This window comes from Haloarcula sp. CBA1122, from assembly GCF_009741785.1.
Classification (GTDB): Archaea; Halobacteriota; Halobacteria; order Halobacteriales; family Haloarculaceae; genus Haloarcula; species Haloarcula hispanica.
In genome coordinates this window covers 54135-108396 of sequence record NZ_WPCB01000005.1, presented here as the reverse complement: position 1 = coordinate 108396, position 54262 = coordinate 54135, and the positions used below count along the sequence as shown (strand labels likewise).

The 54262-nt window shown below is 63.9% G+C and carries 55 protein-coding genes, 1 tRNA gene and 2 pseudogenes (1 of these 58 running past the window's edge); 27 read left to right on the top strand and 31 right to left on the bottom strand.

The annotated features are described in order from the left end of the window. Positions 1–210 precede the first annotated feature (210 nt). The gene (locus GJ630_RS03505; RefSeq protein ID WP_191449392.1) at positions 211–2328 is read right to left on the bottom strand and encodes a CDC48 family AAA ATPase; all 2118 of its coding nucleotides are present in this window, start codon (positions 2326–2328) and stop codon (positions 211–213) included. A gap of 85 nt (positions 2329–2413) precedes the next feature. On the opposite strand from GJ630_RS03505, the gene GJ630_RS20275 reads away from it, so the two are divergent. After that, positions 2414–2548 (top strand): hypothetical protein, encoded by a 135-nt coding sequence (locus GJ630_RS20275; RefSeq protein WP_004517924.1) that lies wholly within the window; start codon positions 2414–2416, stop codon positions 2546–2548. Between the two features lie 41 nt (positions 2549–2589). Here the strand turns inward: GJ630_RS20275 and GJ630_RS03500 are convergent, their stop codons facing one another. Next, a complete protein-coding gene (locus tag GJ630_RS03500) occupies positions 2590–3015 on the bottom strand; it encodes a DUF5796 family protein (RefSeq protein ID WP_050038025.1) in 426 nt (141 codons plus the stop codon). Between the two features lie 121 nt (positions 3016–3136). On the opposite strand from GJ630_RS03500, the gene GJ630_RS03495 reads away from it, so the two are divergent. Together GJ630_RS03495 and GJ630_RS03490 are read left to right on the top strand one after the other, a co-directional pair. Then, a complete protein-coding gene (locus tag GJ630_RS03495; protein WP_050038024.1) occupies positions 3137–4681 on the top strand; it encodes an alkaline phosphatase family protein in 1545 nt (514 codons plus the stop codon). Positions 4682–4757: 76 nt separating this feature from the next. Then, positions 4758–5288, top strand: coding sequence for an Rrf2 family transcriptional regulator (locus tag GJ630_RS03490; RefSeq protein ID WP_023843253.1), 531 nt, complete (start codon positions 4758–4760; stop codon positions 5286–5288). A 36-nt stretch (positions 5289–5324) separates the two neighbouring features. Here GJ630_RS03490 and GJ630_RS03485 read toward each other — a convergent pair whose 3' ends face one another. Both GJ630_RS03485 and GJ630_RS03480 read right to left on the bottom strand, forming a co-directional pair. Next, positions 5325–6275 (bottom strand): zinc-dependent metalloprotease, encoded by a 951-nt coding sequence (locus GJ630_RS03485; protein ID WP_014040293.1) that lies wholly within the window; start codon positions 6273–6275, stop codon positions 5325–5327. A gap of 97 nt (positions 6276–6372) precedes the next feature. Next, on the bottom strand, positions 6373–6654 hold the full coding sequence (locus GJ630_RS03480; RefSeq protein ID WP_050007106.1) for a hypothetical protein: 282 nt from the start codon (positions 6652–6654) through the stop codon (positions 6373–6375). 114 nt (positions 6655–6768) lie between these two features. Between GJ630_RS03480 and GJ630_RS03475 the strand changes: the two genes are divergently transcribed. The 5 genes from GJ630_RS03475 (at position 6769) to GJ630_RS03455 (ending at position 10332) form a co-directional block, all read left to right on the top strand. Next, positions 6769–7827, top strand: a complete 1059-nt coding sequence (locus GJ630_RS03475) for a M20/M25/M40 family metallo-hydrolase (protein WP_191449391.1) — start codon at positions 6769–6771, stop codon at positions 7825–7827. Positions 7828–7900: 73 nt separating this feature from the next. Continuing rightward, complete coding sequence (locus GJ630_RS03470) at positions 7901–8083, top strand: LSM domain-containing protein (protein ID WP_004517917.1); 183 nt, start codon at positions 7901–7903, stop codon at positions 8081–8083. Next, positions 8080–8253 (top strand): 50S ribosomal protein L37e, encoded by a 174-nt coding sequence (locus GJ630_RS03465; protein ID WP_004517916.1) that lies wholly within the window; start codon positions 8080–8082, stop codon positions 8251–8253. Before GJ630_RS03470 ends, GJ630_RS03465 begins: the two co-directional genes overlap by 4 nt. Positions 8254–8267: 14 nt before the next feature. Then, positions 8268–9710, top strand: coding sequence for an amidophosphoribosyltransferase (gene purF / locus GJ630_RS03460; protein ID WP_191449390.1), 1443 nt, complete (start codon positions 8268–8270; stop codon positions 9708–9710). Between the two features lie 61 nt (positions 9711–9771). Beyond that, on the top strand, positions 9772–10332 hold the full coding sequence (locus GJ630_RS03455) for a GNAT family N-acetyltransferase (RefSeq protein WP_044951824.1): 561 nt from the start codon (positions 9772–9774) through the stop codon (positions 10330–10332). Positions 10333–10417: 85 nt separating this feature from the next. Here the strand turns inward: GJ630_RS03455 and GJ630_RS03450 are convergent, their stop codons facing one another. Further along, the gene (locus GJ630_RS03450) at positions 10418–10978 is read right to left on the bottom strand and encodes a DUF420 domain-containing protein (RefSeq protein WP_191449389.1); all 561 of its coding nucleotides are present in this window, start codon (positions 10976–10978) and stop codon (positions 10418–10420) included. A gap of 61 nt (positions 10979–11039) precedes the next feature. Then, entirely contained in the window at positions 11040–12575 is a 1536-nt protein-coding gene (locus tag GJ630_RS03445) for a hybrid sensor histidine kinase/response regulator (protein WP_191449388.1), read from the bottom strand. 131 nt (positions 12576–12706) lie between these two features. On the opposite strand from GJ630_RS03445, the gene GJ630_RS03440 reads away from it, so the two are divergent. Beyond that, positions 12707–13459 carry a TrmB family transcriptional regulator sugar-binding domain-containing protein gene (locus tag GJ630_RS03440; RefSeq protein ID WP_050038019.1) on the top strand — a complete coding sequence of 251 codons (753 nt, stop codon included), beginning with the start codon at positions 12707–12709 and terminating at the stop codon, positions 13457–13459. 77 nt (positions 13460–13536) lie between these two features. Here GJ630_RS03440 and GJ630_RS03435 read toward each other — a convergent pair whose 3' ends face one another. Both GJ630_RS03435 and GJ630_RS03430 read right to left on the bottom strand, forming a co-directional pair. Continuing rightward, the gene (locus GJ630_RS03435; RefSeq protein ID WP_014040285.1) at positions 13537–15810 is read right to left on the bottom strand and encodes a CDC48 family AAA ATPase; all 2274 of its coding nucleotides are present in this window, start codon (positions 15808–15810) and stop codon (positions 13537–13539) included. Next, positions 15810–16055: a hypothetical protein gene (locus GJ630_RS03430; RefSeq protein ID WP_014040284.1), complete on the bottom strand. Its 246-nt coding sequence runs from the start codon at positions 16053–16055 to the stop codon at positions 15810–15812. Before GJ630_RS03430 ends, GJ630_RS03435 begins: the two co-directional genes overlap by 1 nt. Positions 16056–16202: 147 nt before the next feature. Here GJ630_RS03430 and GJ630_RS03425 point away from each other — a divergent pair, with 147 nt between their 5' ends. Continuing rightward, positions 16203–16979 (top strand): alpha/beta fold hydrolase, encoded by a 777-nt coding sequence (locus GJ630_RS03425; protein WP_191449387.1) that lies wholly within the window; start codon positions 16203–16205, stop codon positions 16977–16979. 25 nt (positions 16980–17004) lie between these two features. Here the strand turns inward: GJ630_RS03425 and GJ630_RS03420 are convergent, their stop codons facing one another. The 4 genes from GJ630_RS03420 to GJ630_RS03405 all read right to left on the bottom strand — a co-directional run bounded on the left by GJ630_RS03420 (position 17005) and on the right by GJ630_RS03405 (position 19481). After that, the gene (locus tag GJ630_RS03420) at positions 17005–17691 is read right to left on the bottom strand and encodes a protein sorting system archaetidylserine synthase (RefSeq protein ID WP_191449386.1); all 687 of its coding nucleotides are present in this window, start codon (positions 17689–17691) and stop codon (positions 17005–17007) included. Between the two features lie 70 nt (positions 17692–17761). Then, entirely contained in the window at positions 17762–18454 is a 693-nt protein-coding gene (locus GJ630_RS03415; protein WP_023843252.1) for a metal-dependent hydrolase, read from the bottom strand. 191 nt (positions 18455–18645) lie between these two features. Then, positions 18646–18942 (bottom strand): hypothetical protein, encoded by a 297-nt coding sequence (locus GJ630_RS03410; RefSeq protein ID WP_014040280.1) that lies wholly within the window; start codon positions 18940–18942, stop codon positions 18646–18648. 14 nt (positions 18943–18956) lie between these two features. Then, positions 18957–19481 (bottom strand): DoxX family membrane protein, encoded by a 525-nt coding sequence (locus GJ630_RS03405; protein ID WP_044951822.1) that lies wholly within the window; start codon positions 19479–19481, stop codon positions 18957–18959. A gap of 215 nt (positions 19482–19696) precedes the next feature. On the opposite strand from GJ630_RS03405, the gene GJ630_RS03400 reads away from it, so the two are divergent. Both GJ630_RS03400 and GJ630_RS03395 read left to right on the top strand, forming a co-directional pair. Beyond that, a complete protein-coding gene (locus GJ630_RS03400) occupies positions 19697–21160 on the top strand; it encodes an RtcB family protein (RefSeq protein ID WP_191449385.1) in 1464 nt (487 codons plus the stop codon). A 55-nt stretch (positions 21161–21215) separates the two neighbouring features. Continuing rightward, positions 21216–21632 (top strand): universal stress protein, encoded by a 417-nt coding sequence (locus GJ630_RS03395; protein ID WP_191449384.1) that lies wholly within the window; start codon positions 21216–21218, stop codon positions 21630–21632. A 15-nt stretch (positions 21633–21647) separates the two neighbouring features. On the opposite strand, the gene GJ630_RS03390 is transcribed toward GJ630_RS03395, so the two are convergent. Continuing rightward, a complete protein-coding gene (locus tag GJ630_RS03390; protein ID WP_191449383.1) occupies positions 21648–22787 on the bottom strand; it encodes an acyl-CoA dehydrogenase family protein in 1140 nt (379 codons plus the stop codon). 83 nt (positions 22788–22870) lie between these two features. Between GJ630_RS03390 and GJ630_RS03385 the strand changes: the two genes are divergently transcribed. Continuing rightward, positions 22871–23665: an RIO1 family regulatory kinase/ATPase gene (locus GJ630_RS03385; protein WP_014040275.1), complete on the top strand. Its 795-nt coding sequence runs from the start codon at positions 22871–22873 to the stop codon at positions 23663–23665. Between the two features lie 17 nt (positions 23666–23682). On the opposite strand, the gene GJ630_RS03380 is transcribed toward GJ630_RS03385, so the two are convergent. The 5 genes from GJ630_RS03380 to GJ630_RS03360 form a co-directional block, all read right to left on the bottom strand. Further along, positions 23683–24585, bottom strand: a complete 903-nt coding sequence (locus GJ630_RS03380; RefSeq protein WP_371726885.1) for a DMT family transporter — start codon at positions 24583–24585, stop codon at positions 23683–23685. Between the two features lie 151 nt (positions 24586–24736). Further along, positions 24737–25222: an SRPBCC family protein gene (locus GJ630_RS03375; protein WP_014040273.1), complete on the bottom strand. Its 486-nt coding sequence runs from the start codon at positions 25220–25222 to the stop codon at positions 24737–24739. Between the two features lie 63 nt (positions 25223–25285). Next, positions 25286–26542, bottom strand: a complete 1257-nt coding sequence (locus GJ630_RS03370) for a Glu/Leu/Phe/Val dehydrogenase (protein WP_014040272.1) — start codon at positions 26540–26542, stop codon at positions 25286–25288. A 308-nt stretch (positions 26543–26850) separates the two neighbouring features. Next, the gene (locus GJ630_RS03365) at positions 26851–27234 is read right to left on the bottom strand and encodes a DUF5658 family protein (RefSeq protein ID WP_050007112.1); all 384 of its coding nucleotides are present in this window, start codon (positions 27232–27234) and stop codon (positions 26851–26853) included. Between the two features lie 128 nt (positions 27235–27362). Then, positions 27363–29126 carry an acyl-CoA carboxylase subunit beta gene (locus tag GJ630_RS03360; RefSeq protein WP_064288012.1) on the bottom strand — a complete coding sequence of 588 codons (1764 nt, stop codon included), beginning with the start codon at positions 29124–29126 and terminating at the stop codon, positions 27363–27365. A 107-nt stretch (positions 29127–29233) separates the two neighbouring features. Between GJ630_RS03360 and GJ630_RS03355 the strand changes: the two genes are divergently transcribed. Beyond that, positions 29234–31243, top strand: coding sequence for a PKD domain-containing protein (locus tag GJ630_RS03355; protein ID WP_191449382.1), 2010 nt, complete (start codon positions 29234–29236; stop codon positions 31241–31243). 16 nt (positions 31244–31259) lie between these two features. Here GJ630_RS03355 and GJ630_RS03350 read toward each other — a convergent pair whose 3' ends face one another. Beyond that, complete coding sequence (locus GJ630_RS03350) at positions 31260–32135, bottom strand: class 1 fructose-bisphosphatase (RefSeq protein ID WP_151103345.1); 876 nt, start codon at positions 32133–32135, stop codon at positions 31260–31262. A 269-nt stretch (positions 32136–32404) separates the two neighbouring features. Between GJ630_RS03350 and GJ630_RS03345 the strand changes: the two genes are divergently transcribed. Further along, positions 32405–33262, top strand: a complete 858-nt coding sequence (locus GJ630_RS03345) for a 3-hydroxyacyl-CoA dehydrogenase family protein (RefSeq protein ID WP_014040268.1) — start codon at positions 32405–32407, stop codon at positions 33260–33262. Between the two features lie 105 nt (positions 33263–33367). Beyond that, positions 33368–34516: an acyl-CoA dehydrogenase gene (locus GJ630_RS03340; protein WP_050038008.1), complete on the top strand. Its 1149-nt coding sequence runs from the start codon at positions 33368–33370 to the stop codon at positions 34514–34516. Here the strand turns inward: GJ630_RS03340 and GJ630_RS03335 are convergent. Continuing rightward, positions 34513–34767, bottom strand: a complete 255-nt coding sequence (locus GJ630_RS03335) for a hypothetical protein (RefSeq protein WP_064288008.1) — start codon at positions 34765–34767, stop codon at positions 34513–34515. The two genes, GJ630_RS03340 and GJ630_RS03335, sit on opposite strands and share 4 nt — an antisense overlap. Positions 34768–34854: 87 nt before the next feature. Beyond that, positions 34855–35145, bottom strand: coding sequence for a PadR family transcriptional regulator (locus GJ630_RS03330; RefSeq protein ID WP_023843250.1), 291 nt, complete (start codon positions 35143–35145; stop codon positions 34855–34857). Between the two features lie 87 nt (positions 35146–35232). Between GJ630_RS03330 and GJ630_RS03325 the strand changes: the two genes are divergently transcribed. From GJ630_RS03325 to GJ630_RS03310, 4 genes are all read left to right on the top strand, one after another. Continuing rightward, the gene (locus GJ630_RS03325) at positions 35233–35520 is read left to right on the top strand and encodes a hypothetical protein (protein WP_014040264.1); all 288 of its coding nucleotides are present in this window, start codon (positions 35233–35235) and stop codon (positions 35518–35520) included. 289 nt (positions 35521–35809) lie between these two features. Next, positions 35810–38476, top strand: a complete 2667-nt coding sequence (locus GJ630_RS03320; RefSeq protein WP_064288007.1) for an alkaline phosphatase PhoX — start codon at positions 35810–35812, stop codon at positions 38474–38476. 45 nt (positions 38477–38521) lie between these two features. Next, positions 38522–39274 (top strand): hypothetical protein, encoded by a 753-nt coding sequence (locus GJ630_RS03315; protein ID WP_064288006.1) that lies wholly within the window; start codon positions 38522–38524, stop codon positions 39272–39274. 17 nt (positions 39275–39291) lie between these two features. Then, a complete protein-coding gene (locus tag GJ630_RS03310) occupies positions 39292–39714 on the top strand; it encodes a hypothetical protein (RefSeq protein WP_050038004.1) in 423 nt (140 codons plus the stop codon). 12 nt (positions 39715–39726) lie between these two features. On the opposite strand, the gene GJ630_RS03305 is transcribed toward GJ630_RS03310, so the two are convergent. After that, the gene (locus GJ630_RS03305; RefSeq protein ID WP_050038003.1) at positions 39727–41991 is read right to left on the bottom strand and encodes an amino acid permease; all 2265 of its coding nucleotides are present in this window, start codon (positions 41989–41991) and stop codon (positions 39727–39729) included. Then, positions 41988–42428, bottom strand: a complete 441-nt coding sequence (locus GJ630_RS03300) for a universal stress protein (protein WP_050007113.1) — start codon at positions 42426–42428, stop codon at positions 41988–41990. The genes GJ630_RS03305 and GJ630_RS03300 overlap by 4 nt, the downstream gene beginning before the upstream one ends. A gap of 272 nt (positions 42429–42700) precedes the next feature. On the opposite strand from GJ630_RS03300, the gene GJ630_RS03295 reads away from it, so the two are divergent. Together GJ630_RS03295 and GJ630_RS03290 are read left to right on the top strand one after the other, a co-directional pair. Further along, the gene (locus GJ630_RS03295; protein ID WP_050038002.1) at positions 42701–44236 is read left to right on the top strand and encodes a TrkH family potassium uptake protein; all 1536 of its coding nucleotides are present in this window, start codon (positions 42701–42703) and stop codon (positions 44234–44236) included. Between the two features lie 73 nt (positions 44237–44309). Further along, positions 44310–44669 carry a hypothetical protein gene (locus GJ630_RS03290; protein ID WP_014040258.1) on the top strand — a complete coding sequence of 120 codons (360 nt, stop codon included), beginning with the start codon at positions 44310–44312 and terminating at the stop codon, positions 44667–44669. A gap of 16 nt (positions 44670–44685) precedes the next feature. Here GJ630_RS03290 and GJ630_RS03285 read toward each other — a convergent pair. Both GJ630_RS03285 and GJ630_RS03280 read right to left on the bottom strand, forming a co-directional pair. Beyond that, positions 44686–46378, bottom strand: a pseudogene (locus tag GJ630_RS03285) (potassium transporter TrkG). Position 46379: 1 nt separating this feature from the next. Next, positions 46380–47062: pseudogene (locus GJ630_RS03280) on the bottom strand (potassium channel family protein). A 131-nt stretch (positions 47063–47193) separates the two neighbouring features. Here GJ630_RS03280 and GJ630_RS20270 point away from each other — a divergent pair. Then, positions 47194–47328: a hypothetical protein gene (locus tag GJ630_RS20270; protein ID WP_256369578.1), complete on the top strand. Its 135-nt coding sequence runs from the start codon at positions 47194–47196 to the stop codon at positions 47326–47328. A gap of 100 nt (positions 47329–47428) precedes the next feature. On the opposite strand, the gene GJ630_RS03275 is transcribed toward GJ630_RS20270, so the two are convergent. Then, positions 47429–47866, bottom strand: a complete 438-nt coding sequence (locus GJ630_RS03275) for a hypothetical protein (RefSeq protein ID WP_191449381.1) — start codon at positions 47864–47866, stop codon at positions 47429–47431. A 139-nt stretch (positions 47867–48005) separates the two neighbouring features. Here GJ630_RS03275 and GJ630_RS03270 point away from each other — a divergent pair, with 139 nt between their 5' ends. Both GJ630_RS03270 and GJ630_RS03265 read left to right on the top strand, forming a co-directional pair. Further along, on the top strand, positions 48006–48884 hold the full coding sequence (locus GJ630_RS03270) for a shikimate kinase (RefSeq protein WP_014040253.1): 879 nt from the start codon (positions 48006–48008) through the stop codon (positions 48882–48884). Continuing rightward, the gene (locus GJ630_RS03265) at positions 48881–49174 is read left to right on the top strand and encodes a chorismate mutase (protein WP_008309354.1); all 294 of its coding nucleotides are present in this window, start codon (positions 48881–48883) and stop codon (positions 49172–49174) included. Before GJ630_RS03270 ends, GJ630_RS03265 begins: the two co-directional genes overlap by 4 nt. Positions 49175–49179: 5 nt before the next feature. On the opposite strand, the gene GJ630_RS03260 is transcribed toward GJ630_RS03265, so the two are convergent. From GJ630_RS03260 to GJ630_RS03245, 4 genes are all read right to left on the bottom strand, one after another. Then, a complete protein-coding gene (locus GJ630_RS03260) occupies positions 49180–49860 on the bottom strand; it encodes a carbonic anhydrase (RefSeq protein ID WP_146417275.1) in 681 nt (226 codons plus the stop codon). A 304-nt stretch (positions 49861–50164) separates the two neighbouring features. Beyond that, positions 50165–50345, bottom strand: a tRNA-Trp gene (locus tag GJ630_RS03255). Positions 50346–50399: 54 nt separating this feature from the next. Next, on the bottom strand, positions 50400–50627 hold the full coding sequence (locus GJ630_RS03250; protein WP_008309357.1) for a DUF5795 family protein: 228 nt from the start codon (positions 50625–50627) through the stop codon (positions 50400–50402). 41 nt (positions 50628–50668) lie between these two features. After that, positions 50669–51556, bottom strand: coding sequence for a DUF5794 domain-containing protein (locus GJ630_RS03245; protein WP_014040250.1), 888 nt, complete (start codon positions 51554–51556; stop codon positions 50669–50671). A 413-nt stretch (positions 51557–51969) separates the two neighbouring features. On the opposite strand from GJ630_RS03245, the gene guaB reads away from it, so the two are divergent. Next, positions 51970–53454, top strand: a complete 1485-nt coding sequence (gene guaB, locus GJ630_RS03240; RefSeq protein ID WP_050037996.1) for an IMP dehydrogenase — start codon at positions 51970–51972, stop codon at positions 53452–53454. Positions 53455–53659: 205 nt separating this feature from the next. On the opposite strand, the gene GJ630_RS03235 is transcribed toward guaB, so the two are convergent. Further along, positions 53660–53884, bottom strand: a complete 225-nt coding sequence (locus GJ630_RS03235) for a hypothetical protein (protein WP_014040247.1) — start codon at positions 53882–53884, stop codon at positions 53660–53662. Positions 53885–53971: 87 nt separating this feature from the next. Here GJ630_RS03235 and GJ630_RS03230 point away from each other — a divergent pair, with 87 nt between their 5' ends. Beyond that, positions 53972–54262, top strand: the 5' portion of a protein-coding gene (locus GJ630_RS03230) for a GNAT family N-acetyltransferase (protein WP_050037995.1). 150 nt of this gene lie beyond the right edge of the window; the window shows 291 of its 441 coding nt (coding positions 1–291); the start codon lies at positions 53972–53974; the stop codon falls past the right edge of the window.

The window sequence follows — 54262 nt, the reverse complement described above, 5'->3', positions numbered from 1 at the left end:
GGCAAGGCGCTTTTCACGTCGATGCCGGCGCTAACGCCCGTCTCGCTGCTCGGCCACTCGGCGTCGCTCGTCCGCCAAGGCTGTCCGGACAGCCTTTTCACTCCTCTCCCGGAGTCGACCCTTTCGCCTCTCCTCGTCTTTCGGATACTACCGACGAAGCGCTCCCGCTCAGCGGATAGTCCGACCAAGATTCCCAGCGAGCCACGCGAGCTACCGCGTCCGTTCCCGCTCCAGCGCTTCACCGAAGTGTTCTGGCGTGATCTCCACTTCGTCGGCGTTCTCGGTGGCCTCTTCCGGCCCGTAGGCGGACGCCACCTCACGGATGGCCAGCATCGACGCTTCGCGGACGACGGCCTCCAGTTCTGCACCCGAGAAGCCGTCGGTCTCCTCGGCGAGGTCCCTCATATCGGTGTCATCAGCGAGCGGCTTTCCGTCGGTGTGGACGGCGAGAATCTCCTCGCGGGCTTCACGGTCGGGGTTCGGGACCTCGACGTGCTGTTCGAGGCGACCCGGTCGCAGGAGCGCATCGTCGATCATGTCCCGGCGGTTAGTCGCAGCCAGTACGACCAGATTGGGGTTCTCCGTGATGCCGTCCAGTTCGGCGAGCAGTTGCGAGACGACGCGCTCGGTGACCTCGTTGCCCTGGCCGCGATGGCTGGCGATGGCGTCGATCTCGTCGAGGAAGATGATGCTCGGCGCGGTCTGGCGGGCGCGCTCGAACAGTTCCCGGACCGCCTCCTCGCTCTCGCCGACGTAGCGGTCCATGATTTCGGGGCCGGCGACGTGGATGAAGTTCACGTCGCTCTCGCCAGCGACGGCCCGAGCCAGCAGCGTCTTGCCTGTCCCCGGCGGGCCGTACAGCAGGATGCCGCTCGGCGGGTCGGTGTTGGTCGCGGTGAACAGCTCAGTGTACGACAGCGGCCACTCGATGGCCTCCGTCAGCGTCTGCTTGACCTCGGACAGCCCGCCCACGTCGTCGAAGGTCGCCGTCGGCGACTCGGCGACGTACTCCCGCATCGCGCTGGGGTCGACGGTGGCGAGCGCGGTCTCGAAGTCGTCCTGGTGGACGTCGCCGTCGTCGCGGTCGGCCCGGAGCGCGGCCATTGCGGCCTCGGTGGTCAGCGACGCGAGGTCCGCCCCGACGAAGCCGTGGGTCTGTGCGGCGATGCGGTCGAGGTCCACGTCGTCGTGCAGCGGCATATCCCGCGTGTGGACGTCCATAATCTCGCGGCGGCCGTGTTCGCCAGGGACGCCGACCTCGATTTCGCGGTCGAAGCGGCCACCGCGGCGCAGCGCCGGGTCGATGGCGTCGACGCGGTTCGTCGCCCCGATGACGACGACCCGGCCCCGGTCTTCGAGGCCGTCCATCAGCGTGAGCAACTGGGCGACGACCCGGTTCTCCATGTCGGCGTCCTCGTCGCGGGAGCCGGCGATGGAGTCGATTTCGTCGACGAAGAGGATAGCCGGTGCGTTCGCTTCCGCTTTCTCGAAGGCCTCGCGTAGGCGTTCCTCGCTCTCGCCCTTGTACTTGGAGACGATTTCGGGGCCGGAGATGGTATCGAAGTAGGCGTCGACCTCGTTTGCCACCGCTCGCGCGATAAGGGTCTTCCCCGTCCCGGGCGGGCCGTGGAGCAACACGCCGCTGGGCGGGTCGATACCCAGACGGCGGAACTCCTCGGGCTCCGAGAGGGGCATCTCTATCATTTCACGGATACGATCCAGTTCCTCGTCGAGGCCGCCGATGTCCTCGTAGCTCACCCCCGATTCCGTCTCGGCGGTCGGTGTGTTCGCCGTTGTTGCCTCACCGGACGACGACTGGCCCGCATCGCTGCCACCGTCGAGGCCCGGCAGCACAGTCACTGCCGTCGTGCCGGTGACGCGAACCGGCCCCGAGGGAGAGGTCTTGCGAACGAGGAACGTGCCCAGCCCTTCGATGTGGGTCCGCTCGTCGTCCTGGATTATCTGGTCGACCAGCCGCTTCCTGACCAGGCTCTCGTAGTCCTCGCTGCCCGGTATCGGTTCGACCGACTGGACGGCGATCTCAGTGGCCTCGGAGACCGACCCGCTGGTCACTGTAACCGTGTCGCCGATGTTGACCCCGGCGTTCGCTCTGGTGTCTGAATCGATGCGGACGAAGGAGCCGTCGTCGTCCGCGGGCCAGACCTTCACGACGGTTCTGTCGTCGCCTTCGATGATGACGGGCGACCCGCTCAACACCCCGAGTTCGGTCCGTGCGGACTCCGGTAGTCGTGCGATACCGCGCCCGGCGTCGCGCTTGTTCGCACCCTCGACGGTGAGTTCGACACCGGCGTCAGTGGACCCGCTCATGCCGCCTTCTTGCAATCCGACTCCCTTGAGGGTTCCCGTTGTGTTGCGGGAAAATAATATACGGTCGGCCGTCGGAATTTCAGGTATGGTTGTCCAAACCGAGCGAGACGAGGTCACTTGGTACAAGTGCGAGACCTGTGGCCTGATGTTCGACGACCAGAGCGACGCGCGCCAGCACGAGGAGAACTGTGACGACGAAGACCCGTCCTACATCCAGTAGCGGCCCTCGCCCTCGCAGTCACGCCACCCGCACCACAGGCATCACGCCTCGACGATCTCGAAGCTCCGCTCGCCGAGTTCGTCCTCCTCGAAGACGAACACGCGGCCGTTCGTTACGTCGTAGTCCACGTCTACTTCCGTCCGCATCTGATTGTCTCGGACCGTAACACCCGGGAACAGTTCGTCCTCCTCGCCGTCGTCGAGGATGACCCGTCCGACGCCTGTCTCTTCGAGAATATCGTCGTGGGTCCGGAGGTCGTTGACGTACACGAGGATGCCCGACGTCTCCGTCTCGTCGGTAATCAGGACGTGTGTGTCTTTTCCCGGCGCAGTCTGGATACTCCCTTCGACCGCCGTTGGGACGCCGTGATAGAACGCCTGGCGGCCGTCGAGGTACTCCACGACGACGCCGTCCTCGGTCAACTCGACCGAGACGGTGTCCGGTGCGATGTCCGACCGGTTGCTCATACCGGCCCTTCCGGCGGCGCGCTCAAAAGTGACGCGTTGTCCGTTTCAGCCGACCGGTCGGTTCCCAACCCCTTGGACGGGGTGCGAAAGGGACTAGTGACTCGCCTGTCTCCGTCTCACCATGACGAAGACCCTCGTCGTCGGACTCGACGGAGCGAGCTGGGAACTGCTCGACCCGTGGATCGAGGCCGGCGAGCTCCCGAATCTGGCCGCGCTGCGGGACACCGGCACCTGGGCGGGGACGCAGAGCTGTCTGCCGCCGGTGACGTTCCCGAACTGGAAGTGCTACTCCTCGGGCAAAGACCCGGGCGGGTTCGGCGTCTTCTGGTTCGAGAACGTCGACCTCGCCGCGGGCGAGATCAACGTGATGAACGGCGGCGACTACGACACCGCTGAGCTGTGGGACTACCTCAACGACGAGGGGCAGTCGGCCGGCGTCGTCAACATGCCGACGATGTACCCGCCGCGGGACATCGACGACCTCGTCGTCGCCGGGGGTCCGGACGCCGTCGAGGGCGAATACCGGTCGATCAGCTCCGGCTACACCTCGCCGCCGGAACTGGCCGACGAACTCGAATCACGGTTCGATTACAGCGTCCACCCGGACCCGCTGCTGTCCTCGAACGACGAGCGCGGCGCGGAAGTCGAGGCCATTCTGGACCTGCTAGAGAAGCGCTTCGAGGTGGCGACGACGCTCATGGACGAGCGGGACCTCGATTTCGTCCACGTCACGCTGTTCTATCTCAACGTCCTGCATCACTTCTTCTGGGACGACGAGCCGAGCTTGCGTGCGTGGAAGATAGTCGACGAGTGGGTCGGCCGACTCGACGACCGCGAGGACCTGAACCTCGTCCTGATGTCCGACCACGGCTGTGACGCGACCCAGACGGAGTTCTACATCAACGAGTGGCTGGCCGAGAACGGCTACCAAGTTCGGGACACAAGCGTCGACGCGCTTCTCACGCAAATTGGGCTCGACCGCGAGAACCTGCTCGCGGTCGCAAAGCGGGCTGGACTGGTCGACACACTTGCCCGCGTCGTCCCCGAGTCCATCCAGCAACTCGTCCCGCAACGCGACGGCGTCAAACGGGACCGAAAGCTCGAAGCCATCGACCTGGAACAGACGAAGGTCGTCGCCAGCGGGCAGGGGCCGGTGTACATCAACCCCCGGTTCGACGTAGAATCGGTCCGTGAGTCGCTCATGGCCGACCTCCGCGAGGTAGAAGACGAGCACGGCCCGCTGTTCACGGACGTCTACAGAGGCGAGGACGTGTACAACGGCCCCTACGTCGACGCCGGCCCGGAGGTCGTCGTCGACCAGCGCCCGGGCGTCCACGTCAACGACGGCATCGGCGGCGGGACCGTCCAGAGCGGCCCCGACCGCTGGGCGGCCGAGAACACGCCCTACGGCATCTTCGCCGCCAGCGGGCCGGACTTCGAGCCGCAGGGCGAACTCGACAGAATCAGCATTCTCGACATCGCGCCGACGGTGCTGGCCGCCCACGGCTGTGCGGTGCCGACGGACATGCGCGGCGAGGTCCTCCCGGTGTTCCCCCAGGACCCCGCTGTCGGCGAGCGTGCCCCACTCAGTATCGAGGACGCCCTCGGAAGCGACGACGGCGACGCCGTCGAAGACCGGCTGAAACAACTGGGATACATGGAGTAGGTCCGTCTGTGAGTTCGACCGGCGTTCAAATGAGTGAACCCAATGGGATAAGTAGCCGCTCCCGATACACACCGGTATGGTTAGCATCGATCTGAACAACAGCCAGCGAACAATGCTTACGACGCTGGTAAACAGGTATCAACAGACCGGTGAGGCAGTTACCGGCGAGACAATCGCGGAGGAGATCGACCGGAACCCCGGAACGGTACGGAACCAGATGCAGAGTCTGACCTCGCTGGGACTCGTCGAAGGCATTCCCGGCCCGACGGGCGGGTACAAGCCGACGTCCGAGGCCTTCGACGCAATCGACCGCCAACAGATAGACGAGGCCGAGAGCGTCGTCGTTGCCCACGACTACGAGCGCGTCGACGTCACCGTCGAGGAAATCAACTTCACGAACGTCCACGACCCGGAGAAGTGCCGTGCCCGGTTCCACCTCCAGAGCTCGGTGCAGGACTTCAGCGAGGGACAGGCCGTCATTCTCGGGCCGACGCCAATCTCGAAGCTCGTCGTCGCCGGGACGGTTGTCGCCGTCGACGAATCGAACAGCGAAATCCTCCTCGACGTCGCGAAGATCGAAGCGCCTGTGGAAGAACCGGAGAAATAAGCGGTCCGTGCGGCCACGCAGTGTGCTGTAGCGCTTTCAGGGGTCGACGCGGTCGATCCACAGCGTCGGCGTCTCTATCTCGTCTTCGGTGGGGAGGGTGTCCGGCGAGTCCCAGACGCGCCCGGCCGCAGCGACGCCGCGGGCGTCGGCGACCGTGTCGAAGAACGCCTTCCCGCGTTCGTACTGCTGGCGCTTCATCCCGAGGCCGAGCAGCCGGCGCATGAGCGACGCGATGGGGCCACGCCCCTGCCGGCGCTCGTCGACTTTCCGGCGCAGGTCGTCGTACTCGTCGTCGAAGGCGCGGTCCATCAGCAGTTCCGCGTACCCCTCGACGGCGGTCATCGTGGTGTCGAGTTCGCCCAGCGTCGTCCGGTCGATGTTGCCGTCGGTGAGGTTGTCGATGGCGTCCTCCATCGCCGTTTCGAGGTGGTCGGACAGCCACGGGGCCGCGCCGAACTCCGCCGCGTGGGTGACCTCGTGGAACGCGATCCAGCGGCGGAAGCGGTCCCGCTCGACGTTCAACTGGTCGGCGACCCGATGGATGTTGGGGCGCACGAAGTACAGCGCGTGGGCGTCGTTGTCCGCGAGCAGGACGGGGTCGTACTGACCCAGGACGTTGTTCCCCAGAAACGAGAGCGCAACGGCCATCGATCCGGTGTTGACGACGCGGGCGATGCCGGGGATGTACTCGGCCTGCTGTTCAATCGGCTCCATCACGCGGCTGAACGTGGCGACGTTGGCGTCAATCCAGTGGTGGCGGTTCTGGATCTCGACGGTTTCGGGCAGGTCGAAGGCGAGTTCGCCGACCTCCCGGACGCGATCTCTGGCGTCCCGAACGTCGGTGGCGTAGCCGTCGCGTTCGGGCGTCTCGACGGTGAGGTCGCCCGTGTCCGTCGCGCCCTTCGCGGCGTCGGCGACGGCACTCCAGTCGATGGGGCCGTCACCGGTCGCACCGGCGACAGCCTGAACGCTGTGGTATATTCCCATACGTCTGAAATGTGGCCGGAGAAAATAGGCCTTCTCCCTGTGAAAACGACCACCGGCGTTCGGTTCGTGGCCTTGCTGTGGAGTTGGACGCTGTCCCTTACAGGGCTTCGTCGCGGTCGTCCCCGTCTGACCCGCCGAGGTACAGACGCAGGACGACCGCGACGAGCCCGACGGCACCGAGTACCGCGAGCGCGAGGCGACCGACGTTACGGCCACCGTCAGCCTCAGCGTCCGTTTCGTTGGTCGTCTCGCTCGTCCGGGACCGGGACCACCGTGATTTGCTGTCCGACTCGTCATCATCGTCGGGAGCACTGAACGGGGCGTTCGCAGTGAACTCAGCGCCGTCCAGATGCAGTTCGAGGAGAGTGAATTCGGCCATACTGACAGTTCGACGCCGTGACTCTTAGCCGTGGCGGTACCAGAGCCACGGTGGGACGGTCCCAGACCGCGTGCCGTCCGCTGTTTTCATGACCACGGGGCGATTATCCCGCGTATGGACACACGACGACGCGAGTTCCTGGAATCGCTTCTGACGACGCCCGGCCCGTCGGGGTACGAGGCCGACAGCCAGCGGGTGTGGCTCGACTACGTCAGCGAGTTCGCCGACGAGGTCCGAACGGACGACTACGGCAACGCCGTCGCGAAGGTCGAAGGTGGCGACACGACCGTCGCGCTCGCGGGCCACGGCGACGAAATCGGCTTCATCGTCCGGGACCTCACCGACGACGGCTTCGTCAAACTGGGCCGCATCGGCGGCTCGGACAAGACCGTCTCGCGCGGGCAACACGTCACCATTCACACGGCCGACGGGCCGGTATCGGGCGTCGTGGGCCAGACCGCGATTCACCTCCGGGATTCGGACGACGACTCCGTGCCGGAGATCGCCGAACAGCACGTCGACGTGGGGGCCGAGGACGGTGACGAGGTGGAATCACTCGTCGACCGCGGCGACCCGGTGACGTTCGTCCAGACGCTGAGCGAACTGGAGAACGGCCGCCTCGCGGCCCGAGGAATGGACAACCGTATCGGCATCTGGGCGGCCGCTGAGGGGCTTCGGCGCGCGGCGGAGGCCGGTGCGGACGCGACGGTGTACGCCGTCTCCACGGTGCAGGAGGAGGTCGGCGTCCAGGGGGCGAAGATGGTCGGGTTCGATCTCGCGCCGGATGTCGCCATCGCTGCTGACGTGACACACGCGACGGACTCGCCGGGTTCGCCGGGCAAAGCCGACACCGGCGTCGAACTCGGTGCGGGACCGGTCGTCGCTCGCGGGAGCGCGAACCATCCGGTCGCCGTCGACGCTCTCCGAGAGACCGGCAAAGAGGAGGACATCGACATTCAGTTGCAGGCGACGGGCAGCAGGACCGGAACCGACGCGGACGCCTTCTACACTTCTCGGGGTGGGATTCCGTCGGTCAACGTCGGACTTCCGAACCGCTACATGCACACGCCGGTCGAGGTCATCGATCCCGACGACCTCGACGCGCTCGCGGACCTGCTGGCCGGCTTCGCCGTCCGAGCGGCCGACCGAGCGCCCTTTAGCGTCGACGTGTAGGGAAGCAGACCGGCCTCGCGCGTGCCACCATACAAACGGTACGTTTAAGCGCCCGTCACTATCCAAACCGTACATGAGTGGACGACCGCTGGATGTACTCGAAGCGTCCCTCGGTGAGACGGTCACCGTACAGCTGAAAGGTGGCGAACTCTTTGAAGGAGAACTCACCGGCTACGATCAACACATGAACCTCGTCGTCGAGGATGAAGACACAACGATTATACGCGGCGATAACGTCGTCTCAATTACTCCATGACTGGCGCAGGAACTCCGAGTCAGGGCAAGAAAAACACCACGACGCACACGAAGTGTCGACGGTGTGGCGAAAAGTCGTATCACACGAAAAAGAAGGTCTGCTCGTCGTGCGGTTTCGGCAAGTCGGCCAAGCGGCGTGACTACGAGTGGCAGTCGAAAGCGGGCGAATAACACACTCAACACAAATGCACGAGAAGTGCGGCGTTGTTGGCATCTCTTTGGAGGACCGTGACGCCGCCCGACCGCTTTACTACTCCTTGTACGCGCTCCAGCACCGCGGTCAGGAATCAGCCGGTATCGTCACCCACGACGGGTTCCAGCAGTACAGCCACGTCGAGATGGGCCTCGTCGGTGACGCCTTCGACCCCGGTGACCTGGAATCGCTCAACGGCGCGAACGGTATCGGCCACGTCCGATACCCGACCGCCGGGAGCGTCAACGCCTGCTGTGCCCAGCCGTTCTCCGTCTCGTTCAAGTCGGGGTCGCTGGGGCTGTCCCACAACGGGAACCTCGTCAACGCCGACGAGATCGGCGACGAACTGGCCGACCTCGGCCACGCCTTCACTTCAGACGGCGACACCGAGGTCATCGCCCACGACCTCGCGCGTAATCTCTTAGAGGAGGACCTGGTTCGGGCTGTCAAGCGAACGATGAACCGTATCCACGGGTCGTACTCGCTGACGATTATGCACGACGAGACGGTGCTCGGCGTGCGCGACCCGCAGGGGAACCGGCCGCTGTGTATCGGCGAACTCGAGGACGGCTACGTCCTCGCCTCCGAATCAGCCGCCATCGATACGCTCGACGGCGAACTCATCCGGGACGTCAAGCCCGGCGAACTCGTCGTCTTGCACGCCGACGGCACCGGCTACGACACCTACCAGCTCGTCGAGCCCGAGAACACGGCCCACTGCTTCTTCGAGCACGTCTACTTCGCGCGACCGGACTCGACCATCGACGAGAACCTCGTCTACGAGGTCCGGCGCGAACTGGGCCGGAAACTCTGGGAGGAGTCCGGCGTCGAATCCGATGTCGTGCTCCCGGTTCCTGACTCCGGGCGCGCGTTTGCCTCGGGCTACGCAGAGGCCGCACAGGACGACGGCTCGGACATCGAGTTCGCAGAGGGGCTGATGAAAAACCGGTACGTCGGCCGGACGTTCATCATGCCGACTCAGGACGAGCGCGAACGGGCCGTCCGGTTGAAACTCAACCCCATCAAATCGACCATCGAGGGGAAAAGCGTCACCATCATCGACGACTCTATCGTCCGCGGGACCACCTCGACGCAACTGATTCAGTTGTTGAAAGACGCCGGGGCCGAGGAGGTCCACGTCCGTATCGGCGCGCCGCCCATCGTCGCCCCGTGCTACATGGGCATCGACATGGCCTCCCGCGATGAACTCATCGCCGGGAACCAGTCCGTCGACGAGATTCGCGACGAAATCGAGGCGGACTCGCTGTCGTATCTCTCTATCGACGCCATCGCGGAAACGCTGGACAAGAGCCGGGCTGACCTCTGTCTCGGCTGTGTCACCGGCGAATACCCCTACGACATTGATGGCGAGGCGACGGACCGCGACGTGGCCCGCCCGGACATCGGCACGCAGTCGCGCCCAGCTGACGACTAAGGCGGCTGTGAGCGGCCACAAAGGCATCACGTTTTTACTGCCTCCGGGTGAGCGTCCAGCCATGCCTGGTCCCGCGTTTCTCGAAACCGAGCGGACAGCCCTCCGGTCACCAGACCGCGACGACCTCGACTGGATACGGCAGGTGTTCCACCACGAACAGGTCTGGGGGCTGGGGACGTACGCGAAACCCTCAACCGCCGACCAACTGGAGACGTTCTATGAGGAGACACTTTCCAATGAGGACTCGGTTCATCTGCTGGTCTGTGTCGACCCGGCCGGGAGTCCCGGACGGGTCGAGGACCGAACCGAACCGGTCGGGCTCGTCGCCATGACTGACCACGACCCGGAGCGGGGCACAGCCGAACTGGGCTACTGGCTTGACCCGGACGCCTGGGGCGAGGGGTACGCCACTGAGGCGGCGGGCAGACTGGTCCAGTACGGCTTCGACCAGCGGGCGCTCCGGAAGTGGTCGGCAAAGATTGTGGGCGGGAACGACCGCTCCGTCGCGGTGGTCGAACGGCTTGGATTCACGAAGGAAGGGACACACCGCGAAGAGTGGTATCTCGACGGCGCGTGGCGTGACATGTTGTGGTTTGGGTTGCTCCGAACGGAGAGCGACTGATAGTGAGTATTGCGACTGGTTGCCGCTCCGACCGCACGCTGTCGTGCGGTCGATGTGGTACTGACTCGCAATAATCACTATGACGTTACCAGACCAGATACAGCATCGTGTAGACGGCGATCCCCATCGAGAAGGAGATCAGCCACAGCCCCGCGGCCAGCTTTCCGGCCCGCGGGTGGTTCGTCGACGGCAGTTCCGAGACGGGGTACGTGTAGGCCAGCAGCAGGACGTAGTACACCGCCGGGATGGCGATGATGGCAAGCAGGATGTGGATAGCGAGGAAGGGGAGATAGAAGTACGTCTCGACGACTGCCGGGCCGGTGAAGTCCGTCGGCCCTTCAAGCGTTATCCGGTAGAGGTACAGGACGAGAAACAGAGCGAACAGGCCGAACGAGGAGAGCATCAGCTTCCGGTGTCGGGCGACATCGCCGCGGCGGATCGCTCGGATACCGCCGACGATTGTTCCGATAGCGAGGGCGCTGACCACGGCGTTGGCGTGGGGGATCGCCCCGAGTACGCTCGCGGGCGCAGCCGGGAGAGCGGACTGTGGAATCGCCCCGAGAACGGCCCCGAACACGAGCGCGAGCGACACGACCGTCAACAGGCCAGTGAGTGCTGGCACGCGATACCGAGCCTGAAGATCCATACCACAACTCCGGACTGGACGCAAAATACGGTTTCGAGTCACGTACGGCGAGGCGGGGTCACTACGTGGTTTTCGCTGCCGGCCGCTCGACGTCGGTTACGTCCAGTCGGACCCGTCCCGTCGAGTCGTTGGAGAGGGCGGTTTCCCACCCGTGACCGTGTGCGATTTCCCGGATCACGGCGAGGTGGAGCCCGACCCCTTCGTCACTGGAGGCGTAGTAGAGTTCAAACGGTTTCTCGTTTCCCGTCTCCAACGGGGTGCCGTCGTGTTCGAGGGCGAACCCGTCGACCGTGTCCGTGATCGTTATCTTCTCGGTATTGCCCTGCTCCGTCGCGAACCGGAAGAAGTTCTCCGCGAGCTGACACAGTCGGCCACTATCGGCCAGTATCGTCTCGGTACAGTCGATTTCGATGGTCGACCCGTCGGTGTCGACCGTCGTCCAGGCGTTCGCCATCACGTCTGAGAGTGTTACCGGCTCGACGGTGTACTGTCGGCCACCCTGACGGGCGATTTCCATGAGGTCGTCGATGAGAAACGACATGCGGGTGTGGCTGCGCTGGATGGCGTCGAACTCCTCGGCGGCGTGTTCCGCGGCTAGCAGTTCGACTCGTCCCATCGCCGCCTGAAGCGGGTTCCGGAGCTCGTGTGAGATTATCTGTGCGAGCTCTCGGAGTCGCTCTTTTTGTCGTTCCAGTTCCGTCGTCCGCTGCTGGAGCGCGTCTTTCGTCTGGCTCGCGTCGATAGCCAGCGCGATGTTGTGGCCGACTTCCCGGAACGTGTCCTGTTCTTCCGTGTCGAAGATATCGACGCGGTCTGCGTACACTCCGAGGACGCCGTACGACGTCCCATCGTACACCAGTGGGACAGCGAGAACTCGGGCACAGTCCGTTTCCAGTACGTCTGTGTCATTTGCGAACGTTGCTGGGTCGATATCCGCAACGACCAGTCGGTCCTCCGACTCGGCGCGGCACAACGGCTCCGGCACGGTGATGGAGACGCGGTCCCGCTGTGAACCCAGCGCTCGAACGACCGGCCTGTCGTGCTGACAGGTCACCGTACAGGCTTCGCTGTATCTGGCTGTGCCCGCCAGAACCGCCGAGACGTCGCGTTCGATATCCACCCGCGACTGTGAGCGGACGAGCGCTTGATTGACCAGCCGGACGGCCTCGTTGAGCTGTTTTCGCTTGTTCGCCCGTTGACGGGCCGGGCTGGAAGCGACGGCGGCGTCGACCCGCGCCAGAAGCCGCTGGTGAGCGTCGCTCACTGTGCTCGGAACGTAGCCGAACACGTCGCGGCTGTAGGCCTCGCGGGCGATGTCGCCGTTTGTCACCTCGGCAAAGAGGACGACCGGGAGTTCGGGGTGATTTCGTTGCAGTCGATCAATAAGGGTCAACCCACCGAGATACTGTGTCCCGTCCGGGTTCTCCACTTCGCAGTTCGTGACGACACAGTCCGTGTCGTAGTCGCCGAGCGCACACTCCAGATCGCGAACACCGTCGAATTCGTGGACGGTGAGATCACTGTCCCGGAGCATCGAAATCGCGGCCCTGTCCTGGCTCGGACTACGGACAAACAGGACGGTGGGCTGTGACTTCATCACCCTTCCGAGGAGACACACGCATAAAGAAGTTACACCACGAAATACTCCATTGTTGACACCTCTACCATCTCAGCGACGCTATTGCCCATTTCAGGGGACGATTTATACACACGGCACCGTATCCTTTGATGATGGCACAACCGGGGCTGGAAATCCATCGGACCCAGTCGGCAGTCATCGATGCGATACAATCTCTTATCGACAGTGCCGAGGAGAGCCTCACGGTTGCGGTCCCGAAATCGTCCCTCCCGGAGTTTGTCCCGCAACTCAGCGCCGCTATCGAGCGGGATGTACTGGTATTGTTACTGGTCCACGGCGATGCGACGGCACCGACGCCCGCATACGAGGATATCGCAACGGCGGTCAGGACAATCGAGAGCGGTATTACCCCACTGCTCGTGACCGCAGATATCCAGCGCGGACTCACTGGGCATTCCGGACTGCTGACCGACTCGATAGCAGAATATCAGGCGACCGAGTTCGACAACGAAAACCTCGCTCACGACGAATTCGCGATGTTTCTCGGCACTCATTGGCTGATGGGGACGGAACACTACATCGCTAGCGTGTGTGCGTTCCCGCGAACGTTCTCCGCGTTCCAGTTCGCGGTACTCATGGCGGCGCTGGCGTTGCGCGCGGGGACGGCGATCACTGCTCGCGCTCGGGTCATCTCGACTGCGGACCGGACGGAGACGACGATATCGGGACCGGTGATAAACGTCCGGCAGAGCGTCGTCTATCCCGCATCGAGCACGAACCCGGCCGAACGGTCACTCACTATCGAGACCGATGCCGGACCGGTCACTGTCGGCGGGGCCGGTGCGACGAAGGAAGCCTACGAGTGTCGCGAGATCACGCTGGACAGGGCTGACGACGAATAACGCAGCGAGAAAATCGCCTGTAAGACGTAACAATCAGCGTCGGTGTGTCGACCGTCGCTATCGAGTGCCGACCGTCGCTACTGGAAGGTGCGACTGGCCGTGCTCTCGTCAGTGACGCCGGGTTCGGCCCGGTCGAAGCGCTGCTCGATTTCGTCGTAGCGCTCGCGGGTCTCCTCGGTGACGCTGGGGCCGACTTCGGAGAGCGCGTGCTCGAAGTGGTCCATCGTCACGCGGACGTTGCTGACACTGTCGCCGATGTCCTCGGGGTCCACGCTGTTGATGAACTCCCGGGTCGCGGCCATCGACGCCTCGCGGGCGACCGCTTCGATGTCCGCGCCGACGTAGCCGTCCGTGCGGCTGGCCAGTTCGTCGAGGTCGACGCCGTCGGCCAGCGGCTTGTCGCGGGTGTGGACCTGGAAGATGGCGCGGCGCGCTTCCTCGTCCGGGACGGGCACATGGACGTGCCTGTCGAGTCGGCCGGGGCGCAGGAGCGCGTCGTCGATGAGGTCCGGTCGGTTGGTGGTCGCAACGACCACGACGTTCTCCATGTCCTCGATCCCGTCCAGTTCCGTCAGGAGCTGGGAGACGACGCGTTCGCCGACGCCGGAGTCGGTCGTGCCGCCGCCACGTTCGCCGGCGATGGAGTCGATCTCGTCGAAGAACACCACGGTCGGGGCGTTCTCGCGGGCCTTGCTGAACACTTCGCGGACGCCCTTCTCGGACTCACCCACGAACTTGTTCAGGAGTTCCGGCCCCTTCACGGAGATGAAGTTGGACTGGGCCTCGTTGGCGACGGCCTTCGCCAAGAGCGTCTTCCCGGTGCCGGGCGGGCCGTACATCAGTACGCCCTTCGCGGCTTCGAGGTCCATCGACTCGAACACGTCTTCGTACTCCAGAGGCCACTGAATGGTCTCCCGGAGCCGTTCCTTGGTGTCTTCGAGTCCACCGACGGAGTCCCAGGTGACGTCCGGGACTTCGACGAACACTTCCCGGAGCGCGGAGGGCTCGATGCCCTTCATCGCCTCGCGGAAGTCTTTGTCGCTGATCTCCAGGCGTTCGAGCACCTCGGCGTCGATCTCGTCGGATTCGAGGTCGAGTTCGGGGCGGATGCGCCGGAGGGCGTTCATCGCGCTCTCTTTCGTGAGGGTCGCGAGGTCAGCGCCGACGAAGCCGTGGGTGTTCTCGGCGTAGTTCTCGATGTTGATCTCCTCGGAGAGGGGCATCCCGCGGGTGTGGACCTGCAGGATCTCCTTGCGGCCCTTCTTGTCCGGGACGCCGATTTCGATCTCGCGGTCGAAGCGGCCGCCACGGCGCAAGGCGGGGTCGATATCGTCGACGCGGTTGGTCGCGCCGATGACGATGACCTGTCCGCGCTCTTCGAGCCCGTCCATCAGGCTGAGCAGCTGGGCGACGACGCGGCGCTCCACGTCGCCCTGGGTCTCGCCACGCTTCGGGGCGATGGAGTCGATCTCGTCGATGAAGACGATAGCGGGGGCGTTCTCCTCGGCCTCTTCGAAGACCTCACGGAGTTGCTCCTCGCTCTCGCCGTAGTACTTCGACATGATCTCCGGCCCGGAGATAGTGGTGAAGTACGCGTCGATCTCGTTGGCGACGGCCTTGGCCATCAGCGTCTTGCCCGTGCCGGGCGGGCCGTGCAGGAGGACGCCCTTCGGCGGCTCGATGCCGAGCTGCTGGAACAGTTCGGGGTGGCGCATCGGCAGCTCGATCATCTCGCGGACCTGTTCGAGTTCGCGGTCGAGCCCGCCGATGTCCTCGTAGGTCACGTCGGGAGTGTCGCTCGCTTCAGGTGCGCCCTCGCCGCTGTGGACCTGCTCGGCGGGCATCTCGCTGACCTGGATGTCCGTGGAGTCGGTCACGACGACCGTGCCGGAGGGCTCGGTCTCGGCGATCTTCAGCGGGATCTTCTGGCCGGACATCGAGGAGAGCGGTCCGAGGCCGAAGCTCACCGGAACCGTCTGGCCCTGCGTGACGGCCTGGCCGCTGAGGTTGTTGCGGATCATCGGACCGACGTTGCCCCGGACCCGAAGGTTCTGGGGCAGCGCGACGGTGACCGAGGTCGCGGGGTTGACGTCGGCCTTCTCGATGTTGACGGGGTCGTCGATACCGACGTTGGCCTCCTGGCGGAGCTGCCCGTCGATGCGGACGATGCCCTTCCCCTCGTCCTCGGGGTAGCCGGGCCAGACCCGGGCGACAGCGCGACTGTCCTGCTTCCCCTCGAGAACTATGTAGTCGCCGTTCTCGAGTTCGAGTTCGTCCATCGCGGCGCGGTCAATCGCCGCGAGGCCACGGCCAGCGTCTTTCTGTTTGAGTGGTTTAACAGTAAGTCTCATCAGTTATCTCCCTCGCCGTCTGACAGTTCGATAGTGAGAACCCCGTGGTTGATAAACGCTCGTGCGTCGCCAGCGGGGATCTCCTGTTCGTACTGGTGGCCGTCTGCGACGACGATGACGGTCCCGTCGACCACATCGACACTCGCATCGGCGGCAGGTCCCACGTCCGCCGCGAACACGACGCTGTCGTCGTACTCGAATCGGCGGAGGGGCGTCTCGTCGAACAACTGCTGTTCTGAAGTCATGCTAACTCAAAGTAAGCGTGACAAGTATATAAATCTATCGCCGAAATACGCTGTACGGCGGAAAAATGAGTGTAGTTGCTTGAATGCGGTTCACACCTCAGCTGAGCGCGCCAACCTTTTATCCACACCGCTTCCGAACGGTGTCGCATGGAACGGGTCAATCACGACGGGCGAGTCACGGCGTACAGACAGACACAGCCTGCGGCATCGGGGCCGACGGCGCTGTATGTCCACGGCAGCGGGGCGACACACCGCGTGTGGGGTCGTCAGTACGTGCCATCCGGACCGGCTCACCCCGCCGTCGCACTGGACCTGTCAGGGCACGGAGATTCGGACGATATCGACACCGACGCCGGGACCACGACACTCGACGCCTACGCGGACGACGTGGTCGCTGTGGGGCGGGAGACAGACGCGGAGGTGCTGGTCGGGAACTCGCTGGGCGGGGCCGTCGCCCAGTGGGTCGCACTGGAGCGGGACTGGACGCCCGAGGCGATAGTGTTGCTGGGGACCGGCCCCGAACTCCCGGTGTTCGAGGGATTACAGGAGTGGCTCGCGGACGACTGGGACCGCGCCGTCGAGTTCCTGCACGAACGGGACCGCCTGTTCCACGACACCGGCCACGAGGCCGTGTCGCGCTCCCACGAGCAGATGGAGACGGTCGGGCAGGCGGTAACCCGCCGCGACTTCATGACGTGTCACGGTTTCGACGTGCGCGAACGACTGGGCGAGATTGACGTGCCCCTGCTGGCCGTCTGTGGCGAACACGACAAACTGACCCCGCGTGCGTATCACGAGACACTGGCCCGCGAGGTCCAAGACGGAGCGGTGTCGTTTATTCCCGACGCTGCACACCTCGCGATGGTCGAACAGGCCGAGACGTTCAACGACGTCCTAGAGGAGTTCATCGATGACACGGTCTGAGCGGGCCTGAGCGGCTGGAGAGGGGTTACTCTCCGGAGTAGACCCACGGCCCAAGCGCGAAAAACAGCAGCGAGATGGCGAGCATCGCCCGCGGCCCAGCCCGGAAGAACGCCGCTGGTGCGACGACGGCGACAGCCTGCACGACACCCATCGGGATGGCGTATTTCGGCCCTGGCTTGGGGTAGTCGAAGGGCGCGATCATCGCAAGCGAGAGACCGAGCGCGCCGACACTCAGGACGAGCGGGTTCGTGACGCCGCTCAGATACGCCGTCGCGATGATGATACTCCCGAGGGTGTTCGGCATGCCCGGCCGCTCGTCGGGAGAATCGAAGTACGTCGAGTAGAACGCGGTCCGGACGATAGAGCACACGACGTACGCGGAGGCGAGCAGGGCGAGGCCGACGAACACGGCCGGATGGGCGGACTCGATGCCGCCGTAGGCGTCTGTCAACAGCACGTACAGAAAGAGGCTCGGTGTCGCGCCGAAGGAGACCACGTCAGTCACAGAGTCGAGCAGCGGGCCGACCGCCGAACTGTCGCCGTTCCGGGCGACGATCCCGTCGATAGCGTCGGCGATAACAGCCAGCAGAATGAGCCGAGCGGCCAGATGCGGGTCGGTGAAGGCGATGGCTCCGGCGACAAACCCGACGACGGCGTTGAACAACGTCACCGTGTCGGCGACACTGAGTCGTCGGCGTACCTCGAAGCCCATGGTTCCCCGGTTGGCCACGGCGTATATGAAGGACTCGAAAACGAACGCTACGCAGTGCCGACCGGCCGCGTTACTCCTCCGGGAGGTCGTGGCCGATAACGAGGCGAGCGGTGGTGGCGAGCGTCCCAACGACGAGGACGACCAGTTCCCAGCCGCTTCGGGCGATGGGGAACACGCGGTCGACGTTTTCTGGTTCCGGTTGTCCCGGATTCGGGTCGATGCCGGTACTCATCTGTACCTCGCTGGAGTTGCCCATCGACTGCGTGGTCGACCCGCCGCTCCCGCCCGTGCCGGTGCCACCGGAAGCCTGAGAGGACGGCTCGGGCAGTTCGACGAACGTCTGGACGATGCCGCGCTGGCTCGACAGCTCCAGATGGCCGCTGAGCTGATAGAACTGGTCGTACAGCGGCCAGAAGAGGTTCGCACCGCCCGTAATCATGTCAAGCAGGACGTGGCCCACCGCATACACCACGACACAGAACCAACTGACTCGAACACCGTAGGCCCCCCATCGGCCCCTGATATACGAGTCGTCGCGCACGTACAGGTCAACTGCGATGAGGAGCGCCAGCACCGCGGGGATGACGAGGTTCGTCGTCGCAGCCCGGTGGCCGGCCTGCCAGTAGAGGCCCACGAACGCGTCTACATCGGGAAACGTGACAACAAGTATTGAAAGGAGCAGCGACCGCTTGTCGAATGCAGCACCCAGCAGCGTTGCGGCGAGTAACCCAACGAAGGCGTAGTGAACCACCAGCGAAGGCATATAGATATCAACACCACCACAGAAATGAGCGTTGTGGTGGGCGCTATCAGAATGAGAAACTACCCCACTTGATTAATATACCCATAGTAAATACGTTGTTAGTGGGGAATCGGTGGGGTGGTGCGGCACCCACTATCACTTCTGTAAACAGTATCGACACACCGAGTCAAAACAGCGAAAACGAGAACCGCTCAGTCTGCCGTGATTTCCTGCTGTGCCGTGGCCGTCTGATTCTTCATTGGGGCGACGAGCCTGTAGAGCGCGTACAGGGCCAGGACCAGGAGGCCGGCCAGGACCAGTCCGGTCCGGAGCGTCGGATCGATCATCGGGGTGGCGATGATCTCGCCCGCGTCGTTCGTCAGCGGTGCCGCGCTGTAGGGCTTACCCGCCAGTATCTCCACGATGCCGAGGACGACGACGCCCAGCAGCATCAGTCCGCCGCTGAGTGCCATCGCCGCTTTGTCGATGACGGTGGTGTGTTGTTGCATTGGTGGTCACCTCCTTAGCCGAGCAGGTACCTCAGTTTCGGGTGTCGTTTGACCAGTGTGGTCTTCTCGATGATCGCGTCGAGGCCGTAGTAGCGACCGGTAGCCAGCACGATCATCGTCATGAACAGCAGCATGCCCATGAAGTCGCTGTTGACCAGCCCGTGGCCGAACTCCGCGTTGCCGATCCAGAACAGGGCCATGAAGAAGACCCCGAAGACGGAGGCGAGCCTGACTAGCGCGCCGACCATCAGTCCCAGCCCGATGAGCGTCTCGCCCAGCGGGACCATTGCCTGAATGAGCCAGCCAAGGTATTCGCCCATCAGCACGGGGAGCGGACCGAGTGCCGTGCCAGTCATCTGCTTGAGATACGTCGGCCCGTAGCTGTAGGCCAGCCCGTTCTCGATGAGCTTCGTTACGCCTGCGTGGAAGAACCACCAGCCGGTTACGACACGCAGGAACGCCAGCCAGTACGCGGTCCAGGCCCCGCCGAGCTCGAGCTCGAAGTCGTCTGCCAGGGGGTTCGCCGCTTGATAGGACATCTGTGTCACCTCACATATAGAGTTCCGCGCCGCTATGATATATAAGGGAACGAGCGTTCCCACCGAGTGAAAACACATCTCAGCCCCTGAGAAGGGATGTATCAGCCGTTTAGCGTTTCGACACCTGTTCGGTTGCGTTTTTATTTCCTCCGACGGGGAGACACCACGGGCCACCGTGAGGTTCAAACCATCCATGCAACTACGGTAGGACACCAATGGTACTCGAACTGACGGGCGAACACACCACAGCGCGGGTGATGGTCGACGACGAATCGCTCGTCGAGGCTGGGTGTCGGGAGCAGATAGAGACGCTCATCGACCATCCTGCGTTCACCGAACCGGTGCGGATCATGCCGGACACGCACTGGGGGGCCGGCGCACCCATCGGCTTCACGATGCCGCTTGGCGACCGCGTCGTCCCGAACATCGTCGGCGTCGACGTCGGCTGTGGGATGGCCGCGACGAACCTCGGGCCGGAGCTCCCGCTGGAAGACGAAGAGCGCGAGCGCCGCGTCCGCGAGGCGGTCCCGATGGGGCGGTCGGTTCACGACTACGACGACGCGGTCCATTTCGTCGAGGAGTTCCCGTCCGAGCGGGCCAACCGCATCTTCGAGCAGTTCGACGCGGCCTACGCCGAGCGGTTCGGCGAGCACATCGACCCTGTAGAGTTCGATTTCGACGGCTACGACGAGGAGTACTTCGAGTCGCTGTGTGACCGCGTGCTGGCCGACCAGCGCCAGGGAATGGGGTACATAATCAAGAGTGCGGGGACGCTGGGCGGCGGGAACCACTTCGTCGAGTTCGGCCGGGCACGCGAGTCGGGCGACTACTGGCTGGTCATCCACAGCGGGTCCCGGTATCTGGGTAAGTCTGTCGCCGAATACTGGCAATCGACGGCGACGGACCGCCGGACCATCGGCGAGATCCGCGAGCAGATCCCCGACGAGTACGTCGAGTATCTCAAGTTCGACCCCGATACAGTCGAATCGCGGGACCTCTACGCCTGGGTCACCGGCGGCATGGGCGAGTCCTACATCCGGAAGGACCGCCTCCGGCGCGAACTCGACGGCAAGGAAATCGAGGACGCCTTCGACGCGCTGGGACAGGTCCAGGACGCCATCCACAGCAGCGACGACGAGGACCGCAACACGGACTTAGACTGGCTCGAAGGCCGCGAGGCTCACGGCTACCTCGTCGACATGCTGTTCGCCCAGCAGTACGCCCGCTGGAACCGCGAACTGATGAGCGACGCCGTCTGCGACGCGCTGGGGATCAACCCCGTTGACCAGTTTCAATCGATTCACAATTATATAGATTTCAGGGACCTGACCATCCGAAAAGGTGCGACCCCGGCCCGCGAGGGACAGCGGCTGCTGGTCCCGTTCAACATGGCCGACGGGTCGATTATCGCACGCGGGAGGGGCAACGACGAGTACCACCAGACAGCGCCGCACGGCGCGGGTCGCGTGATGAGTCGCCGGCAGGCCCACAGCGAGGTCGACATGGACGAGTTCGCCGCAGCGATGGACGGCGTCTACTCGGAGTCCGTCATTAAAGGTGTCCGGGACGAAGCGCCGATGGCGTACAAGGACGCCGAGGCCATCCTCTCGGCCCTCCGGCCGACAGCAGAGGTCGTCGAGTGGGTCGACGCGGTCCACAACCTGAAGGCGACTGAGTGAGCGGACCTGTTAGTTCGGCAGAAAGTGATTTGCACGCGAAGGCCTTGTGTCCTGTATGACCATTCTCGTGGCTATCGCCAACGATTCGGTCTCTCCGGCGGTCATCGATACGGCAGTTCGACTCGCTGACGGGTTCGACGAGGAACTGTACGTCGTCCACCTCGTCGACGAGGACACCGCCGACGGCACGGCCATGCAACTCCGGGACGAGATGCGCGACCGGTTCCGCGACGCCACCGTCGTGGCGACGGTCGCTATCGAACACGTCGGTCGGTCCGCGATGCGTTCGGGCACGCGGATCGGCAACGAACTACTGGAACTCGCAGCCGACGTGGATGTTCGGCACATCGTCATGGGCCACGAGCCGAAGGGGCTGGCCGGCAGACTCCGGGAAGGCGACGCCGCAGTCGCTGTCATCGACGCCGCCGACGTGCCCGTTACTATCGTCCCCGAACGCCCGTCCGACGTGTAAGCGTCGCTCTGAGTATCACAGACCCAGTTCCCGGCCGAGTACCATTCGCTGAATCTCGCTTGTCCCCTCGCCGATTTCCATGAGCTTCGCGTCCCGGTAGAACCGCTGTGGCGCGAAATCAGTCGTGTAGCCGTACCCGCCAAGCACCTGGACGGCGTCCTCGGCGACCTCACAACAGATTTCGCTGGCGTCGAGCTTTGCCAGCGAGGAGAGCCGCGTCACGTCCTCGCCTTGGTCGTACATCGTCGCCGCCTTGTGGGTCAGCAGGCGGGCGCGCTCGATTTTGCGGTCCATCTCGACGATCTTGTCCCGGACGGCGTCGAACTTCGAGATGGGGCGGTCGAACTGCTCGCGTTCGGTGGCGTAGGACTTCGCGGCCTCGAAGGCCCCCTGTGCGAGCCCCGTCGAGAGCGCAGCAATAGAGATGCGGCCGCCGTTGAGCGTCTTCAGCGTCTGCTCCCAGCCGTCGCCTTCGTCGCCGAGCAGTCGGTCCGCGGGAATCCGACAGTCGTCGAACTGGAGTTCGCAGGTCGGTGAAGCGTTCAGCCCCATTTTGTCCCATTCGGTCGTCACCTCCCAGCCGTCGTCATCGGGACCGACGATGAACGTCGAGATGCCGTCGTAGCCGGACTCAGGATCGGTGACGGCTTTGACTAGCACCGACCCGGCGACGGAGGCGTTCGTGATGAACTGCTTGGTGCCGTTGATGACGTACTCGTCGCCGTCCCGCTCGGCCGTCGTGTCCATGTCGCTGGCGTCGCTCCCGCTGCCCGGTTCAGTCAGCGCCCAGCCGCCGAGGTGTTCGCCGGAAGCGAGCGGTGTGAGCCAGCGCTCTTTCTGTGCATCTGTGCCAAACAACTCTATGGGCTTGCTTCCGAGCGAGGTATGGGCCACGTACGAGAGCCCGATGCTCCCGGAAACGCGCCCGAGTTCCTCGGCGACGAGCGCGTACATCAACGTATCGCCGCCCAGACCACCCCACTCCTCGCTGATCGGCACACCCATGACATCAAGCTCGCCCAGTTCCTCGAATATTTCCGCCGGAAACCGGTGCTCGTCCTCTATCTCCTGGGCTATCGGCTGAATCTCGTTCTCGCAGAACTCGCGGACCGAATCCCGTATCATCCGGTGTTCGCCGGGAACGTCGAACTCCATACCGAATCTATGTTCTGTGTTATTAAATAGCACACGGAGGCAGACACAAGCCATTTGCCCGTCCACGGCTTTTCTCAGGTGGAATGGCGTTCCGGCGACTCCTCCGCGGGACGGTCCCCTGGGAGCAACTCGAAGGCGTGGTGCGAGCGGTAATGGAGCGGTACGACGAGCCCGCGGCCCATGTGGCGTTTCTGGAGGCGGACAACTGGCTCTCGACTCCGCTGGTCGTCAATGATCAGTGGTTCGTGAAAGTCATCACGGGGCAGAACTCGCTGGTTCATACACTGTTGACCGCCGGCCGAAACATCGGCGCGTTCTCGTCAGGGACCGAGGGTTTTTTCGAGCATTTCGGGACGCCCTACGAGATGGCAGAACACGAACTGGCGGCGACCCGGCGGATGCGGGAGATCGGCGTCAACGCCCCCGAGCCGATAGAGGCCTTCGAATACGACGGGATGGGGGTACTCGTGCTGGAGTACATCCCAGACTTCGAACCGCTGGACGACCTCCCGGCCGAGACCGTCGAGCGACACAGCCCGACGGTGTTTGACTTTCTTCACCGGATGCACGAGGACGGCCTGGCTCACGGCGATTTCCGGTGTGAGAACGTGCTCGTGGCCCACGACGACCTGTACTTCATCGACGCCACGAGCGTGCGCGAGGAAGCGATCAGCGACGCTCGCGCCTACGACCTTGCCTGTGCGCTGGGCGCGTTGGAGCCGCTCATCGGTGCGCCGCCGGCTGTCTCCGCCGCCGCACGCCACTACGATACGTCCGAGTTGCTGGCCGCGGAGGAGTTCCTCGACTTCGTCAACATCCGCCCGGACCACGACTTCGCCGCCGCAGAAATCCGTGGAGCCGTGGAAAAACGCGCATAGACTGGCTCGGAACAGTGTCAGTCCGCCGGCGTTGCCCCGACCGCCCGGCTTCTTGCGACAACGCCGATACCGACGAGCACGACGGCCCCGCCGGCGACGGTCGACGGCCCGGGCATCTCCGCGAGTAACAGCAGCGCCAGCAGCGCGCTCCCGACCGGTTCGCCGAGCAGTGAGACGCTAACCATACTGGATTCGACGTGTGCCAGTGCCCAGTTGAGGACGGTGTGGCCGAACACACCGGGGCCAACGGCCATCGCGAGAAACAGCACCCACTCCCGCGGCGGGTAGCCGGTCACGGGGTGGCCCGACGCGACGACGAAGGCGAGGAGGCAAAACGCGGCGACGCCGTAGACGACGGTCACGTAGGGGATGAGGGGGAACCGCTGGCGGAGCGAGCGCCCGGCGAGCACGTAGCCGGCGGCCATGACACCGCCGACGAGGGCCAGCGCGTTGCCGTACAGCGGACGCGGGCCGATGGCGCCACCGCCGAGCAGTTCGCCGACGGACATCACGACGATGCCGCCGATAGCGACGAGGATGCCCGCCGTCGTGCCGCGTGTGACGCGCTCGTCGAGCAGCGCCCACGCGCCGACAGCGACGAACAGCGGCTGGCACTGGACCAGCGTGACTGACGCCGCGACGCTCGTCCACGCCAGACTCTCGAACCACGCGGCGAAGTGAACCGCGAGCGCGACGCCAGTCGCCGCAGCCGCCAGTACATCCCGCCGGGAGAGCCGTCCGAACGCCGACCGATGCCGGCCCAGCGCCAGCGGGGCCAGCAGCGCGGTCGTCAGCAGGACGCGATAAAAGGCCGCGACCGACGCCGCTGCCGCGCTCCAGCGGACGAGAATTGCGCTCGTACTGACTGCGAGCACGGCGACAGCCAGCGCGATTCGCGGGTCGACTCGCGGCTCCGTCACGTCCGTTTCGCTCCGTTGTGGCGCGGAGACACCACGACTTCATCAGTTACCGCGACGGCGCGTCTACTCATCCTCTGGCAGTATCCGACACGGGGATAAAGAAACACCGGAGACCATAGTCGGGACCGTGCCGTCCGCGGACCCGAATACGCTAGCCTTCGAGCAGTTCCTTCGTCTGCTGATGGCGATACCGAAACATCGGCTCCATCCCCAGACAGCCGAAGGGGCCGAGCGCCTGGCCCAGCGGTCCGCCAGGCAGTTCGAACTCGACGTGGTCGTGGACGAGCGTCTCCCTGTCGCTCAGCGCTTTGAACGTATGCGTGTGTTCCCAGTGGGGGAACGGCCCTTCCTCCATCACGTCGCGGAACATCGCTTCGTCCTCGCCCTCCTCCCGCGCAACGATATTCGAGACCCAGCGCTGGCGCGGCGGCACGCCGAACGGCTTGATTGAGGATTCGACAACCGACCCGGCGGTCAGTTCCTCGGGATTCGGCTCGCCATCCGGTCCCCGCTCCGCCTCGATGCGGATGTTCATCCAGTCGGGAGTCAGCGCGACCAGCCCATCGCCCGTCGCGTGGAACTTCCAGACTTCTGACAGCGGGGCTTCGACGCGAACCTGCCGCTCGTAAACGTTCATACACGCAGTAGGGGAAGCGCCGGCAAAACACCCGCGATAGCCACGACCGATGCCGGGACGGAGTCAGGGCCAGATACCGCCTTCCTCTGCGGCAGCGACGACGCGCTGGATGGCGACGACGTACATCGCCGTCCGGAAGTTCGGCGCGCCGGTCTCCTCGTAGGTCTCGACGAGGTCGTCAAACGCGTTCGTAATGATGGTCTCCAGTTCGTCGTTGACCCGCTCTTCGGACCAGTAGAACCGCTGGCGGTTCTGGACCCATTCGAAGTACGACACCGTGACGCCGCCGGCGTTGGCGAGGATATCAGGGAACACGGCCACGTCGCGCTCCGTGAATACGTCGTCCGCGTTCGGTGTCAGCGGGCCGTTTGCCGCCTCCACGACGATGTCGGCCTGTACGTCGCGTGCGAGGTCGCCGTCGATGGCGTTTTCGAGCGCCGCCGGAACGAGCAGATCCACGTCCATCGTCAACAGCTCCTCGTTCGTCAGCTCTTCCGTCGCGCCCTCGTAGCCGGCTAGCGACCCGGTCTCGCTTTTGAACGCCTTCGCGTCGCGTGCGTCGAGTCCGTCGGAGTTGTAGACGGCACCGGAGGAGTCGGACACTGCGACAATGTTCGCGCCCAAGTCCTCGATGAGCTTCGCCGCGACGGAGCCGGCGTTCCCGTAGCCCTGTACGGCCACGGTTGCGTCCTCGATGTCCTTGCCGAGATAGTCGAACGCTTCGCGTGCGGTGAGCATCACGGAACGACCCGTCGCCTCAACGCGGCCCGCACTGCCGCCCGACTCCGGGGCCTTGCCGGTGATGACGCCGGGCTCGGTGGTGTTCTCCAGCGTCTCGTATGTGTCTTTGATCCAGTTCATCTCGCGCTGTCCGGTGTTGACATCGGGCGCGGGGATGTCCCGGTCCTCGCCGATGATCGGGCGAAGTTCCTTCGCGAACGACCGCGTTATCCGCTCTATCTCGTCGGCCGAGTACTGGCGCGGGTCGATCTCGATACCGCCTTTCCCGCCGCCGTAGGGGATGTTAACGGCGGCGCACTTGTACACCATCCAGCCTGACAGCGCCTTGACCTCGTCGCGTGTGACCTGCGGGTGATAGCGGATTCCGCCCTTGTACGGCCCTCGGTCGCCGTTGAACTGTGAGCGATAGGCTCGAAACACCTCGACGGAGCCGTCGTCCATCTCCACGGAGAGGTTCGTCTCCAGCACTCGCTCGGGGTGTTTCAGCCGTTCGAGCACGTCGGTCGAATATTCGAGATAGTCCGACGCGTCGTCGATCTGCTCCTGTAAACTCTCAAACGGGTTTACCTCTGGAGACATACGCGGAATGTCTCAGACTGTGGGCAAAAGAGTACCGCCGTCCATGGGATTCTCTAGACGAGCGATACCCACAACGGCACTAGTCGGCCACATGGATTGCTGGCGATTGAGCACGGTCGTCCATGGCGATACGATCCGTGCGGAAACGGCGGTCCTGTACAAGCGACTGACCGGCGACGAAGTCGTGGTATCGCTACGATGCAGGTCGACGCTGCAGCAAGGGCGACACGCTCGTCTGTACGTTCGAGCGGACGGCCTTTGTCCAGCGTGCAGACGACTGAAATCGGAGGACGGAAACCCCGAGACGGCTACAGGCTAATCAAGAGGACCGCGTTTATCACGACGGCCGCCACCCACGGGAGCGCTAGCCCGAGCGGCACGACGACGCCGCGCTGCTCGTTCAGCAGCTGGCGGGTCAGCCCTGCAAGCCCGAGAACGCCGACTTTCGTCGCTCCGAGAACGGCGATCCCGAACGTCTCTATCGCGGCCCGCATCACGGGGTTTCCCTCGTGGAGGCCGTGCTGGAGGCCGACGTGTGTCAGCCACACGTCGACGATGAGCGTCACGGCGACTACCAGCCATAGCTCTCGCTCGACGGCCGCTAGTTCGTCAAGCAGGGCGCTACACCACCTGTCGATGATCCCTATCGGGACCGTTCGGTCCGTTGTGAACACGTCACCCTCCGCAACCACGCCCCCACGTGGTCTGTTATCCTGTTTTCACCCAGTGTATTAAATACACAGTGTTTACTACTGAAACGGAAGGGGTAGGGGCTGTCTACTCCCGAGAAACACGGGTGTATGGGCCGCCACGAATACAGTCAGAGAATCGTCCCGTGTTTCTTCTCTGGTCGGTCCTTTTCGACGTCCTCGTATAGGTCAAACCGGGCAACGGTTTCGTCTCGGAGGTCACCCGGCGGAACGATCTCGTCGATGACGACTTCGCTCGCCATCCGGTGGACGTCGATGCCTTCGCGGTACGCCTCGCGTAGCTCCTGCTCGCGCTCGGCCCGCTCTTCCGGGTCGTCGATTGCGTCCAGTTTGTTCGCGTACACCGCGTTTATCGCGGCTTCTGGCCCCATGATCGCGATTTCGCTGCCCGGGAGCGCGAGGGTCGCTTCGGGGTCGTAGGCGGGGCCTGACATGGCGTAGATGCCCGCGCCGTAGGCCTTCCGGACGACGACGCACTGTTTCGGAACGGTGGCCTGCGAGGTAGCGTAGATCATCCGCTTCCCGGCTTCCAGTATGCCCTCCTTTTCGACCGAGGAGCCTGCCATGAACCCCGGCGTGTCACAGAGGTACAGCAGTGGGATGTTGTAGGCGTCACAGGTCCAGACGAAGCCGGCCGCTTTGCGGGCCGAATCAGGGAATATTGCGCCGGCCCGCTGGCTCGGCTGGTTGGCGACGATACCGACGGGCCGGCCGTCGACTCTGGCGAATCCAGTCAGAATTTCGGCCCCGTACTCCGACTGCAGTTCGAAGAAGGAGTCGGCGTCGACGATGTGTTCGATAACTCGGTGCATATCGTAGCCTTTGTTCGGTTCTGCGGGGATGACCGAGTCGAGGCCCGCAGGGTCAACTGCCGGCGCGGTTCCGTCGGTCCGTGGCGGTTTCTCGTCAGCGTTATCGGGCAGATACGTGATGAGTTGCGCCACGAGCTCGCGGGCGTGGTCCTCGTCGTCGGCGACCAGATCCGCGCTGCCGGAGTGACGGGCGTGCAGGTCCGGCCCGCCGAGCGTTTCGAGGTCGATGTCCTCGCCAGTGACCATCTCGACCATTCGGGGGGATGCGATTGCCAGTGCGCTCATGCCACGGACCATGACGGTGAAGTCGGCGAACACCGGTGTGTAGGCCGCGCCAGCGATACACGGGCCGTATAGGACGCATATCTGTGGAACCGCGCCAGATAGCAGCGAGTGGTTGTAGTAGAACTTCCCGATCCCTTCGCGGTTGGCGAAGAAGCCTCGTTGCTGGTCGATACGGCCGCCCGAGGAATCGACCAGATACAGTAACGGCTGTCCGCTCTTCAGCCCGCGCTCTTGCAGTCGGAGGAACTTCTCGACGCCGTGGCGAGCGATTGATCCTGCCTTGACGGTGAAGTCGTTGGCGGCGACGTGTACCTGTCTGCCCTCGAAGGTCCCCGCGCCGGTGATGAGTCCGTCAGCCGGCAGCCGGTCGTCCTCGTCGTCCACGTCGGGACTGCTGGGATGCCACGAGTCGAAGTTCGCGAACCGGCCGTCCTCGAAGTCCAGGCCATCGTCGCCGAACCAGAGTTCGAGTCGGTCGCGGACGAACAGCTTCCCCTGCTCGGTGAGGCGGTCGCGGTACTTCTGCGGCCCGCCACGTTCGATGTCGGCGATCTCTTCACGGAGGCGTTTCTCTCGTTCCGTCGGTGCAGCGTCCGCCGAATCGCCGTCCACGGCTGTATCTTCGGCCCCATCTTCATCGGTCACCTCGCGGACTAACGTCGGGGTTTCCTCGTCGCCGACGTACACTTCCACAGTTCGGCCGGTGTGTTCGGCGACGGCGGCCGCGATGGCCGACGCCTCGTCGCGCGTGGCCTCGGCCGCGATATGCACTTTCATACCACACCCAACGGACCCGGGGATCACAGTAGTTACCCCGCGTGCGATTATCACCTCTCGTAATGGTGGCGCACCATTGATATCGGGTGCCGGACTACTCATGTACCATGAGTGCCACCGGCCACCCCCGAGAGACGCCGCCGTCGGCCAGGCGTCGTCGCCGGTGGCTCCTGCTTCTCGCGGTATTCCTTTTGTTCCCGCTGCTCATTGCAGTCGCTTCTGGCACGGTCGCGGCCGAAGACACCGAGTCGCCGGAGTGGGGCAATGCGACGCGGGGCAACGCGACGACTATCGAGGTGTCCCTGTACGACGACGGTGGGTCGGTGGACACGAGTACGATTCAGGCAGCGGATTTCGAGCTAACCGCGGGTCGAGTGGAGAACGTCTCGGTCGCATCGATCAACGCCTCCGGCGAAAACAGGACCGGGGTGCGCGTCTCCCTGCTGCTAGAGAGAAAAGTCGACACAGACAACGTCACTGTCAGCCTCCGTGACACCGCCAGTATCACCGACGAAGCGGGGAACGAACTTCCCCACGAGTCGGTCACCGTCACCGGGATGGACGCCGTCGTGCCGAAGTACCAGTCGTTCGAGGTACGCCGCGTCAATAGCTCCACCGCCCGCATCTCTGTTGGGATTCACGAACCGATACAGCAGCTTCGAATCTCCGTCGGCGGCCCATCGCTAGACACACTCAATATCTCGGGATTCACCGAACGCACCGGTAACACGATCACGTACACACGAAAGTACACGTTCCCGGAGGAGGGTGAGTACTCGCTGCTGCTGATGTCGGTGACCGACGAGAACGGTAACGAGAACTCCTTTGGCCGACAGCGGACGTTCCTCTATGACGATTCCGCACCGAACGTCACCGTTGCCGGGCCGGAGAACGCGACGGTCGGCGAGTCGGTGACTTTCTCCGCGGCGGGGACGACAGACGATCAGGGCGTCGAGTCGGTCCGGTGGCAGGTGGGGAGCGATACGATCCTGACCGGCGAGAACATCACCGTGGCCTTCGCCTCGCCCGGCAGTCACGAAGTCACAGTGACCGCCGCCGATCCGCTCGGGAACACGGAAATTGTGACCAGAGTCGTGTCTGTGACGGGCAATGGAACCGCCGGGAACGTGACTGTGCGGCAGCCGAACGCGACCGTGGCGAACGTCTCGGTGAACGGATCCGGCCAGACACAGCAGATTCGGCCCTCGGAGGGGCCACTCGTCACCAGTGAGAACGGAACGCTGGAGCGGCTTGCCGCGTCGTTCCCGCGTAACGAATCCGCCACACTCACCGTCCGCTCCCGCCAGCCCACGCCAGCGTTTACGACTGCCACCGGGCACACCGGCGTCAGCCGGTTCGATATCGACCACGGCTCCGTTCCGGCCGAGGACGCGACGTTCACGTTTACTGTTGACCGTGACGCGCTGGCGGCGGTCGACGCGGAACCCGATGCTGTGACGCTGTTCCGGAAAGACGACGGGTGGACGCCGTTAGCGACCGACATCGCCGGCCGGAGCGAGTCACACATCGTCTACCGGGCTGACTCTTCGGGCTTCTCGACGTTCGTCGTCGGAGTCGAACAGACAGCAGCGACAGACATGGATGCGGAGGCGGCGACAACCGACTCGGAAACGTCGACGGCCGAACCCGAGACGACCGAGACACAGACAGAAGAACCCGGACAGCCGGATATCGTGGTCACGAACGCCACGGCAGTTCCATCGGAACTCGGCCCCGGCGAGCGAACCGTCATCGCCGTCGAGCTTGAAAACCGGGGAACTGCGAGCGGGGACCACAACGTGATCGTCGCGCTCAACACCTCGATACTGACGACGCGGACGGTCACGGTCCCTGCCGGTGAGACACGAACGACGGAGTTTGCTCGCTCGGTACCCGCAAACAAGACTGGTGAGCTAATGGTCGACGGGCAACGCATCGGGAACGTGACAGGCGGCAGCGGTGGCCTGCCGATTCCCGCGTTGCCGTCCATCGGGATTCCGAACCCGCTCTCGCTGTGGCCCGACGGCATCGTCGGCACCGTTCTTGGCGGGCTCCTGGGCGTCGCTGTCGGGCTGTACGGCGTTCTCAAAGCGCTGGCGATATATCTCGGTTACTGAAACAATATCCGAGCCGTCAGTCGATAGTCGCTTCGAGCCGGTCGATCAGGTCGTCGTTCCCGAGATACAGCGGCGTCCGCTCGTGTAGCTTGTCGGGCTCGATTTCGAGCAGCGACTGGTCGCCGTCGGAGGACCGACCGCCGGCCGACTCAAGGATGTAGGCCATCGGCTGTCCCTCGAACTGGACCCGGAGCTTTCCTTCGGGGCGTGACTCCAGTGCGGGGTACGAGAAGATACCGCCGTATGTGAGCACCTGATTGATGTCCGCGACCATCGCTCCGCCGTATCGGAGTTTCAGTTCGTGACGGACGTCCTCGGCGTAGGATTCGAACTCGTCTGTCCAGGAGTCGACCCCGCCGCCGAACCCGAACACTGTGGGGTCCTCCGGAACCGTCACGTCGTCGTCGACGACCCGCTTGTCGCCGTCTTCGAGGATGTACTCGCGGACGCTGCCGTCCCGGGCGACGACCATCGAGGTGATGGGGCCGTAGATGACGAACCCGGCGGCGAGTAGATTGGTGCCGACCGTCGGCGGCTGTTCGCTGTAGACGCCGAAAATCGTCCCCATCCCGCTGTTGGGTTCGAGGTTGCTCGACCCGTCGAGCGGGTCCATGGCGACGTGGAGGCGACCGTCTGTCGTTTTCACGTCCGCGCGTTCCTCGCTGGCGTAGGAGGCGACACCGTCGATGTCAAGCACCCGCTCCTCGAACAGTTCGTCGGCGCGCAGATCAGCCGCGAGCTGGTCGTCGCCGGTGGGGTTGACCGAGTTGCTCTGGCCACGGTGGTCGGCGATGGCGCGGCGGACGTCCGGTGTCGTCGCGGCGATGGTCTCGATGACTGCCGTGACTGTCTGCTCGGCTTCGGTGGTCGAAATGTCGAGTGACTTACTCATTTGTCAGATTAGGGGCAGGGACTGGCCATCCGGTGACCAGTCGAATTTTTCTCCGAGCCTGCTGCCCGCAGGGTCTCTCATCACCAGTAGGTTCCCCGGCACACCATAAGTATCTTTTTGCTGACATTTACTACATTTCGAGTGAATATTCAGCCGCGGGGCAGTGCTTGCCGGTAAGCCTGTGACAGGTTGACTCGGTCGGATTGGGGCCGCCATGCCGATCCGATACCGTCGGCAGACTTACACGACCGCCGGACGAAGGCGCGGGTATGCATCTCGAAACAGTCGACACCGTCGGCGTCGTCGGAGCCGGAACGATGGGTAACGGTATCGCACAGGTCACAGCGACGGCCGGCTACGACGTCGTCATGCGCGATGTAACAGACGAACTGGTTGCCGCCGGGTTCGAGGAGATCCAGTCGAGCTTCGAGACGCTCGTTGCGCGCGACACAGTGACAGAACAGGAAGCAGAAGCGGCAACAGCCCGCATCACCGGAACCACAGAGATGGAGGACCTCGCGGATGCCGACCTCGTCGTCGAGGCCGTAACAGAAAACATGGACATCAAGCAGTCCGTGTTCGAGGAGCTCGACGCCGTCTGCGGGCCGGACACGGTGCTAGCCAGCAACACGAGCACGCTCTCGATTACGACCATCGCTAGCGTCACCGAACGGCCAGAACAGGTCCTCGGACTGCACTTCATGAACCCTGTACCGATCATGAAAGGCGTCGAACTCGTCGTCGGTGAGAAAACGAGCGACGAGACGGTGACGCTGGGCCGCGAGTTCGCACACGACATCGGCAAGGAGACCTGGGAGGCCGACGACAAGCCCGGGTTCGTCGTGAACCGGGTGCTGATGCCCTGGATAAACGAGGGCATCCGGGCGTACGACGAGGGCGTCGCGGATAAGGCCGACATCGACCGCGGGCTAACTCTCGGAACGAACGTCCCCATGGGGCCGCTCGAACTGGCCGACCACATCGGCCTCGACGTGGTCCTCGATGCCTCCGAAACGCTGTATGAGGAACTGGGCGACCGCTACAAGCCCGCATACCTGCTCAAACGCAAAGTCACGGCCGGCGACCTCGGCAAAAAGTCCGGGCGGGGCTTCTACGACTACGACTGATAGATCTGCGGTGGCGAGCACAGATAGTAGCGAGCCGAGTACCATACCCGGCAACGGGCCGCGCGTTGGCCAACAGTAAAGACCCAACCCGCGTTAGAATCTGTCATGGACTTTAGCCCCACACAGGAACAACGCCAGATACAGGAAATGGTCTCGGAGTTCGTCGACGACGAGGTCAAGCCGCGGGCGGCGGAGATCGACGAAACCGACGAGTTCCCGTGGGACCTCGTCGACGAGATGGCTGATCTGGGCCTGATGGGAATGCCGATTCCGGAGGAGTACGGCGGGGCCGAACTGGACTACCACAGCTACGCGATGGCCCTCGAAGAGATTTCGCGGGGAAGCGGCGGGCTCGGCACAATCGTCGCCGCCCACATCTCGCTGGCCTGCAACATGATCTACGAGTTCGGCAACGAGGCTCAGAAAGAGACCTACCTCACGCCGCTGGCCGAAGGCGAGGAGATCGGCGCGTTCGCCCTCTCCGAAGCAGGCGCGGGCAGTGACGTGCCGGCGATGGATACCACTGCCGAACCGGTCGACGGCGGCGACGCCTATCTGGTCAACGGCGGGAAGCTCTGGATCTCCAACGGCTCCGTCGCCGACACTGTCGTCCTGTTCGCGAAGACCGACCCCGAGGCCGGCAACAAGGGTATCTCCTCGTTCATCGTCCGCCCCGAGGAGGACGACGGCTTCATCGTCGAAGGGACCGAGCACAAACTCGGCGACAAGGGCTGTCCGACCGCCGAACTGCGGTTCGACGATATGCGCATCCCCGCCGACCGTATGCTCGGCGAGGAAGGCCGCGGGTTCGTCCACGCGCTCAAGACGCTCAACGGCGGCCGCATCACTATCGCTGCCCGCGGCGTCGGCATCGCCCAGGCCGCACTGGACGAGGCGCTGCAGTACGCGCAGGACCGCGAGCAGTTCGACCAGCCCATCAGCGACTTCCAGGCCATCCAGCACAAGCTCGCCGACATGGACACGAAAACGCAGGCCGCCCGCCTGCTGATGCATCAGGCGGCCGACAAGAAGATGGCCGGCGAGTCGTTCGTCAAAGAGGCCGCCCAGGCCAAACTGTACGCCTCAGAGGTGTCCCGTGAAGTGGCGAACGAGGGCATTCAGGTCCACGGCGGCTACGGCTACACGAAGGACTTCCCGGCCGAGCGGTTCTACCGCGACGCGAAACTCAACGAGATTTACGAGGGCACCAGCGAGGTCCTCCGCAATACCATTGCCAGCGAGCTTCTCGATTAGGGAATCGAGAGGAGTCCTTCGACGACCACCGCACGCGTGAAGTAAAACGGCTTTCCGTCCGCACGGTAGCGGTTCGCACTGATTGTTCCGAGCGCGAGGAGTACCGCCACGCCGACGGTCCCGGCGAGCATCCCGACAATTTCCGACGGCTGAACAGCTGTGCGTGCGAAGACGTACGTTGCGACGCTGGCGAGCGCCGCGAACGGGAGGGCGTCCAAGCCTGCCAGGAGGAGCGAGCGGGACAGGGACATACCTGTGTTCTGTGGGAGCGGTCACAAAAAGGGTACCCCATCAACGGCGGCGCAACGAAATCCAGCAGAGGCTGGCAAGCAGCGCCGTCAACCGTCCTCACCAAGCGCCTCGCGCATCCACTCGAACTGGTCTCGAAGCCGCCGCTCACCGGCGTCGGTCAGTGAGTACTTGTCAGCGATGCCGTCCTCGCGGTGGGTAACGAACCCGGCCGATTCCAGCGCGTCGAGCGCGCCGTAGAAGCTCTTCGGTTCGATTCGCGTGTCGTAGCGGCGTTCGAGCCGCGTCTTCAGCCGCTGGCCGGAGAGTTCGCCGTCCTCGGCGGCGGCCAGCAGGACGCACATATCGCGCCGACGGCCGCTCTGAAGCCACTTCGCCATATGTGTCTCGTCACAGCCGTCCGGTTTCGCGTTTGCGGTTCCGAGCGGACCGCCAGGTTCGCATACCCCCGCTCCCTAGAGCCGCCGATGACCGACTCCGAACTCCCCGTCGAGGCGTCAGCGGACGGTATCACGGCCACCTATCGAGAGACCGACGAGGAACGGCTGCTGACATTCGAGAGCGACGGCGGGAGCGCCGCGGTCGCACAGAACATCGAGGGGTACGCGATGCTGAAGGTCCGACCGACCGCGGACGGCGACGAACTGGAGCGATACTACGGCTTCGACATGGCGCTTGACCACGCGGCGGAACTGCTGGGCGTATCCCCGAATGTGCTTCCGGTCCCAGAGCCGGCTGCCGACATGGGGATGTAGCCACCCGGCTCGCCCGCCACAGCGACTACTTGTTTGACTCGTGACTCGGTCGGGAGTGGGGCGACACTGTGCCAGCTACTCGAAGCGGACTGGTACGTAGGTGAGGACGAATCAGTGCGTGAACGACTGCAATCAGAGCTATTCAGTACCCATCCCGACAAAATAGCACTATTTCTGATACGTCTAATTCATTAGCAGTACGTATCGAACCGAGGCAATATGACCGCTCTAAAAACATCATACGAATATTATAAACTTGCTTTAATAATCACTGCTACCCCTCACTCGCATGGTCGATTTCACTCGACGGCAGGTGCTTTCACAGTCGGTGGCTGCTGCGCTTGGGGCCAGCGTCATCGGCGTGGCAAGTGGGGAAGAGGTCGAAGAGACAGACACACCGGGCGCTCCGAGCGTCGCCGGGAGTCTCAAACGCTTCTCGACGACGGCGTTCGGTGCGGAGGTGACCGGCCCGTTCGTCTTCGAAGACGGGTCACTACTGTACAGTCTCCAGCACCCGGAAGGGGAGAACCCCGAACCGTTTGGACGGGCTGCGGTGGGCTATTTCAGCGGCTTCCAGTTCGAGTTCGACGGGAGTAACGACGATTTCCCGGAGGTGGGGGTTCCGGACACCGAGGAGAAACAGCGTCAGGTCCGGTCCGCAGCCGGCGACTACGAAATCCTCGTGCAGGGACGCGAACCCATCAACGGTGGGGCGGAACGGCTCGGTGTAGTCCAGACGCCCGACGGGACGGATATCACCCAGGAGAACTTCGCTGGCACCCAGTACGGCGGTGCGGCGACGAACCCCGACTGTAATCAGTTCGTCCCGACCAACGACGAGGGGACCGAGGGATACCTGTTCACGAACTGGGAGAACAGCCCCGGATGCGTCTCGCGGGTCCCCCTTAGCCAGGACGAAAACGGCGAGTGGAGTGCGGACACCGGGAACGCAATGAACTTGACCAACACCGACTCCCTCCGTGAACACGGCGGGACGCGGATCAACTGCTACGGGGACCTCAGTCCGTGGGAGACGATGATTTCCGCCGAGGAGAACTACGCACACCCCCGCGTCAGTCTGACGGCGACGGTGAGCGACATCGTCGAGGCGGGGTCGGGCGAGGGACTCATCGGCGGATGTCAGTTCTGGAACCGGCCGAATCCGAGCGAGATATCGGGCGCGATCGAGTCCTACGCCGAGAGCGGCGACCTCGACGAGAACTTCGGCCCGCAGGGCTACTGGGCGCTGACCGGCGTCGAGTTCCTCGCGTACTACCTCGGCGCGGAGCGCGATGACCAGGGCGACGGCGAGAACCTCGCAACGACGCTGCTCGACGACGTGTATCCGAACCCGTACCGGTACGGGTACTTCGTCGACTTCCGCGAACCGACCGCTGACGAACCCGAAGCGGTCAAGTACTACGTGATGGGGCGGGCCTCGTGGGAGGCACCCGACATCGAAGGCGACCAGCGGACCGTCTACGGCTGTTCCGACGGCGACAGCAAGGGCATCTACAAGTTCGTTGCCGACGAGCCGATTCCGGAGTACGACGACCCAATGGACGTCGCCGGGACGCTGTACGCACCGAAGATCACGAACGACGCGGCCAACGCCGCCGAAGCCGGGGAGCGGAACTCCCCTGCACAGACCCCGCTCGAAATCGAGTGGATAGAACTCGGCCACGCCACGAACGGCGAGGTCGAGTCCTGGGTCGCCGAGTACGACGACGTGACCCAGGCCGACTACCTCAGCGCACACGCTGACTGGGAAGACGGCGACGAGGTGACCGAAGCGGCCATCAAGGAAGCCGATCTCTCCGTCATCGAGAACGGGAATCAGAACTACATCACGAACGAGGACATCGTCGAGTGGGCCGAGCAGTACGAGGCCAACGGTCCCGACGGCGTCGACGAGGACCTCCGGCGCGTCCCGTTCTTGGAGACCCGCGCGGCCGCCAAGGAAATCGGCGCGTCAATCGAGTTCAACAAGGCCGAGGGCGTCGACAGCGTCGACGACTCCCAGCCCGGCGATTTCATCTACTTCGGCATTTCGGAGTTCAACGACGCGCTCGCGGACGACGAGGGCGACATCCAGATGGACCGCGTCGACGGCGGCGTTGTCTACCGCGGGGTGCTGGAATCGGACTACAACGTCTCGACGCTCGAACCGGTCATCACCGGCCCCGACTTCACCGACTCGCCGGAAGACGCAAACGACGCGCTCCGGAACATCGACAACGTCTACACGATGCGCGACGGCCGCGTCATCTGCTGTGAAGACGGCTTCGGCGGCCCCGCCCGCTCGTATCCGAACGATGGCCTCTATGTCTACCAGCCCAACGTCGTCGTCAGCGCCAACTCCGCCGCGGTCGGCAGCGGGTCGACGGGTAGCGTCCCGCTGACCGCCTCGTCGCTCCCCGCTGGCTTCTCCGGCGCTCGGCTCACCGTCAGCGTCTCGAACCCCGAAATCGCGTCTATCACCGGTGTCTCCTTCCCCGACGCGCTCGGACTCACCGAGAGTTCCATCAGCGACGACGGCTCGTCGGCGACAATCCGGGTTGCCGACGTCAACACGAACGTCCAGTCCGGCGCGATGGACGTGCCACTCGCAACGCTCGACGTCCGCGCCAACGGCGGTGGCACGACCGACCTGACCGTCTCCATCGAGCAGATGGACGACGAGAACGGCAACGCCATCGAGGCAGAGGTCCGAAACGGCATCGTCGTGGGCGGCCCGAAGACGGTCGTCGGCGACGCCGCGCCGACCGATCCCGACGGCGACGGCCACTTCGAGGACCTCAACGGTAATGGCCGTCTCGACTACGAGGACGTGCAGGTGCTGTTCTCGAACATGGACTCCGACAGCATCCAGTTGAACACCGGCGCGTACGACTTCAACGAGAACGGCAAGATCGATTTCGCGGACGTGACAGCGCTCTACGAAGAGGTCAACTGACTGCCGCGACCGAGCCATCCTCCCATCTTTCGATACAGCAACACAATGACCGACGACACCACCTGTTCGATACGCGGTCGCGTCCGAACCGCCAGTCGCCCCCTCGCGCTCGTCGCGCTCGTCCTCCTCGCGGGGACGGTCCCCGCGCTCGCCACAGGGCAGAGCACGCCGACAATCAGCATCGAGGCCGGCTCCGTCGCTGCCGGCGAAACGACGGCCGTGCCGGTGGTCCTCACCAGCGCGCCGGACGGACTGGCCGGCTACCAGCTCGAACTCGCCGTCGACGACCCCGCTGTCGCCCGGTTCGAGAACGCGAGCTACCCCGACCGGTTCGGACTCACGACCGACCCCGTTGTCAGTTCAGACGGCGGGACGGTCACGCTCGAAGCGGCGGACCTCGACGGACAGATCGAGCCCGGAGCCAGCGACGTGGTACTCGCGACGGTCTCGCTTACCGGCGTCGACGGCGGTGAGACGCAGGTGACCGTCGCATCGAACCAGGTCGACGCCGACGGCGGCGGCGCAGTCGAGCCAGCGACCGAACCGGCGGCGCTCGCAGTGTCACCGGGCGCGACGACGGAGACAGTGGCCGCCGTGACCGAAGCATCGTCACCCGCCAGCGAGTCCACAGCCGAGTCAGCCGGCACCGCGAGCGCCGCAGGTGCCACAGAGGGCGACTCCGCGGGCGGCGGCGACCAGTCGACGACCGGCGCGAACGGTTCACTCCCGATAGCGCTGGCCATTGCCGCACTCGCCGCGGTGGCGGCGCTCGCAGCCAGAACGAGCCGACGACCGTAGACCAGTCCAACCTATCCATGCCACAACCAGACACCACCGCTGCACCGACGGATAGCTCGACCTACCGCGAGTACATCCTCGACGTACGTATCGTCGAGCGAACGACAGGCGACGGCGACACGCGCTACCGATTCGAGGCCCCGGACCACCAGGGGATCGAGTTCGCCGACCCCGAGATGGCGACGCTGTACGCCGACGTGTACTTCGACGTGAACGGCTTCCAGGAGGCCGGGACCGGCGACCGCGGCGTGCCGCCGACAGTCATACAGGCTGGCCGTGATACGCTCGTGGCGTACTTCCTCACGCAGGACGGCGTCGACGTTCACTGGGCCGCGTCGTTCTACGGCGAGAAACCGGAGAAAATCGAACGGTACGTCTCACGCGTCCGCAAGCGGTCGAAGAAAATCCGCGAAGGGGCGAAAGAACGGGGCCACGCCTGACACGCCGTGTGGCTACTCCCGACCGAACAGCCGCTCTCGGAGGGAACGCGACGACGGGCGCTCGGTCAGCAGGACCGGCGTATCGAGCGTCTCGATGACGTCGAACACCAGCGAGCCGCGAACGATGCGTGATAGCAGGCCTCGTTCCGTCGCGCCGACGATGACGAGGCTGTAGTCGCGGCCGATCCGTTCGATGGTCCTCTCGATGTCACCGGTTTCAATGCGTATCTCGGCGTCGGTCAAGTCGTGTTCCGCCGCCCACTCGCGCAGGAACGTGCGACCGCTCTCTTCTGCACCGGGGTCGACGACGTGGAGCAGGTCGACGGCTACGTCGACAGTTTCCTGGAGCGCTTTGGCGACCTCCGCGGAAAGGTCCGACGAGAGACCGCCAGCGGTCGGAACCAGGACGTCACTGAGGTCGAGGTCCTGCCCGTCCAGCACGAGGAAGTCACACGGCAAGTCGTGGGCCAGTTCGTCCAGCGTGCCTTCGGCGCGACCGCCGGCGAACTGGGTGCCGCCGTAGCCCATCACGACGGTGTCGGCGTTGTTCGTCCGGGCCGCGTCGAACACCTCCCCGATGCCGCGGTGTGAGAGGATCGTCTTCGTCTCTATCGGCACATCGAAGGCCTCCGCGTCGGCCTTGGCGGCGTCCAGAAGGCTTTCCGAGGTAGCGTCTATCTGGTTCCGGTTCGCGGCGGCGGTTTCGAGCGCGGTCTGGTCCGGCACCGTCGCGATGTGGGTCGCGAGCACCCGTCCGCCTTCGTGTTTCGCCAGCGCACCTGCGAGGGTGATGAGCGCGCTCTCGGTGCGGGGATTCGCAAGTGCCACCATGATCGTCGGTCCCCCGGTTCCGTTCGGTGCGACCGCGTCGGCGGCGTTCACCACCTGGTCCGGGAGCTGCTCCTCGCGGTTGCTGATGTAGTCGGAGAGCACACCCTGCTGTGTGGTTTTGCCGCGCGCGTAGACGAAATACCATGCGACCGCGACAAGGACGAATCCGGCCGACAGCGCAATCTCGATACTGTCCATGAACGCGACGAGGCCGAGCGAGAGTACCGCACCGAGTATCGGCGTGATGGGGTACAGCGGCACGGTGAAATCCGGGTCGTACTCCGGCACGTCGGCCTCGCGGAAGACGATGAGTCCCACGTTCATCAGGGCGTAGACGATGAGGTGGAGGACGCTGGCCGCCTTCGCCAGCACCTCGATGTCCCGTCCGAGGAACGCGATAAAGACGATGATGAGCCCGCCGGTGACCAGAATCGAGCGATAGGGCGTGGCGTAGTTGGGATGGATCTCGTTGAGCCAGTTCGTGACGATCTTGTCCCGGCCCATTGCGAAGTTGATCCGGGCCGAGGCGAGAATCGACGCGTTCGCGGAGGACGCTGTCGCCAGCAGTGCGCCGACGGTCATAATCGCCGCGGCACCGGCGGCCACGCCGCCTATCGGTCCGATAGATGCCGGGAACGCGACCTCCGCGGCCTGTGCGACCGGGGCATCCTGACTGAGGTCCGGCCACGGAACGACGCCGAGCATCATCGACACGAGGATGGCGTAGATGACGGTCACGATGCCGACGCTTCCGATGATAGCAATCGGCAGGTTCCGACCCGGATTTTTGAGTTCCTCAGCGACGGTCGCAATCTTTGCGTACCCCAGGAAAGAGACGAATACGAGCGCCGTCGCCGGGAGAATCGCGCCGGTCCCGAACGGGGCGAGCCCGTCCTCGCCGGCGAGGGTCGCGTAGTCGAATGAAAAGAAGCCCGCAATGGCAAAGACGGTGAGAATAGAGAGCAGGATAAAGACAATCACCGTCTGGATGCCACCGGTTTCCTTTGCGCCGATGTAGTTGACGGCGACGAATATCGCCCCAGCGATGAGCGCCCCTATCTGAATGGGATTGAGAAAGGCGATTTCAGGGAGTGGGACGAAGACGGCGAGATACTGGCCGAACCCGATACAGTAGAACGCCGAGGCGAAGGCCAAGCCCATCCAGTCACCCATTCCGGCTATCGAGCCAAACAGTGGCCCGAGTGACTTGTTGATGTAGTAGTACCCGCCGCCCGCCTTCGGCATCGCCGTGCCGAGTTCCGAAACCGATAGCGCGTTCACCATCGCAATCAGTCCACCAACGACGAACGAGACGACGACGATGGGACCGGCCGCGTTCGCGGCCACGCCGGGCAGGACGAAAATACCGGCACCGATCATCGTCCCGATGCCGATGGTCATCGCCGACACCAGCCCGAGGTCTTTCGCCAGTTCTTCGTCGCTCATTCCTTCGAGTCCGCCTGTGGAAGTGCAATCACCGGTACCTCCGCGTTCGTCACAAGCTTCAACGAGAGATCACCGGAGAGGAACTGCATGAGGCGACCACCACCGCGGGACCGGTATGCGATGGCGCTCGCCTCGACTTCCTCGGCGACATCGAAGATAGCCTCGACGACGTCCCGAGCGTACGCGGTGCGGTCGTCGGCGTCAGGGAACACCGTCCTGACGGCCGCATACGACTCTGCCGCCAGCTCTTCTGACTGCTCGACTGGCGTCTTGTCCGGAACACCCTCGCCTTTTTCGACGACGTGTAACGCCGTCACCTGCTCCGGCTCGTACGGTTCGAGCGCAGTCGCCGTCGTAAGCCCGTCGTCCTCGTTGGCAACCGGTAGCAAGACATGTGCAAGAATGTCCGTGGTTGTCTCGTTGGTGCTACTGTTCATACACAGACGGAGTAGATAGGTCGGTAAGAATGTGTCTACTTATATCGTATATTCGAACCTTATTTAAATATAGGTATTCGAATTCGGAAAACCAATCGTCGTCAACGGAACACTCGGATCGGTACCTGTCAGTATATAGCGAGTTCCGTGGCGGAAGGGAAAACCCTACAGCAGCGCTGTTCCCGAGTATCTCCGTCAGAAGCAGCGCTGTTGGAACGTGGGGCTTTTTCATATCGGGAGTGTGAGCGTCAGTTAATGGTCGGTGATCAGTGATGTCGGTTCGCGTCGACTGGCGACAGAGTGTCGCCCTGACCGGCACAGTAATCAAGTATCTCGCCGTCGCAATGCTGGTCCCGCTCGGGATCAGTTTTCTGTACGGAGAAGATACCGTCGTCTTCCTGATTTCTATCGCGATCGCCATCACGCTCGGCATAGCGCTGGAGCAAGCCAGCGACAGTCACGAACTCGGGCCACGCGAGGCGCTGCTGTTCGTCGGCCTCTCCTGGGGTGCTGTCGCGGTTATCGGCGCGATCCCCTACGTTATCGCCGGGTACGGGACCGAATCAGCGCTCGGTGAACCCGTGAACGCGCTGTTCGAGTCGATGTCCGGCTTCACGACGACCGGGGCGACTGTCACCAACGAAATCTCGTTTGCCCGCCACTCGCATGCGCTGTTGATGTGGCGACAGCTCACCCAGTGGCTCGGCGGGATGGGTATCATCGTTCTGATGGTCGCCATTCTTCCGGAAGCGGCCGTCAACGGGGCGCAGTTGATCGAATCCGAAGCGCCCGGCCCCGAACTCCAGAAGCTGACGCCGAAGATAGCCGAAACCGCACGGCTCCTCTGGCTGTTCTATCTGGGCTTTACCGTTCTGTATATCCTCATTCTGCTCGGCCTCCATTACACGGGCTACGCACCGAACATGGATGCGTATAATGCCGTCGCACACGGGTTCACGACGCTGCCCACCGGCGGGTTCTCCCCCCAGGCCGAGAGCATCGCCTACTTCTCACCGGCCGTCCAGTGGGTCGTCATCCCGTTCATGCTCATCGCCGGGATGAACTTCGCGCTGTTTTACCTCCTGTTACAGGACGAGTACGCCGCCTTCCTTCAGGACCGCGAACTCCAGGCGTACCTCGGTGCGAACGCCGGCGTGGCCGTCATCCTCTGGGGACTGCTCTTTACCGGGTCCGCGCCGCCGCTCGAACTCGGCGGTGTGACACAGGGAGCACTGGAGAACTCGCTCCGGCAAGCCACATTCCAGGTCGCCTCGCTGCTGAACTCGACCGGGTACGCGACCAGTAACTTCGCCGAATGGGGTAACACCGCAAAGGGAGTCCTGTTGTTCGCGATGTTCATCGGTGGCTCCGCAGGGTCGACCGGTGGCGGTGTCAAGATAGTCCGATGGCTGGTCGTGCTCAAGAGCATCCGACGCCAACTGTTCACGACAGCTCATCCCAGCGCTGTCAAACCAGTTCGGCTCGGCGGGCAGGTCATCGACGAGGACGTCATCAACGCGATATACGGGTTCACGCTGTTGTACCTGCTCACGTTCGGTGTCGCGACAGTGTTTCTCCTCCTCGATGCGGGCCGTGTCGGGCTCGACCTGACTGTCTTCGAAGCCATCAGCGCAAGCCTGGCGACCATCGGGAACATCGGTCCCGGGTTCGGGTTTCTGGGGCCGTTCGGGACCTACGAACTCTTCCCGGAGACCAGCAAACTGCTGATGATATTCCTGATGTGGATCGGTCGACTGGAGATCATCCCGGTGTTCGTGATATTCACCGGCGCGTTCTGGAACGAGTGAGTCCGGGAGACTCGTTCCGTCGGCAGTTCTAGCTGGCAGTTCAGTTATGTACCTACCCGACGGAGACTTCGGTATGACCAGTCCTGCAGACGAACCGACACCACCTGAGGGGGTTCCGGACCGGGTGGCGACGGACCTACCGGAGTTGACGCCTGAAGAACTCCGCAACACGATCATCTACGCGCAGGAACTGCTGCAGTTCCACGACGAGACGGCGTCGCCGATAGAACCGGGTCCCAACGAAGACATCATCCGGGCAACCGAACGCGACGGCTACACTGAGGTGGTAAAGCTGGCTTCCTGTGCTCAGGGCTGTGACGACTGTCCCCACGGTCCGTATCTCTACCACGTCAAACAGGAATCCCGGCCCGAGGGTGGAACGAAGGCACGCTGGATGTTCCTCGGCGAGGTCTATCCCGACGACGGAGAGTAAGGGGCCGCCCGCTCAACTACGGTTCCAGCCCGTACAGTCCAGCGCGGATGAACACGAGTATCGGGATGATTTCCAGCCGGCCGACCCACATATTCAGCACGAACATCCCCTCCGCGAGCGGGGACATCGACGGGCCGGTGATGCCCGAGGAGAGGCCGACGTTCCCCTGCGCGCTGGCGACTTCAAACAGGGCATCGGCGTAGCGAACTCCGGTCCCGCGACGTTGGTGAGGACGACGCTGCTGGTCACCAGAATGATGAGCCACAGCAGCGTGACGATGGCCGCTTCGCTGAACTCCCGTTCCATCGACTCGCGGTCAAGCGTCCGGTCCCCGATGCGGGCCGTAATCACCGCGTTCGTCGGGAGGAACACCCGCGAGAACTGCCAGATGATGCCGCGAGCGATGGTGTAGCCACGGATGATCTTGATGCCGCCGACGGTGGACCCGGCAGCGCCGCCGAGCACCATCGCGCCGACCACGAGCACTTTCCCGCCAGCGAGCCAGCGGCCGATCGGGGCCGACTGGAACCCGGTACAGCTGAGGGCGCTGACCCACTGGAACGTCGAGTCCCGGACCGCATCGAGCTGTGCGGCGTCGAGCATCGGCACCGAAAACGGCAGGAACGACTGGGTGGCAAACGCCTCAGTCGTCGCGGGCACGGACCATACGTTCTGTGCCGAGAGCGCGACGACGCCGAGCGCGAGCAGGATGAACAGCCAGCGAGTCTGTAAGTCCGACACCAGTTCGCGAATCTGCCTGTCGTGCAAGACGACGTAGTGGACCGGGAACGCGACCGCACCGAGAATCATGATCGGCAACAGAACGGTTTCGACGAGCGGCGAGTTGTACGTCGCAATCGAGTTGTCCGTGACCGAGAACCCGCCAGTCGTGAGCCCGGTCATGGCGTGGTTGAGCGCCTGCCAGGCGACCTCCCACAGGGGGAGCGACTCGGCGTACTCGCTATCGCTGGCGAGGATGGCACCGAACAGGAGCGCGAACGAGAGCACCGTGTAGCCGACGACGAGTTTCCAGACCGTTCGGACGGTGGAGACGACGCTCGGGTGAATCTTCTCCTCGCGGGCCTCGCTCTGGTAGAGCGCGTAACTGCCGCTGCCGGGCCGCGAGAGGATGGAGACGGTCAGGACGATGACGCCGACGCCGCCGACGTACTGGATGAACGACCGCCACCACTGAACTGCGCGGGGGAGCGAGGGCTCGTGAATCGCCATCGTCAGGCCGCTCCCGGTCCATCCGCTCATGCTCTCGAAGAAGGCGTGAAGCGGGTTCCGGAAGTACGCCAGACTGGAGAGCGTCGTCGTCCCGCCGACCCTGATCGGCTCCCACGTACTCGTGTCCGCTCCGACTGGAACGAACGTATCCATGACGGCGGGGGGCGTGAACCACGCGGTCAACAGGAACGGCAGCGAGCCGAACGTGGCGACCAGCAGCCACCCGCCGGCGGCGATGACCATGCCGTGTTTCATCTGGGGGCCGGCGCGTCGGTGAACCCACGGTTCGCGAGACCGCCGACGGCGGCGGTCACCCCGGCCGCGGTGAAGAACCCGAGAGCGGCGTGAAACTCCTGAAAGCCGAGCGCAATGGCGGCCGTAATCGTCATCAGCCCGGCCTCCATCAGCAGGAGCGAGCCGATATCACGGGCGATTGTTTTCAGGTCCGTCGGGAGTAGCCCGCCGTTCCGTCGCGACATGTCAGTTGTGGTCCTCGGAGTGACCGAAGATGTCGGTTACCTCCGGTGTCGCCCCCTCGCCCGAGTAGACCGTTAGCAAGTCGTCGGCCTCGATACGTGTATTGCCGCGGGGTGTTATCGGGTCGCCCTCGCCGTTGCGCTCGATGGCCACGATGAGCGTCTGGCCGCCGATGAGGCCTTCCGTATTGGCCTCCTGCAACGTCTTACCCGCAATCGGTGCGCCGGGTGTGACAGTGATCTCGAACACTTCCGCCTGGTCGCCGATGCGCATGAAGTCGACGATAGACGGCCGTTTGACGGCCCGATAGAGGTACTCGGCGATGAGCCGCTGTGGGTTCTGCATCGTGTTGACGCCGATCTGGCGGAACACGTTCATGTGCTCGGGGTTGTGGACGACCGAGACGATGTCCGGCACTTCCAGTTCCTGTGCCAGCAGACAGACCATGATGTTCGTCGCGTCCTGATCGGTCGTCGATATGAGCGCATCGGCACGGTCCGCACCGGCGTCCTCTAGCGTGTCTTTCGACGTCGCATCGTCGTTGATAACGAGACAGTCGTACTGTCTCGACGCACGTTCCGCTCGCTCCTCGTCCCTTTCGATGGCAACGACCTCGTTGCCGCCTGCTGTCGCGATTTCAAGCAACGGCGACCCGATATCACCGGCGCGACGATGACGATATACATTTTTGCCAGTGACTGAACCGATGGTTGAAAGACTACCGTTATCAATCACAAGCAGGACATTGCGGGTAGTTCGGTCTGTCAGTGCCTTCTCCTCCCAAACCACTATACTGTCCCCGATTGAACTGCTCGGTATGGCAAACATCACCGAGCAGTTCGACCATCCGGTTTGGCTGACAGCCGCCGGGACACTCGCCGGCTACGGCCTCATCCTTCTGTTCATGTTTCTGTTACTGTTCATCGTCCCGTACCTCCTCTTCCCGGCCTGAGACGGGACGGTGTAGATTATTTCCGGGTAGCTCCCGGCGTCGGAACAGACCGGGACATCGCGCAAACAATCCGTATGCGTCGAAGCCGTCCCACCGGCCGCTACTCGTACCTCGAATCGATGAGAAATCCGAGTGAGATGAGTCCACAGACCATCGACAGGAACCCGGTCATAGCGAGGCCAAACGGCGGTTCGTCGCCGGGATAGGTTACGAGTCCGCCGAAGGAGCCGATACTGATGCCCCACAGGCCGACCGTTAGCACGAGGTCCGCATACGTGTTCCAAGCGTCTTCGAGCGCGGGTTCGACGCGAGCGAGCCACCACCCGGTCGCGTCCTCCTGAGATAACGACCCGCGACCCAGAACCTGGCGAACTGCGGGCCGGCCGCCAGCGACGGCGAGTGCAGCAGTAGCGAGTACCGCAATTCCCGCCAGCACTGACACTGAGGCCGCCCGGACCTGCAACAACAGAAACAGGCTGACGTAGCCCAGAACCGCGATGCCTGCGGTGAGTCCCCGGAGTGCGTTCCCGATGCTCATTTCCCGTTGCTGGTTCCCTTCGAACTGATCGGTATAGTGTTGTCCGTCTTACTGCGACGCTACTGCTTCGTACTGCGGTCAACGTGCCGCTACAGGGGTATCGCAGTTAGTAAATAGGTCCGCGAGGGAGTACACGTCGATGGAAGGGAAGGCAGCAGCGCCCGCAGCAGGGACGGTCCTCAACGCGCTCGCGACCGGCCGCGGTGCGGCGTTTGCTATCGACGAGTACACGACAGCGACCGTCACGCTCTCGACTGAGACCGACGGTGTCACTGGCGAGGTGGATGGTGCTCCGGACGCCGACACGCGGCTCATCGAACGCTGTGTCGAGTACGTCATCGACGCCCACGGCGGCCCACAGAACGTGGGCGTCCCGGCGGTCTCCGGCGGGACTGTCCGCACAGAGAGCGAGGTTCCGATGGCGTCGGGGCTCAAAAGCTCCAGTGCGGCCGCAAACGCGACCGTCATGGCGACGCTCGACGCACTCGACGCGACTGAGCGGATGAGCCGCGAGGACATGGCCCGCCTCGGCGTCATGGCCGCCCGCGACGTGGGCGTCACCGTCACCGGGGCCTTCGACGACGCGTCGGCGTCGATGCTCGGCGGTGTCACCGTCACCGACAACGAGGACGACGCGCTCCTTGCCCGCGAGGAAATCGACTGGGACGTGCTCGTCTGGACGCCGCCGGAACAGTCGTTCAGTGCTGACGCGGATGTCGAGCGATGCCGCCAGATCGCACCGATGGCCCGCCTCGTCGAGGACCTCGCACTCGACGGCGACTATCAGCGGGCCATGACGGTCAACGGCCTCGCGTTCTCGGCCGCGCTGGACTTCGAGACGGACCCGGTACTCGACGCGCTCCAGCACGTCGAAGGCGTCTCGCTGTCGGGGACGGGGCCGTCGTTCACTGCCGTTGGCGAGCGGGCCGCACTCGAAGCCGTACAGGACGCCTGGGACGAGCGACCCGGAGCGACCTGGCTGACGACGACACAGACCAAGGGAACACACACAGTATGAGCACGAACCCGAACCCAGAGGACATGTCGCTGGACGAACTGCGCGACGAAATCCGGACTATCGACCAGGAGATCGTCGAGAAGATCGCACAGCGAACCTACGTGGCCGACACCATCGCACAGGTCAAAGACGAGAAGGGGCTGCCGACGACCGACGAGCAACAGGAGCAAGCCGTCATGGACCGCGCCGGCGACAACGCGGAGCAGTTCGACGTTGACGAGAACCTCGTGAAAGCGATTTTCCGACTCCTGATCGAACTGAACAAGGTCGAACAAAGAGAGAGTCGATAGCGGGACTAGTACTCCCAGAGGCGGGTAATCCGCGAGTCGATATCGGGATGGGCCGCTCGGAGTGCGTCGACATCGGTTTCACCGTCGACGTTGATGACGTGGACTTCGCCCCGTCGGCCGCCGTACACGTCCTGAAAGTCGTAGACGACGCCGAACACGTCCACAGCGTCGGGAACGTCGTCGCTGCTGCGGAGGAACTCGACTTGCCTGTCGACGTTGTACTCGACGAGTCGGTTGACAGCCGCCGCCCGCTCGATGTCTTCGGGAAGGTGTTCCAGCGCGGGCTCAAGATGCGGTTTGAGAACGCCGAGGCAGTGCTCGATACCGGCCGGCTCATCGAGGCCGTCCGTCAGGTCGTCGTAGGTCGCCGTCACCGCTCCACAGCCGGTGTGGCCGACGACGATGGCGGTTTCGGTCATCGTGTGCTCGATGGGGTACAACACGTCACCCGAGACCGCCTCGCCGGACGCGGTCCGCTGGATGACTCGGTTTCCGATATTGCTACAGGTGAAGAGATGTCCCGGCTCGCTGTTGCCCCACATATGGTCCTGGAGCACCCGCGAATCGGAGCAACAGACCGTGACAGCGTCGGGCGTTTGCGAGTTCTGGACCTGGTCGAACCGGTCCCGGAACTCCGCCGCGTGGTCGGCGTTTCCGGCAAGTAAATCGCGTAATAACTGGCTCATGCGTGGGCAGATAGCCGCCATGAAGTAAACTCATTGGACTGGGGCAGTGTTGCCCTCCCAAACCTGACGCCGACTCGGAGCCGTGTTCGGAACGCTCTGGCTGCGTCGAGAGGGTGAAAACCGAGACTGAAGGGGCTTAGACGTACGACTACGGCGAAAACAAACGAACAGACGGATCTGGAAGAGTAACAGTATGGGATCGGAGATTATTCACCTGACTGCGAGACTCACTTCGTTCGTCTCGCGTGGCTCAAATCCACCTCTCAACAGTTCTGCCGCTCGCGTTATAGCTCGCGGCAGGAAATGGGGTCGGAGGGATTTGAACCCCCGATCGGCTGATATCTCCGTCCTGCGCCTCGGAACTCCAGAGGGTCATCGTCGCGAACCGGTGATCAGCCGGCCGCTCAGTATATCAGCCCTCGAAGTGTCGTCCCAGGCGCGTGGCCTCTGGAGTCAGCCGCCTTCCCGGACTAGGCCACGACCCCGCACTCCGGCGTAAGCCGACTCGCATTAAAGGGATTTCGATTGGCAGACGGCGCTCAGTCGCGGTCGGTGTCGGACCAGTCGCACTCTTGGCACTTGTATCCAGTAACAAACTCCAGCGCAGAGGGCATATACCCCACTGAAATGACGTTCTCACCACATTCCGGGCAGTCGTCGGCGGCGTCTTCGATGGGTTCTGCGTCCATGACGTCCTCGCCTTCGATGAGTTCGGCCAGGCTCTCGGGAGTCTGCATCCGGCCCTGGACCACGCGATTGTCGCTCATACCGGACGACCGGGCCTGAGAGGCCTAAAAGTTCTCCCTCGTCACAGCCACGGGGCGCGTTCCTGATCCGGTTCGTACTCGACCGCGGCCCCTTCGTCGGTCTGTTCGTCGGCTGCGACGCCCTGGGACGCGCCGCCGTCGGCGAAGGCGGCGGTGAGGTCCACAGCGTCGGGGCGGTATTCCGTGTGGCGCGTGCGGGCGTTCTCCGGATCGAACGACAGCAGCGCCGTGACGGCGAGCACGGCCAGCGCGACTGGTGCGTCGGTCGGCATCACGCCGAGGACGGAGAGGGCGAGCACGCCGAGCGCGACAGCGCTGCCGAAGCGGAACCGGTCTATGTCGACGGCGTTGCGGAGCCACGGGCTCGCCAGCGCGACGGCGAGGGCGAAGCCGATACCGACGCCAGTGGTAGCGGCCGCCCGGAGCAAGACGCCGGGTTCGATGGCGGTGACCAGCGTCGCGCCGGCGGGGTCGAGGCTGGCCAGCAGGCCGAGCACGACGATGACGGCTGGACGCGGCAGGTACTCGCCGATCCGGGCGCTTGCGGTCTGTGCGGCGATGGCGAGGATGACGAGGCCGGCGAATCGTTCGAGGGTGCCCAGTTTGACAACCCCCGCAATCGTCGGTGCGAGCGCTGCTTCGATGAGCGCAATCGGCATCAATACGGCTCCGATGATGAGTACCGCGCGGGCCTGCTGGCGGGGACCGCCTTCGAGCTCGGCCAGCACGACGGCGACGGTGGCCGACCCGCCGAAGACCAGCAAGCCTACTTCGAGGACGCCCATCCAGGTCGAGAGTGCCCCCGCGAGGACGAGCACCGGGAAGATGCCGTCGACGAGCGGCAGACCCATGACTGTCGCTAGAAGCCGGCCACCGCGGCCGACCTGCTGCTCGATGTCGAGTGCAATCGGGTGTCTGGAGATACTCATGTCGTGTTACGGTCGAGCGTAACCCAACTCCCGTCGGGAGGTTCTCACTCGGTCCTGACAAACACGACAGAACTGCCAGAACTTGGTACCGAACCACGCGAACGCTGTGTTGCCCGACGCTGTAGGCGTCATCTGGCGGGCAGTACCGTTCCGTGCGGGTTCGGTGAGTCGCATGTTTTTAATTATCCTTCATTCCCACATAACCGTTGCGTGAGAACTGCGCACATACGCCACCGATTCTCCGAAATACCTCGATGTTTGTGGACGAATGTCTCACCTTCGAGAGCAGGGAATGACAAGTGCGGCATCACGGGCGTATTTCTGGAACGGGCTTCCCGAGACAAGTGTGGCATCGAACCCCACGTAGCGCCGAGTCTCGCAACGTTTTTGCCGGGCCGTCGTGGACGATTTACATGGCGAACGATTCCGAGCCTTTCTCAGAGAAGCTCCGAGTGCCGGAGGCGCTGACGTTCGACGACGTACTCCTCAGACCCAAGGAGTCCCGGGTCGAACCAGACGAGGCAGACACGACGACGCGGGTCTCGAAATCCGTCGAGCTGACCGTTCCCGTCCTCTCCGCGGCGATGGACACCGTCACCGAGAGCGACATGGCGATCGCGATGGCGCGACAGGGTGGTATCGGCGTCCTCCACCGCAACATGAACGCCGACGAGATGGCGACCGAGATCGAGCGAGTCAAACGCGCCGACGAGCTCATCATCCGCGACGTCGTGACGGCCAGCCCGAACCAGACCGTCAGTGAGGTCGACGAGATGATGGAACACGAGGGTGTCTCCGGCGCGCCGGTCGTCGACGACGACAACGGCGCAGTGCTGGGCATCATCTCCGGGACGGACATCCGGCCGTATCTGGAGGTCGGCGAGGACGACGCCGTCACGGACGCGATGACCGACGAAGTCGTCACCGCCCCCGAGGACGTGACGCCCCGTGAGGCGCTGGAACTGATGTACGACCACAAGATCGAGCGCGTCCCCATCGTCGACGACGAGAACCGGCTCGTCGGGCTGGTCACGATGCAGGGCATCCTCCAGCGCCGCGAGTACGACCAGGCCGCCCGCGCGGACGACGGCTCGCTCCGCTGTGGTGCCGCCGTCGGTCCCTTCGAGATGGACCGCGCGCAGGTCGCAGACGAGGCCGGCGTCGACATCCTGTTCATCGACTGCGCGCACGCCCACAACGCGAACGTCATCGAGAGCGCCCGCGAGATCAAGGCCGAAGTAGACGCCGACGTGGTCGTCGGGAACATCGGCACCCGGGAAGCCGCCGAGGCCGTCGTCGACTTCGCCGACGGCGTCAAGGTCGGTATCGGTCCCGGTTCCATCTGTACGACCCGCGTGGTCACCGGTGCGGGAATGCCCCAGATCACCGCCGTCGCGCAGGTCGCTGACGTGGCGAGCCAGCACGACGTGCCGGTCATCGCCGACGGTGGCATCCGCTACTCCGGGGACGCCATCAAGGCCATCGCCGCGGGTGCGGACGCGGTGATGCTTGGCTCGTACTTCGCCGGGACCGACGAGGCTCCGGGCCGCGTCATCACCATGAACGGCAAGAAGTACAAGCAGTACCGCGGGATGGGCAGCGTCGGCGCGATGAACGAGGGTGGCGGCGAGCGCTACCTCAAGGACGACGAGGAGGGCGAGGAGTTCGTCCCCGAGGGCGTCGAAGCCGCGACGCCGTACAAGGGTTCGCTGGCCTCCGAACTCCACCAGCTCGTCGGCGGGATGCAGTCCGGGATGGGCTACGTCGGGGCCGAGACGATTCCCGAGTTCAAGCAACGCGCCGAGTTCGTGCGGGTCTCCGCGGCCGGACAGCAGGAGAGCCACCCGCACGACGTGATGATTACGGACGAAGCGCCCAACTACAGCCCCGACAGCTAACGCTGACAACCGAAGGGGATGTAAAAAGCCGCAGCTGATTATACCGCGGTTTCGCAGGTCGGACTACACGCTTCTTTCCGTGCTGCATTCGCGTCGGGGTACGCTTTGAACGACTCACCACAGCTCGAACACTCGAACGTGTCGAAGTCGGACATAGCGGACGGGCGTACTCGCGCCGCGGAAAAAATTATTGCGGATACGTCGATTAGTCGTAGTAGTCTTCGTCCAGTGGCAGATCCGTCCCGGACGACGTGACTTTGTCGACGGTCGTTTCCAGGCAGAGTGTCTCGCTGCATTCGGGGCAGATGACGGCCACGTCGACCTGTAGAGAGTCATCGGAGTCGTAGATTCCCAGAACCTCTGCGTCAGAGGCGTACAGATACTCCGCCGACAGTTCGTGCTCGTGGTCGCGAGCGTAGTCGTACGTCATGCATGCCCGCTACACCCGGGTCTGTGTTGATGGTTTCGGCGATTCCCAGTAACAGCACATACAGGGGACCCGCTCGAAGTTGCGGTCATGAGCGACTACGCTGTCGAGGTTGGGACCTGGGACCAGTTCGAAGACGCGGCAACAGCCGTCCGAACAGCGGTGTTCGTCGAGGAACAGGGCGTCTCCGAGGACGAAGAACTCGACGGGAACGACTCGGACGCCGTCCAGTTTCTGGCCCGTGACGGCGAGTATCCTGTCGGCACCGCCCGGCTCCGGTTCCCCGAGTCCACGGTCGGCAAGGTCGAACGGGTCGCGGTCCGCAAGCCCTATCGGGGCGACGGCGTCGGCGCAGCGCTGATGCGAGCCGTCGAAGACGCC

Bases quoted from the DNA above. Each gene is read 5' to 3' on its own strand.
- GJ630_RS03320 (WP_064288007.1), top strand. From the start codon at position 35,810: ATGGTCGATTTCACTCGACGGCAGGTGCTTTCACAGTCGGTGGCTGCT.
- GJ630_RS03480 (WP_050007106.1), bottom strand. From the start codon at position 6,654: ATGGCCGAATTCACTCTCCTCGAACTGCATCTGGACGGCGCTGAGTTC.
- GJ630_RS03500 (WP_050038025.1), bottom strand. From the start codon at position 3,015: ATGAGCAACCGGTCGGACATCGCACCGGACACCGTCTCGGTCGAGTTG.
- GJ630_RS03495 (WP_050038024.1), top strand. From the start codon at position 3,137: ATGACGAAGACCCTCGTCGTCGGACTCGACGGAGCGAGCTGGGAACTG.
- GJ630_RS03485 (WP_014040293.1), bottom strand. From the start codon at position 6,275: ATGGGAATATACCACAGCGTTCAGGCTGTCGCCGGTGCGACCGGTGAC.
- GJ630_RS03505 (WP_191449392.1), bottom strand. From the start codon at position 2,328: ATGAGCGGGTCCACTGACGCCGGTGTCGAACTCACCGTCGAGGGTGCG.
- GJ630_RS03470 (WP_004517917.1), top strand. From the start codon at position 7,901: ATGAGTGGACGACCGCTGGATGTACTCGAAGCGTCCCTCGGTGAGACG.
- GJ630_RS03360 (WP_064288012.1), bottom strand. From the start codon at position 29,126: ATGAAAGTGCATATCGCGGCCGAGGCCACGCGCGACGAGGCGTCGGCC.
- GJ630_RS03340 (WP_050038008.1), top strand. From the start codon at position 33,368: ATGGACTTTAGCCCCACACAGGAACAACGCCAGATACAGGAAATGGTC.
- GJ630_RS03250 (WP_008309357.1), bottom strand. From the start codon at position 50,627: ATGAGCGACAATCGCGTGGTCCAGGGCCGGATGCAGACTCCCGAGAGC.
- GJ630_RS03355 (WP_191449382.1), top strand. From the start codon at position 29,234: ATGAGTGCCACCGGCCACCCCCGAGAGACGCCGCCGTCGGCCAGGCGT.
- GJ630_RS03345 (WP_014040268.1), top strand. From the start codon at position 32,405: ATGCATCTCGAAACAGTCGACACCGTCGGCGTCGTCGGAGCCGGAACG.
- GJ630_RS03375 (WP_014040273.1), bottom strand. From the start codon at position 25,222: ATGAACGTTTACGAGCGGCAGGTTCGCGTCGAAGCCCCGCTGTCAGAA.
- GJ630_RS03445 (WP_191449388.1), bottom strand. From the start codon at position 12,575: ATGAAGTCACAGCCCACCGTCCTGTTTGTCCGTAGTCCGAGCCAGGAC.
- GJ630_RS20275 (WP_004517924.1), top strand. From the start codon at position 2,414: ATGGTTGTCCAAACCGAGCGAGACGAGGTCACTTGGTACAAGTGCGAG.
- GJ630_RS03475 (WP_191449391.1), top strand. From the start codon at position 6,769: ATGGACACACGACGACGCGAGTTCCTGGAATCGCTTCTGACGACGCCC.
- GJ630_RS03265 (WP_008309354.1), top strand. From the start codon at position 48,881: ATGAGCACGAACCCGAACCCAGAGGACATGTCGCTGGACGAACTGCGC.
- purF (WP_191449390.1), top strand. From the start codon at position 8,268: ATGCACGAGAAGTGCGGCGTTGTTGGCATCTCTTTGGAGGACCGTGAC.
- GJ630_RS03350 (WP_151103345.1), bottom strand. From the start codon at position 32,135: ATGAGTAAGTCACTCGACATTTCGACCACCGAAGCCGAGCAGACAGTC.
- GJ630_RS03300 (WP_050007113.1), bottom strand. From the start codon at position 42,428: ATGAACAGTAGCACCAACGAGACAACCACGGACATTCTTGCACATGTC.
- GJ630_RS03270 (WP_014040253.1), top strand. From the start codon at position 48,006: ATGGAAGGGAAGGCAGCAGCGCCCGCAGCAGGGACGGTCCTCAACGCG.
- GJ630_RS03245 (WP_014040250.1), bottom strand. From the start codon at position 51,556: ATGAGTATCTCCAGACACCCGATTGCACTCGACATCGAGCAGCAGGTC.
- GJ630_RS03275 (WP_191449381.1), bottom strand. From the start codon at position 47,866: ATGAGCATCGGGAACGCACTCCGGGGACTCACCGCAGGCATCGCGGTT.
- GJ630_RS03410 (WP_014040280.1), bottom strand. From the start codon at position 18,942: ATGCAACAACACACCACCGTCATCGACAAAGCGGCGATGGCACTCAGC.
- GJ630_RS03465 (WP_004517916.1), top strand. From the start codon at position 8,080: ATGACTGGCGCAGGAACTCCGAGTCAGGGCAAGAAAAACACCACGACG.
- GJ630_RS03390 (WP_191449383.1), bottom strand. From the start codon at position 22,787: ATGGAGTTCGACGTTCCCGGCGAACACCGGATGATACGGGATTCGGTC.
- GJ630_RS03235 (WP_014040247.1), bottom strand. From the start codon at position 53,884: ATGACGTACGACTACGCTCGCGACCACGAGCACGAACTGTCGGCGGAG.
- GJ630_RS03335 (WP_064288008.1), bottom strand. From the start codon at position 34,767: ATGTCCCTGTCCCGCTCGCTCCTCCTGGCAGGCTTGGACGCCCTCCCG.
- GJ630_RS03370 (WP_014040272.1), bottom strand. From the start codon at position 26,542: ATGTCTCCAGAGGTAAACCCGTTTGAGAGTTTACAGGAGCAGATCGAC.
- GJ630_RS03435 (WP_014040285.1), bottom strand. From the start codon at position 15,810: ATGAGACTTACTGTTAAACCACTCAAACAGAAAGACGCTGGCCGTGGC.
- GJ630_RS03395 (WP_191449384.1), top strand. From the start codon at position 21,216: ATGACCATTCTCGTGGCTATCGCCAACGATTCGGTCTCTCCGGCGGTC.
- GJ630_RS20270 (WP_256369578.1), top strand. From the start codon at position 47,194: ATGGCAAACATCACCGAGCAGTTCGACCATCCGGTTTGGCTGACAGCC.
- GJ630_RS03440 (WP_050038019.1), top strand. From the start codon at position 12,707: ATGATGGCACAACCGGGGCTGGAAATCCATCGGACCCAGTCGGCAGTC.
- GJ630_RS03455 (WP_044951824.1), top strand. From the start codon at position 9,772: ATGCCTGGTCCCGCGTTTCTCGAAACCGAGCGGACAGCCCTCCGGTCA.
- GJ630_RS03400 (WP_191449385.1), top strand. From the start codon at position 19,697: ATGGTACTCGAACTGACGGGCGAACACACCACAGCGCGGGTGATGGTC.
- GJ630_RS03295 (WP_050038002.1), top strand. From the start codon at position 42,701: ATGTCGGTTCGCGTCGACTGGCGACAGAGTGTCGCCCTGACCGGCACA.
- GJ630_RS03420 (WP_191449386.1), bottom strand. From the start codon at position 17,691: ATGGGCTTCGAGGTACGCCGACGACTCAGTGTCGCCGACACGGTGACG.
- GJ630_RS03290 (WP_014040258.1), top strand. From the start codon at position 44,310: ATGACCAGTCCTGCAGACGAACCGACACCACCTGAGGGGGTTCCGGAC.
- GJ630_RS03415 (WP_023843252.1), bottom strand. From the start codon at position 18,454: ATGCCTTCGCTGGTGGTTCACTACGCCTTCGTTGGGTTACTCGCCGCA.
- GJ630_RS03310 (WP_050038004.1), top strand. From the start codon at position 39,292: ATGCCACAACCAGACACCACCGCTGCACCGACGGATAGCTCGACCTAC.
- GJ630_RS03490 (WP_023843253.1), top strand. From the start codon at position 4,758: ATGGTTAGCATCGATCTGAACAACAGCCAGCGAACAATGCTTACGACG.
- GJ630_RS03315 (WP_064288006.1), top strand. From the start codon at position 38,522: ATGACCGACGACACCACCTGTTCGATACGCGGTCGCGTCCGAACCGCC.
- GJ630_RS03305 (WP_050038003.1), bottom strand. From the start codon at position 41,991: ATGAGCGACGAAGAACTGGCGAAAGACCTCGGGCTGGTGTCGGCGATG.
- GJ630_RS03325 (WP_014040264.1), top strand. From the start codon at position 35,233: ATGACCGACTCCGAACTCCCCGTCGAGGCGTCAGCGGACGGTATCACG.
- GJ630_RS03385 (WP_014040275.1), top strand. From the start codon at position 22,871: ATGGCGTTCCGGCGACTCCTCCGCGGGACGGTCCCCTGGGAGCAACTC.
- GJ630_RS03450 (WP_191449389.1), bottom strand. From the start codon at position 10,978: ATGGATCTTCAGGCTCGGTATCGCGTGCCAGCACTCACTGGCCTGTTG.
- guaB (WP_050037996.1), top strand. From the start codon at position 51,970: ATGGCGAACGATTCCGAGCCTTTCTCAGAGAAGCTCCGAGTGCCGGAG.
- GJ630_RS03405 (WP_044951822.1), bottom strand. From the start codon at position 19,481: ATGTCCTATCAAGCGGCGAACCCCCTGGCAGACGACTTCGAGCTCGAG.
- GJ630_RS03430 (WP_014040284.1), bottom strand. From the start codon at position 16,055: ATGACTTCAGAACAGCAGTTGTTCGACGAGACGCCCCTCCGCCGATTC.
- GJ630_RS03330 (WP_023843250.1), bottom strand. From the start codon at position 35,145: ATGGCGAAGTGGCTTCAGAGCGGCCGTCGGCGCGATATGTGCGTCCTG.
- GJ630_RS03260 (WP_146417275.1), bottom strand. From the start codon at position 49,860: ATGAGCCAGTTATTACGCGATTTACTTGCCGGAAACGCCGACCACGCG.
- GJ630_RS03425 (WP_191449387.1), top strand. From the start codon at position 16,203: ATGGAACGGGTCAATCACGACGGGCGAGTCACGGCGTACAGACAGACA.